Raw genomic sequence first — 57,671 nt, 5'->3', positions numbered from 1 at the left:
GCCAATCCGGGGAAAAAAGTAATTTGGAACCCGGACGGCAGTCTACACTTGGAACTGAATGCCAGCCAGGAATATGAAAAGCCGCGAAAAGCCAACGAAGCATGGCCACATCTCCTGATAGAACAGGATTTCATCCGTCATCCCAATATCGGGAAAGCCCGCCAACTGATGTTCTCTATCGAACTCAAATTAGAGAAATGCGAAAGGAAAATGCCGGACAGTGAATACAATCCGGAAATACATACAGCCCAATCGCCTTTCTATTTCGTTCTAAAGAATGCAAATCCCCAATCGAAAGATTTTAACTCTTTTATTTGGCTGGGTATTCCCTCTTTTGACTATCGATACCCGCAAATGAACAACACGTCCACTATTTCCTGGGATTTGGGAACCTCTACCTATATTTATAACGTACCTCAACTGCCCGTCTGGGGGAATATCTCGTTTGAAGACAAACAATGGCATCAGGCAAAAACGGATGTATTGCCTTTGATAAAAGAAGCGATTGAGAAAATGAGAGCAAAAGGATATTTTAAAGATACAGCTTGGGATGATTTGGAGATTTGCGGCATGAACTTCGGCTGGGAAATACCCGGTACATTCGACGCAGCCATAAGCGTGAAGAACCTGAGCTTAAAAGTTCTTGACAACTAAAAAGCCAACTAATACACAAAGGCTTAGTTGGCTTTTCCTGATAAAGTATATCCTTTCAAATAGATGAAATACGCAACGTATCCAGCAAATCGCGATTGATAGGCTTATCATTCTTGATTGCTTTGGAGAAAGGCACATACACTATTTCATCGTTCTGAATACCCATCATCACATTCCGCTGGTCATCCAGCAAAGCATCGATGGCAGCCACTCCCATACGGGTAGCCAGAATACGGTCTTGTGCCGTAGGAGAACCTCCGCGCTGTAAATGTCCAAGGATAGATACGCGCACGTCAAACTGCGGATATTCACGTTTTACACGTTCGGCAACACCCATCGCACCACCCGTCACTTCACTTTCGGCAACCAGTACGATACTACTGTTCTTCGATTTACGGAAACCCGTCTCAATCATTTCGGCCAGTTGGTCTTTCTCCATCGAGATTTCCGGAATAATAGCTGCTTCGGCTCCCGATGCGATTGCACCGTTCAAAGCGAGGAAACCGGCGTCACGTCCCATCACTTCGATAAAGAACAAACGGTCGTGGGAAGTAGCCGTATCACGAATCTTGTCCACGCATTCCATGATGGTATTCAAAGCCGTATCATACCCGATTGTCACATCTGTTCCGAACAAGTCATTGTCTATTGTACCGGGAAGACCGACTATAGGATAATTAAACTCTTGAGCGAAAATACGGGCACCGGTTAAGGTCCCGTCACCGCCGACTGCCACCAGCGCGTCGATACCATGTTCCATAAGCTTGTCATAAGCTTGTTTTCGTCCTTCGGGGGTTTTAAATTCCGCACAACGGGCCGTTTTCAATATCGTACCGCCACGTTGGATAATATTACTTACATTCTGGGTTCTGAAATCTTCTATTTCATCAGTTATCAGTCCCTTATATCCACGGTAAATACCCTTCACGGACATTCCGTTATAAATTGCAGAACGGGTCACTGCACGAATGGCAGCGTTCATTCCGGGAGCATCACCTCCGGATGTTAAAATGCCAATACACTTAACTGCAGACATAGAGCGTCTTTTTTTTAATATTCGCGGCAAAAGTAATAATTATTTGCCAAGAATATGCCTTTTTTATCAAACTTCACGCAATCTTAACAGCCTATATCAACGTCCGGCATTCAATTCTCGAATACGTACAGCCACCTCTTCCATCAGCCATTTAGGGGTGGAAGTGGCCCCGCATACGCCTACGCTGTTCACTCCGGGCGGCAAAGGTTCCGTTATTTCCTTTGCTTCCGATATAAAAAGAGTATTCGGATTCGCTTTCCGGCATTCTTCGAGCAACATTTTCCCGTTCGAACTTTTCTTTCCGGCCACAAAATATATCCGGTCATGCTTTGAGGCAAAAGCCTGAATATTCGGCAACCGGTTGGCTACCTGGCGGCAGATTGTGTCGAAATATTCAAACGTTACGTTATCCGCAATGCGGCGTTGTATTTCAGCTACGACCTCCCGAAAACCATCCAGCGACTTGGTGGTTTGCGAGAACAGGCAAATATTCCGGGAAAAATCCAGCTTCTCCAAGTCCTGTATCTTTTCGATAACGATTGCCGTTCCTTCCGTTTGTCCGACTAAGCCGTTTACTTCAGCATGCCCTTTTTTCCCATATATCACAACTTGGGTATTATCACCTCGTGTCGCTTCGTAGCACTTGTGTATTTTACGTTGCAACTGGAGTACGACGGGACAGGTCGCATCGACAATCATGATATTGTTCCGCCGGGCTATTTCATAAGTAGAGGGAGGTTCACCGTGGGCACGAAGCAATACTTTTTTCCCTTTCAGCCTCTCAAACTCTTTATGCCCGATAGTACGCAATCCGGAGGCTTCGAGCCGCTCCACCTCCAGGCTGTTGTGCACAATATCACCCAGGCAATAAAGCGTATCCGTATTTTTTAGTTCACGTTCGGCACTCTCGATAGCGGTCACGACTCCGAAACAGAAACCGGAGCTTTTATCTATTTCTACTTCTATCATTGTATTTTTCCAATAACCACTCTTTTTGTTCGGCAATCGTCATCCGGGAGTTATCCAATTCCAACGCATCGTCCGCTTTCCGGAGCGGGCTTTCTTTGCGGGTCATATCAATATGGTCGCGCATCTTTACATTTTCCAGCACGTCATCGAAAGAGGCCGTCTCGCCTTTGGCTTTCAGCTCATCCAAGCGCCTCTTGGCACGTACTTCAGGACTTGCCGTCACATATATCTTCAGTTCGGCATCCGGGAAAACAACCGTTCCGATATCCCGTCCGTCCATGACTATTCCTTTCGCCTTTCCCATCTCCTGCTGTTTGGCTACCATGGCGCGGCGGACAAACCCCAAGGCGGCAACCGGGCTTACCAGGTTGGCCACCTCCATTCCCCGAATTTCTTTTTCCACATTCACACCGTTCAGGTAAGTGTCCGGCCGGCCGGTCTCTGGATTAAAACGGAAAGAAATCTCGATATCGGCAATAGCTGCCTGCAACTTCGCTTCGTCAATTTGCCCGTCTGCAAAAAATCCATGTTGAATACTATATAAGGTAACGGCACGATACATAGCGCCCGTATCTATATATGTATACCCCAATTCCTTTGCCAAATCCTTTGCCATCGTGCTTTTGCCGGTAGAGGATACTCCGTCTATCGCGATTATAATCTTTTTTGTTTTCATCAGGTTTTCCATTCCTATAATATATATATGTTTCCGCAAAGATACGACAGATTACTATCTTCTTCTCTTTTCATTACTATCTTTTAAGGTTTTCGTCGGTATAAAGTAAGGCTTTCGTCGTATCCCATTAGTTGTTCGCCAGCAAGCGAACGACCGTTCGCCAACCAGCGGACAATCGTTCGTCAATTGGCGGACGATCGTTCACCAATTGGCGAACAACTAATAGAACGCACTCTATCGGCTAAAAGATAATAGGGAAAAGGATAAAAGATAGGATGAAAAAAGAGAACGATTAGAAATCGCCGATTGTAGTGGAGACGCTCATCATAAAAGATAATGCAGAAGGATGATATTTAGCGACCGATACACCCACATCAAACATTTTAATCTTTACGCCTGCACCGCCGGAGAAACCGGAAAGGGCGTTTCCACCCTGCAATTTCATATCCAGGGATGTTTTAGGATTGTAGCCCACGCCGACCCAGAAGTTTTCGGAAGGGACAAAATCGATGCCAATAACAAAATGCTTGATAAACGCTTGGAAAAAGCTGTCACCATCATACTCCTTATCGGTATCGTCTATATAATTAAATTTCCAGCGGTTCAGGTACATGGCCGTCAGCGACAAGCGGATTGGCGCATGTGCCATCCGTTTTGTGATGCCCATCTGTATGTCCCAAGGCATTTTCTGCCGCTCATCTTCATAAGCAGTCAGCTGCGCCCCGATATTTTTAAAAGCGAATCCGAAAGAGAACTCTTTTTCCGAATCATAATAGCTTAGTCCGGCATCGACAGCCAAGCCGACGGACGAATAGATATCCATATTCGAATACAGGAATTTCAGGGAAGCTCCGCCCCGCCACTTCGTAGAAAGGTCGTAAGAGAAAAAGCCGCTCATCTGAATATCCTTCGCGGAAATATCCCCGATAGACACCTGCTCCGGCGTCATCCCCTTTATTTTACCGTTACTAAAAAAGACAGCTCCGACACCCCAAGCCCCTTTTTCCTTGAATGCTTTAGTAAAAAGAGCACTTCCCACATTGATGTCGGCTATGTAATTCATATAATTCAGATTGACCATTCCATCCATTTCCGCTCCCAACAAGGCCGGATTATGAAAAATCAGGGAAGGATCTCTTTCCACCAATGAGACAGAGTGCCCGCCCAAGGCATTCGCACGGGCCGACGACGGGTAACGCAAAAACGTGAAAACCTCCTCCCCGCTTTGCCCTACAGCCGTTTGCAAAAAGGAACAAAAGAATAGTACAAGTATAATATTTCTCATATATGTCATCAAAATGCCTACAAAGATAAATAAAAACCGGAACGAGACGTTCCAATTACAGAAACGGAAAAAACACAGAAAAGGTATATGAAGACGATTATTTTTATTCGGCATCAAAAAAAAATTAAAAATGCAATAGTATTTCGCATGATACATCGTAATATTGAAAATAATTCATACTTTTGCGCTATTGAAAGACACATTTTTATAAACAAATAAGTATATGGAAGTTAAGAAATCACCAAAAGCGGACCTGGAAAGAGGTAAGTCGATGAGTATCCTGATGGGTATGATTGTCGGACTTGCAGTCCTGTTCGTAGGCTTCGAATGGAGCAACCGCGATATCGAAATCGCCACAGACCAAGGCGTGGGCGATATTCTCGTGGAAGATGAGATTGAAATCACGAGGCCGGAGGAACAAACCCCTCCACCTCCATTACCAGCTCCTCCACCAGTAGCTGAAGTTTTAACCGTTGTTGAAGATGACGTCGAGTTGGATGATGTCGATATCGCATCGTCCGAAGACGATGCGAGAGCTGCACAGGTAGACACCTATGTACCGCCTGCAGTAGTCGAAGAAGAAGAAGAGTCTGCAGATCATATTTTTCAAATCGTGGAGAAAATGCCTGAATTTCCGGGCGGAGCGGCTGCGTTGACGAAATATCTGAATAAAAACACCAACTATCCGATTATCGCTCAGGAAAATGGTATACACGGTCGTGTAACTGTTGGATTCGTTGTAAACACAGACGGTTCTATCGTGGACATTAAAGTTATACGCGGTGTAGACCCATCACTAGACAAAGAGGCTCTTCGTGTAGTCAGCACGATGCCGAAATGGACACCGGGAGAACAAAGAGGTAAACCCGTACGTGTTAGTTTCTCAGTGCCTGTAGTATTCAGACTACAATAATAATATATAAATATGAATGAAGAGGCTGCTGTTAGACCGCAGCCTCTTCTGTTTTATCCCATTTATAATAAACCGATGTATGTTTACTTTCAATGACGTTCTACGGAAAATAGAGAATGAAATTGCCGAACTTCAGTACCCCTATCCTCCAAAAAGTTTGTACGAACCTATAAAATATATCCTGTCGTTAGGAGGAAAACGTATTCGTCCGGCACTGGTATTAATGGCCTGCAATTTGTATAAAGAAAATATTGAAAACGCATTGAGACCGGCAATAGGGCTGGAAGTTTTTCATAATTTCACCTTATTGCACGACGATTTGATGGACGAAGCCGACAAAAGAAGAAATAAACCGACTGTCCATAAAGTGTGGAATGCCAATGCAGCCATTCTTTCCGGCGATGCCATGATGATTACAGCCTACCAGCTAATCGGCGAAACAGAGCCAGCCCACTTGAAAGAAGTCTTAAATATATTTACCGCCACAGCCCTTGAGATTTGCGGAGGCCAGCAATATGACATGGAATTTGAATCACGCACGGATGTTACGGAAGATGAATACATAGAAATGATTCGGCTGAAAACAGCCGTGTTACTGGCCTGCGCTTTGAAAATGGGAGCTATATTGGGAGGCGCCTCCCATGCGGATGCGGAACATTTGTACCAGTTCGGCATCAACATAGGTTTGGCATTCCAACTACAAGACGACCTGTTGGATGTGTATGGCAACATCGCGACCTTTGGCAAAAACATCGGTGGCGACATTTTGTGTAACAAGAAAACATTCATGCTGATTAATGCTTTACGCTTGGCAAATCCGGAACAGAAAAAAGAGCTAAACGACTGGATGAGTAGAACGTCTTTTAGTCCGATAGAAAAAATCAATGCCATTACAGCTATCTACAATCAATTAGATTTAAAAAGACTATCGGAACAAAAAATACAAACATACAACAAACAAGCAATAGCTTATCTAGATGCACTAAGCGTAGCTCCTGAAAAATTGACAATCTTAAAAGAAGTTTGTGCCCATTTAATGAACCGACAATATTAATATGAAATTAATAGACACACACTGCCATATCTATCTGGATGATTTTGATCCGGAACAGGATGAGTTAATCGTTGCAGCTCAAAAATCCGGCATCGATACGTTACTCCTTCCTAATGTAGATTTGTCGACCGTGGAACGCATGCATGTCCTTTGTGACCGTTATCCTGATTTTGCTTTTCCAATGATGGGTCTTCACCCCACAAGTGTGGATGCCAACTATTCCGAAAATCTTCGTCAAATAGAAGCCCATATAAGTAAGCGCCCCTACTATGGCATAGGAGAAATCGGAATTGACTTATACTGGGACAAGACTTATCTCAAAGAACAAAAAATTGTTTTTGAAGAACAATTACGTTGGAGCATAGAACTGGATCTCCCTGTAGCCATCCATACCCGTGATGCCTACCCGGAAGTATTGGATTCCATCTACAAGATAGATGCAGAGAAACTGAAAGGAGTATTTCATAGTTTCACCGGAACAGGAGAAGAGTTGGAGGAAATAAAGAAATTATCCAATTTTAAAATAGGAATTAACGGAGTAATTACATTTAAGAACTCCAAATTATCCGAAATACTCCAGCAAACCAGTATCAATCAGATAGTTCTGGAGACCGATGCCCCATATTTGGCCCCGGTTCCCTACAGAGGTAAAAGAAATGAACCTGTCTACATCTGGAGGACGGCAGAGAAAATTGCAGACATTTACAAATTGACACTTGAGGAAACTGTATATATTACAAGAAAGAACGCCTTGAAATTGTTCAAAATTGCGAATAAAACGATATAGTCGTAAAATTCACATGTATTGAAAATTTATTCCGCCAGATATTGTGCATATATCAACCAAAAACTATAGATTTGTGCACTGAAACGTTTGTATATGCGATTTTTTTCGTATTTTGCACCCGTTTTAGAAGAGACAAGGGGTGATTCTGGAGAGATGCTCGAGTGGTTGAAGAGGCACGCCTGGAAAGCGTGTAAACCCCTAAAGGGTTTCGCGGGTTCGAATCCCGCTCTCTCCGCTTAGAAATACCATGATTATTAATTATTAAATATAAAAACAAAAACAAATAAGAGAATTATTAATCTTAAAAATTAAACACACAATGAAAAAGTATTTTGCAAAAACGTTCATGGGATTATGTGCCCTTGGAATCTCTACTGTAGCATTCGCACAGGAAGCAGCTGGAGCAGCCGGTCAGGTTGTAGAAAGCGGTATGTACCAAGCTTTGAAAACGAAGTTTATCGAAGGTGGTGCAAACTTCATGAGTTTGGTTGCTATCGCATTGATTTTAGGTTTGGCTTTTTGTCTCGAAAGAATTATCTATCTTAACTTAGCTGAAACAGATTCCAGCAAACTTTTGAAAGGCATTGAAGATGCATTGGATAAAGGTGACGTTGAAGGTGCAAAAGCTATTGCCCGCGACACAAGAGGTCCTATTGCTTCTATTGCTTATCAAGGTCTGATGAGAATTGATCAAGGTATCGATGTTGTTGAAAAATCAATTATTTCTTACGGTGGTGTTCAAGGTGGTCTTTTGGAAAAGAATATGTCTTGGATTACATTGTTTATTGCAATGGCACCGTCATTAGGATTCTTGGGAACTGTAGTAGGTATGGTTATGGCATTCGATAAAATCGAACAAGTTGGTGATATCAGCCCGACGGTTGTAGCAGGTGGTATGAAAGTGGCCTTGATTACAACAGTAGGTGGTTTGGTTGTAGCATTGATTCTTCAGGTATTCTATAACTACTTGCTGAGCAAGCTGGAAGCTATCCTGAACCAAATGGAAGATGCTTTAATATCTTTACTTGACATGGTTATCAAATACAACCTTAAATTCAAAAAATAATTAAGACTTATGGCTGTTACTAAAATAAGAAAAATATCTAGTTGGACATTGCTGATATCTGCTATCATCTCAATTGTCGTACTAGGTATCTTCTACGCAGGAGGTGTCGTAGACCCTGCTGTTGAAAACAAGGAGCCTATCTATACAGGCCTTTTACTGAACTGGATGTACGTCCTGTTCGGTGTAACAATTGCATGTGCTGTGATATTTGCTATTTGGCAGTTCGTTTCTTTATTGAAAACAAATCCTAAATCAGCAATCACTTCTCTTATTGTATTAGTTTTATTTGCTATTATGTTGTTCATCACTTATTCCATAGGAGATACGACACCGTTAGCAAAAATTAATGCAGACTCTGCTCAATTCAACGTGCCTTTCTGGTTGAAAGTTACTGATATGTGGATTTATTCAACATGTATTTTGTTGGTATTAATCGTTCTCGCAGTTGTGGCAGGTTCCGTAAAAAAGCTATTGAATAAATAAGTAATAACGAATCGATAAAACAAAAGCTAATATGGCAAAGAAAAAAAGAAAAGTTCCTGCAATGAATGCGACTTCTTCAGCCGATATTGCTTTCATGTTGCTTATCTTCTTCCTTATTACTACGTCAATGGATACAGATAAAGGTTTGGCAAGACGTTTGCCCCAACCTGTACCCAAAGATCAAAAGCAAGACGAAGAGACAGAGATTAAAAAAAGAAACCTGCTGGTTGTACTGATAAACAGTAGCAATCAAGTTTCTTGTGGTGGTGAACCCATCGAAATCAAGCAATTGAAAGATAAGGTTAAAGAGTTCATTGAAAATTCTTATAATGACGAACATAAACCCGAAAGAGTCGAAGTTGATGTTCCTTTTTTTGGAAAGATGCAGGTTACAAAAAACCATGTAATCTCCCTACAGAATGACCGTGGAACTGAATACCAATCTTACATCAGTGTTCAGAACGAATTGGCTAAGGCCTACAATGAACTGAGAGATGAAGTATCAAAACAGAAATTCGGGAAAACGTTTGCCGAATTGGAAGAAGAACAACAAAGCGCTGTAAAGATGATTTATCCTCAGAAGATATCCGAAGCAGAACCTAAAAATTATGGAGGGAAAAAGTAATGGGAAAATTTAGCAATGCGGGCGGAAGAGAAATGCCCGAATTAAATACATCATCATTACCTGACTTGGTGTTTGCTTTCTTGTTCTTTATCATGATGGTAACATCCATGCGTGAAGTAACGTTGAAAGTTGAATTCCGTGCTCCGGAAGCTACTGAACTCCAGAAGTTGGAAAAGAAATCGTTGGTTACATTCCTCTACGTAGGTAGACCGACTCCGGAATTGAGAGCAAAGATGGGTAGTGAGAGTCGTCTTCAGTTGAACGACCAGTTCGCTGAAATATCACAAATCCAGGATTACATTGCTCAGGAAAAGTCAAGTATGAATGAGGAAGATCAGCCATTTATGACTGTATCCATCAAGGCGGATAAAGAAACCAAGATGGGTATTATCACAGACGTAAAACAGGCACTTCGTGAAGCATACGCTTTGAAGATTAGTTACTCGGCACGTCAAGCTGTCGAATAATCGGAAATAGAATTATTATAAAAGGCGGGATTTTTTTAAATTCCGCCTTTTATTTTATCTATTACAAATTCACTCCATAAACATTCTCATACAGATTGTCCCTGACTTGCTCGAAAAACTCTTCCAGACTAATATCACCAAAAGACATTAACCGCATTTCAAGCCAATCTTCACCAGCACGATAAGGAGGTTGGCGGTAAACATGGTCATCCAACACAAACCCTAAGCGTTCATAGAAGCCTATTCTACGTTTACTCATCTCATCGACAGGCATTTCCACCTCCAACACAACCGGAGTTCCACAAAAGGCCAAAAACTGTTTCATGGCCTTGGCCCCTATTCCCCCGTTCCGGGCAGATTCGTCAATAGCAAAATGTTCGACATAAGTAAAACCATCAAAAAGCCATCCAGAGATAAACCCGACATAGTCATCATCTTTCAACAAAGCATATATGATAAATCGAGGTTCCCTCTCGACCAATTCTCGTACTAAAGCAAAATCCCGTCGTTCAGCTTCTGGAAAAGAAGCATTGTATGTTTTCTCCACAGAAGATAATAAAGGCTCTGAACAGTCTCTGACCGGCTTGCATATAACAATTGAATTCATATCCATAAGATTATAAAATTAAAGATTATAAAAAAAGAATGTTACAAACTAAAATAAATCATAGAAAAATATACAACAATCATTATAGATTAATTATATTTGTATCAAGAATGTAATATTCGAAATATACAGATATACAAATATACAGAAATTATGGCACACCATCAACTGGACGAATTAGATGAAAAAATATTAAAACTAATTATAGGCAATGCGCGTATGCCTTTCTTGGAAGTAGCAAGAGAATGCAATGTGTCCGGAGCCGCAATCCATCAGCGGATACAAAAACTCACAAATTTAGGAGTGATTAAAGGTTCTGAGTTTATCGTAGATAATACAAAAGTCGGGTATGAAACATGTGCTTATATGGGACTTTTCCTCAAATCTCCCGGACAATTCCCTTCAGTTACGGAAGCATTGAAAGAAATACCGGAGGTTGTAGAATGCCATTACACAACCGGGCAATATGATTTGTTTATTAAAATATATGCCAAGAATAATCAACACTTGCTAAGTATTATCCATAATAAACTTCAGCCATTAGGATTGGCGCGCACAGAATCACTGATATCCTTTAAAGAAGCATTTAAGAGGCAAATCCCTATCGATTTGGAAGAAGAAGATTAAAAAAAGTCCTGAACTTTCGGAGCTCAGGACTTTCCTTATCGGTTAAATCAAATTTAAAATTCTGCATTTTTAGGTGTACGTGGGAAAGGTATCACATCGCGGATATTTGTCATTCCTGTCACAAACAATAACAAACGCTCAAAGCCCAAACCAAATCCTGAATGAGGCACTGTTCCGAAACGGCGAGTATCCAAATACCACCACATATCTTTCATCGGAATACCCATTTCATTGATACGCGCCATCAACTTATCATAGTCAGCCTCACGCTCAGAACCACCGATTATTTCACCAATTTTCGGGAATAACACATCCATCGCACGAACGGTCTTGCCATCCTCGTTCTGCTTCATATAGAATGCCTTGATTTCTTTCGGATAATCAGTAAGAATGACAGGACGTTTAAAATGGTCTTCAACCAGATAACGTTCATGCTCGGAAGCCAAATCAACTCCCCAGTAAACCGGGAATTCGAATTTATGACCTTTTGCAACTGCCTCTTCCAGGATTTTAATACCATCCGTGTAAGACAAGCGAACGAAACTATCTTTTAAAACACCCTCCAAACGTTCTATTAAGCCCTTATCAAACATATCGTTCAGGAACTTAATATCATCCATACAATTATCCAAAGCCCACTGCACACAATATTTAATAAAGTCTTCAGCCAGCTCCATATTATCCAGAATATCATTGAAAGCCACTTCCGGTTCTATCATCCAGAATTCAGCCAAATGGCGTGGAGTATTTGAGTTCTCCGCACGGAAAGTCGGACCGAACGTATAAATTTGTCCGAGAGCTGTCGCAGCCAATTCTCCTTCCAACTGTCCGGAAACAGTCAAACTTGCCTGTTTTCCAAAGAAGTCGTTATCGTAGATAATAGAGCCATTTTCATCCTTTTTCAAATCATATAAGTTCAGAGTTGTAACCTGAAACATCTGCCCGGCTCCTTCGCAATCCGAAGCCGTAATAAGTGGGGTATGAAAATAGAAAAAGCCTCTGTCATGGAAAAACTTGTGAATAGCATACGCCATGTTATGCCGTATACGAAATACAGCACCAAACGTATTTGTACGCGGACGAAGATGAGCAATTTCACGTAAAAATTCCATGGAATGCCCTTTCTTTTGCAAAGGATAAGTTGCGGGATCGGCTGTTCCATAAATTTCAATTTCATTTGCCTGAATTTCTACATTCTGACCTTTCCCCTGAGACTGAACCAACGTTCCGTTTACACTGATACTGGCACCTGTCGTAATCGGCTTCAGAAATTCTTCGCCCAGCTTTTCCACGTCTACAACGATTTGAACATTATTTATTGTAGAACCGTCATTCAAAGCAATAAAGCTAACCTGTTTGCTACCACGGCGAGTACGGACCCACCCCTTTACATTAACGGTCGTACCATAAGCATCGCTTTTTAGTACATCTACAATCTTTGTTCTTTTAATTGTTTCCATGTCTATATTTTTTCTTAGATAATCAAAATAAGTTAGCCGGCATTTCAAACCGGCTAAACTTTATATTATTCAAAAGCACCCATGCGGAGCGCGTTAACTTCTCTCTCGTTCAGATAACGCCACTTACCACGTCCTAAGTTCTTTTTGGTCAGTCCGGCAAAATATACACGGTCCAGTTTTACCACATGGTATCCCAGTGACTCGAATATACGGCGGACGATACGGTTACGGCCCGAGTGAATTTCAATTCCCACCTGGCTCTTATCATCTTCGCTTGCATAACTAATCGCATCGGCATGGATTTCTCCGTCTTCCAACTCTAATCCGTTAGCTATTTTTTCCATATCTTCGATTGAAACATTCTTATCCAACCAAACATGATAAATCTTCTTTTTCTTGAACGACGGATGAGTCAATTTGGAAGCCAAGTCGCCATCGTTTGTCAATAACAACACGCCCGTTGTATTACGGTCCAAGCGACCTACCGGATAAATACGTTCCTGGCAAGCATTCTTAACTAAATCCATAACGGTCAAACGTTCCTGCGGATCATCTGATGTCGTTACACAATTCTTCGGTTTATTCAGCACAATATAGACTTTACTTTCAATCTGTACCGGCTGTTCTTTAAACAGAACTTTGTCCTGACGTGTAATTTTAGTACCCAATTCAGTAACAACCACATCGTTCACCTTAACAACCCCTGCCTGAATAAATTCATCCGCCTCACGACGTGAACATACACCTGCATTAGACAAAAATTTATTCAAACGGATGGGTTCGTTCGGATCCGCTAAAACTTCTTTATACTTCAGCTGTTTCTGGAAATTATACTTGGCATTCGGATTATAATCTCCGGTACGACGGTTATTATTCGGACGTCTGTTATTGAAACCACCACGGCCTCCGCCATTATTTCCATAACGATTATTATTACCGTATGAAGGCCTTCCTTGCCCACGATTATCACGGCTGTCATACGAATTCACGCGAGTATCACCAACACGCGGTCTTCTCTTCTTTACTTCTCCTGATGTACCTTCGCCATCCGGTGTCGCAGAATAAGCCTTTCCCCTGTCTTCATAATTAGGGCGGACAGGACGGTTATATTGGCCACCTCCATAAGGACGGTCGTTACCGTAAGAAGGACGGTCGTTACCGTAAGAAGGACGGTCATTATTACCGTAAGAAGGACGATCGTTATTACCATACGGACGATTGTTACCATAAGAAGGTCTGCTATTATAACCTCCGTCTCTGTTCGAATTGCCATAGCTACGGTTTCCACCATTGTCGCGGTTATACGGTTTATTATAACCACCTTCGCGGTTATCATACGTACGCGGCCGGCTAGGTCTGTCACCATACGAAGAGCGGTTGTCCCCATAAGAATTATAACCGCCACGGTCATCCCGATTAGGCCGGTTATATGGTCTCCGTTCATAGTTGTTTCCTTCAGGTCTGTTATAACCTTGATTGTAAGGTCTTCTTTCAGAATCCTGGTCTGTGTTTTCTCGTCTGATACTTGGTATCACCTTTCTTGGACGCGGTTGAGATTCATCTCTTTCTTCTGTGCTCATTTGTTGATAATTAAATGATAGTTAAATAATCGGTAACCTCACGGCTACACATTGTTTCTCACTAAATACCTGTATAATTATGTGGCGTAATCGCCTTCAATTCAGCTTTAACAGCATCACTTACCTGCAATGTTTCGATAAAATTACCGATAGACTCAGCTGTAATACCTTCATTCGTACGGGTCAATGCCTTCAACGCTTCATAAGGTTTCGGATATCCTTCGCGACGAAGAATTGTCTGAATACCTTCAGCAACAACAGCCCAGCATTGATCCAAATCCCGGTATAATGCATTTTCGTTTAATAACAATTTACCCAGCCCTTTTGTTAAGCTTTTGAACGCTATTTCAATATGAGCCATCGGTACGCCCACATTACGCAAAACCGTAGAATCGGTCAAATCCCTCTGTAAGCGCGAAATAGGCAATTTCATCGCCAGATGGGTCAAGATAGCATTAGCCATGCCGAGATTACCTTCAGCATTCTCAAAATCTATCGGATTCACTTTATGAGGCATAGCAGAAGACCCGACCTCTCCGGCCTTAATTTTCTGCTTAAAATATTCCATCGACACATACTGCCAAAAGTCCCGGCATAAATCAATAAGAATAGTATCCACCCGCTTCATTCCATCAAAAATAGCAGCCAGATTATCGTAATTCGAAATTTGGGTCGTCCATTCCTCACGGCTTAAACCCAACACTTCATTTACGAACTTATTTCCGAATGCTTTCCAGTCATAGCCGGGATAAGCAACATGATGAGCATTAAAATTCCCAGTAGCTCCACCAAACTTGGCAGAAACAGGAACAGCCTTTAACAAAGCCACTTGTTGTTCCAAACGGTAAACAAACACCATGATTTCTTTTCCCAAACGCGTTGGAGAAGCCGGTTGTCCATGCGTCTTGGCCAACATTGGAATATCCGACCATGCTTCAGCATATTGCTTTAATAAATCAATCACTTCCTGAAGATTGGGAAAATATACATCATTCAATGCGTCCTTTATTGACAACGGGACAGATGTATTATTGATATCCTGCGAAGTTAACCCAAAATGAATAAATTCTTTGTATGCTTCCAGCGACAGCAAATCGAATTGTTCTTTAATAAAATATTCGACAGCCTTCACATCATGGTTGGTGACATTCTCTATCTCTTTGATACGAGCAGCGTCCTCTATCGAAAATTCACGATAAATTTTCCGCAAAGCTTCTTTATTTTCAGCCGTAGCCAATACTTGAAGCTGCGGAAGAAATTCAGACAGAGTAATAAAATACTCAATCTCTACCTGCACTCTGTATTTAATGAGTGCATATTCTGAAAAGTAAGCCGCCAAGTTCTCGGCTTTATTTCTATATCGCCCATCTACAGGCGAAATTGCTGTCAGTGTCGAAAATATCATATACATTATTAATATAGAGCTGCAAAGTTACTATAATTCTTAATATCTATAGTCAGCAAAGAACTTTTTTTCGACTTTTTCTTACAAAAATTTGGAGGTAATAAAAAAAGCCGTATCTTTGCAGCGCTTTAGAGAGATAAGGCACTATAACATAATGAATAACGAAAGGGCGTTTAGCTCAGCTGGTTCAGAGCATCTGCCTTACAAGCAGAGGGTCGGCGGTTCGAATCCGTCAACGCCCACCTTTCATAACGAATTGATTTCTTTTTGGGCGTTTAGCTCAGCTGGTTCAGAGCATCTGCCTTACAAGCAGAGGGTCGGCGGTTCGAATCCGTCAACGCCCACTCTCCAAGCAAATTGATTTCATATTCGGGCGTTTAGCTCAGCTGGTTCAGAGCATCTGCCTTACAAGCAGAGGGTCGGCGGTTCGAATCCGTCAACGCCCACGACTACTATTAATGGGCAATCATGACAACATGGTTGCTTTTTTATTTTCCCAACCAACACAATTAAGCCTTATTTTTATTATTGTTTTATTATGCAAAATGATAACACACAAAGAGGTACACTCCAATAAAAGAATGTACCTCTTTTTTTAGATTACCTATAAAACACGATTCACTTGAAGAATATCATATAAAATAGCACGATCCTAATCTTTAGAAAATACTTCCTCTGTTGACCTCTTGTATTTTCTCTATGTCATATATTTTAAGATTTACCCTGTTTTTACCCCTGAAACAAGCGCGCATAAGTTAAACAATGTTTATTTTGGAGCATTCAGTAAAAAAAGTCACTTTTTCCGCTAGGGATAGGGCAAAAAAATGTGTTTGCCTATATAGAGGATGTTCTCTAAATACTTAAATCTAATAAGTAAAAAATGAAACTTCTAAAAAACCAACGATTAAATTGTTTACTATTACTCATTTCTGTGGTAGTCGTATACTTTCCGGTATTTCAGAATGATTTTTTGTACTTCTGGGATGACCAGTGGGTAGCAATGAATATTTATACCTCCGGAGGCTTAACATTTGACAATTTGTATCATATTCTGACCGATTTTTACCACGGACAGTATGCTCCTGTAAATGAATTGAACTACTTATTATTGTATTCCGTTTTTGGCTATAACCCATTAGCTTTTCACACAACAAGTTTAATTTGGCATTTGGCGAATGTCTTATTGATTTATGTATTTATAAAACGACTTTTATCCCTGAGAGGTGAGCTTTCAGAAGACAAAATCCTATACATATCCTTTCTAACGTCGTTTGTTTTTGGCATACATGCTGTTAATGTCGAATCTGTAGCTTGGATAAGTGCATCTAAAGTTCTGATATATTCTTTCTTTTATCTTCTATCTTTATTGAGCTATTTAAAATATATAGAAAAAGGCAAGGCACGTTATTATTGTTTGACTTTTCTATTCTTCATATTATCTTTTGGCGGAAAAGAACAGGCTGTAACTTTGCCTATATGTTTACTTCTTATAGACTATTTTGTAAAAAGGGATTTAAAGAATAAGCAAATATGGATGGAGAAGATACCATTTTTCCTTTTTGCTTTGTTTTTCGGTTTGTTAACAATACAATCACAGGGAGAACAAGGCAATAGGCCTAGTTACCCAATGGGATATCGCTTAGTGTTTGCTTGTTATACTCTTTTTGAATATTTTGTCAAATGCATGTTACCATTTAAACTATCATACTTGTATCCTTTCCCAATGCAACCGGGAGAACCTTTACCTGCAAGATTTTGGATGTATCCCTTTATAATATTGTTTGTGTTGTTCTATTTATATGGCAACAGGAAAAACTCAATACTGATATTTTCAATATTATTTTTCACTGCCCATGTAGGAGTGGCACTTCACATAATCTCTTTATCACGTTTCGCAATAGTTGCAGACCGATATGTATATGTTTCATGTATAGGATTTACATTTTTATTATCCTATTACTTCGTAACATCCTTGTCAAAAATAAAAAACAATAAAAAAGTTTATGGATTATCTTTTTTATTGCTGACTTATATATGCTATTTAGGTCTCTATACAAATATCTATAGTCGTCAATGGAAAGACACAGATACTTTAAAAGCAAATCTTCGAGAGTTATTAAAGACTCGTGAAGACATGAAGAACTATCCATCATTGAATTTTGAGGAGATGAGAATCCGATGATACATTGAGAAACCGAATATTTAATTACCGGTATATTAAATATAATCTATTATTAATTTAAAAAAGTAAATCATGAAAAAGAAAAGAATTTTAGGCCTAATGGGAGCTACAGCTTTCATGATAGGCGTCTTTGCAAATTTGCAGTATGCATGGGGAGATTATGGTGTAACGACCAATTCTCTACATGCTGAAGTATTAGCACAGAGTTGTTCTGTCTCTGGAGGAGATGGTGCAACTACAAGTGGAGAAATGTATTATCGGAAAGAACCTAGTAAGTGTGTTTATTCAGGAAAAACAGAGCCTTTTGGATTGGTAATTTTGGGAAACATACAATTTTATGCAGATGGAAATGGAAGATGGGAGTATGCATCAAGTGATTCAAATGTCCGTTGTTTTATAAATGGACAAGAATTATGTGTCCCTCAAAATTGTCCTAGCGTGCCATCTGGTAGTGGAAGTGGTTCTTAATTTTGTAAATAATTGAAAGTTTAGTTCGAGGATTTAGTAATAAATCCCCGGACTAACAATTAGTATTTAATTGATAAACATTTATTATGAATAAGAAATCGTTAGCAATATTCTGTATTTTGTCTTTTTTGTCTTGCAATTTTCCACAAAAAAATACAATAAAACCTGATTCTTTGTTTAACATGGAGGTACAAGATTTGAACGAAGACAAATTCTTAGAGATAAAGGCTAGTAGGATAAATCCAAATGCTGAAAAATATTTTAAACCTATACGCTATGTCCAATTGGAGAGTGACACCAATATGTTAATAGGAGAAGTTAGTAAAATTGTATTAAAGGATGATCGTATTTATATAATGGATCAGTGGAGTACTTCTTCAGTATTTGTTTTTGATGAAAATGGACGTTTTGTGAATAGGATAAGTCATAAAGGACAAGGACCTGAAGAATATATTGACATGAGGGATATGTTCTATGATAATTTCGAAAACACAATTAATATTCTAACTTATGGTGGAAGTGGGAACCGATATAAAATAATGAGTTATGATCGAAATGGTAGTAAGTTAGTAAAACAACGCTTTATCGATTTGAAAATAGAACGAGCAGATAGAATGAGGGATGGTCATTATGTGTTTCATTCTAAAAATGCTTCTAATGAACCTGATATCACAATGAATGTATCGGTCTATTCGGAAACGATGTTACGACTATATGACGGGTTGCCCATTAGGGCAGGCTGGGTGAATAGACTTGCATCGGGAGATAGATCTTTATGTAGAGATAAAGATGATAATATATATTGTACATCAGACTATACTACCGATGTCTATATGGTAACTACAGATTCTTTATGGCATTGTTATCATTATGATTTTGGCAAATATAATTTCCCCAAAGATTTAAATAGGCCCGAGATTATAGAAAAAATGGGACGAGCCCATCAGCTTAACGATTATGTTTTAGATTTGGAAGATTTTTATAAAGGAGAAAATTATGTAGTTTCTTCCGTCTTATTTAAAGGCCGATATAGAATAATAATATATGATGAAGAAACACAAACTATTAATTCTTTTATAGCATCCGGATTCAAATGCTTTAGTGACAATAACATGGTTCTATCCACTCCCGCAGACACATATACTCATCTTTTTACAAACCCATCAATTATAGGTGATGAGCAGACAAAAGAGTTGAAAAAACATTTTAAATACCCATTACGGGAAGAAGATAATCCAATATTAATAATCTACGAGTTTAAATAGTATAAATATATAAAATAATTTCAACTAAAAAAACAACAAGTTATGAACAAAAGAAAATTTATTAACTTGATGGGAATTATGTTTTTCTCATTAGGTGTTGTGGCGAATTTACAATATGCATGGGGGAATTATGGTGTAACGAGCAATTCTTTGCATGCTGAGGTATTTGCACAGAGTTGCTCTGACTCTGGAGGAGGAGGTGGTGGTACCACAGGAGGATTGTATTATGATAAAAGAGAAAGTTCCTGTGTATATTCAGGAAAAGCATATCCTTTTGAAAGGATTATTTTGGGGGATATAGAATTTAATGCTGATGAATATGGGAATTGGTCTTATACTTCAGAAAAATCGGGTATTCGTTGTTTTGTAAATGGTGAAGAATTATGTAATCCCCAAAAATGTCCAACTGTACCTTCTGGTTCAGGAACAAGTTTTTAATATCAAGTTTTTTAACAAATCGGAGAATTCGTTAGGAATCCTCCGATTTATTAAACAAAAACAGTTGAATTATGAGAAAAATACTATACTTATTTTGTTTTTTCACTCTATTCTCCTGCATGTCACAAGATAAAATAAACAATCAAGATTCTGTGACAAATATAAATGTGAGTGATTTAGATGATGTAAATTGGATGGATAAGAATATTGACAAATATTTTGTTTCTAAGCATTATATTCAGTTAGAAAGTGATACAAATATGCTGTTTGGCGAAATAGATAAAATAGTATTAAGAGACAATCGTATTTACATACTGGATCAATGGAATACTTATTCGATATTTATCTTTGATGAAAATGGACGTTTTATAAATAAAGTAGACCATAAAGGAGAAGGACCTGAAGAATATATTGACATGAGAGATATGTTCTATGATGATTATGAAAACACAATCAATATTCTAACTTATGGAGGAAGTGGAAATCGATATAAAATAATGAGCTATGATCGAGATGGTAATAAGTTAGTAAAACAACAACCTATTGATTTAAAGATAGCACAGGTTGAAAGGGCTAAAGATGGGCGTTATGTATTTCATTCTAAGCATTCATCTAATAGACCCAATATTACATCTAGTTTATTTGTTTATTCGAGAACGATGCAACGGTTGTACAGTGGATTGCCTATCAATTTTGATTGGATTAATAAGATGTCTTCAAGTAGTAAGAGTATATATAAAGATACAGATGATAATATATATTGTTCGTCTGATAATATTACAGACATTTATCAAATAACCGAAGATTCTCTTAGAAAATGTTATCATTATGATTTTGGAAAGTATAATTTTCCAAAAGAACTTAACACTCCGGATATTGTAGAAAAAATGGGACGAAGTCATCAACTAAATAATTACGTTTTAGAAATAAAGGATTTTTATAAAAGAAAAAATTTTATTATTTCTACAATCTTATTTAAAGGACAGTATCGATTAGTATTTTATGATAAAACAAGCAATAGCGTCAATTCTTATTTAATGCCTAATTTTAAATGTTTTAGCAACAACTACATGATAACCACATCTTCTACTGACACCTATATCCATCTTTTTAAAAACCCTTCAATTATAGGTGAGGAACGAACAAATAAACTAAAACAATATTTTAAATATCCTTTGCGAGAAGATGATAATCCAATATTAGAGATTTATGAATTCAAATAATGACAAACATGATTATGACAAATTTAAACAAAATAATTTTATGCCTTACTCTATTTGGTATTATCTTTATAAGTATTTGGCTGATACGCAGTTTGCAAAGTAAAACTGATACAACAACACAAAATACTATAAATGATAATGAATTCTTCTTTTATCAAACGAACCTGTGCTTAAATAATAAGATGCGTGGTCTTACCGCTCTTGATATTTCCTGTGGACGCGAGGGTAAAACACTACTTTTATCTGACTTAGCCAAGGATGGGCCTATTTTAGTTTATCGTTATTCAGATATTAATTGTAGTGTTTGTGTAGAAAGTGAGTTCGCAAATTTGCGTCAGTTTTTTAAACAACATACAGAGAAAGTTATAATACTGTGTTCTTATGAATATGAATCGAATATGAAAGCATTCAGGCGGAATAATTTATTGAAGTATCCTATTTACAATACAGATATGAAAGCTTTTTCCTGGGATGCAGACTTATATGATCGTCCTTATTATTTTGTTTTGCATCCAGATATGAAAGTGTCGGATTTTTATATACCGGAAACAGCGTATCCGGAGGAAAGTAAAGCTTATCTGACAGGAGTGGAGCGTTTGATTACAAAATAAGTAACGGATATGGATTACTTATTCTTGAAATTTATCCGCTTTTCCATAGTCGGTTTTACCGGTATGTTAATCGATTTTAGCCTTACGTATGTCTGCAAGGAATATTTGAAGTGGCAAAAATACATAGCTAATACGATTGGATTTTCGGTTGCTGTCTGTTCTAATTATGCCTTGAACAGGTATTGGACATTTGGAAGTCATAATCCGGAGATAGGTGAAGAGTTTGCTTCGTTTGCTATAGTTTCGATTATAGGGTTACTAATCAATAATGGACTGTTGTGGTTCATACACCAGCGGCTCGGTATATCTTTTTATTTTGCAAAACTTATTGCAATAGGGATAACAGTCTTATGGAATTTTTTTAGTAATCTTTGTTTTACATTCAATTAGGGCTTTGGGGTAAATAACATCAACCCTGGTTAATGAGATAAGTGGTATAAAACAAAAGCCGGGATAATGTTTAATAAAATATCTAGTATATGAAAAAGTTAATATGTACATTACTTTTGCCAATCTTCTTCTTTTCATGTAATAACAAAGAAGAAGCTGGAGGTGGTCAAACTTTGAAAGTCGACTTGGACACTCCTTACGATGAGTTGTCTTTTTTCGATATTTTTGAAAGTGTGGATGTAGTGCCATTGGAAACAACGGATAGTTCATTAATAGGAGAAATAAGTAAAATAGATTTTTACAAAAATCAGTTTTATATATTGGATGAACGGACCATGTCCGTATTCCGTTTTAATCGGGATGGTCGCTACTGTGATAAAATAGCCCGGCATGGAAAAGGACCGGGAGAGTATTCGGACTTGACCGATTTCTCGATAAACAGAGAGACTAACCAGATAGAGCTATTGTCTGCCTATGGAGGTCTTCATATTTACGATATGGATTTCAATCATGTTCGTGATTTAAAATTGACCGATCCTAAATTGTATCCGGTTCATAAGTTCGCCAATGTAAGTAGTGATTTGAGAGTGTTCCTCTCTTATTTCAAAGAATATAGATTGAAACTACATTCGGAGAAACAGAATAAAGTAATAAAAGAGTTTTATAAAAGACCTGTGTTTTTAGCAGAGGAGTCTGTTATGTTTACTACTAATTTTATGTTTGAGAAAGAAGGAGATGTTGTTTACTTTAATCAAGCAAGTGACTATAACCTATACGAAATAACTCCGGATACATGTAAAATACGACAAACATGGGATTTTGGTGAACATAATTATTCCATATCAACATTACCATCGGATTGGAAATATCAACAATATAGCGACTATTTCTGGAAGGACATGGTTGATAAAAAGAAAGTATTCTTTTTTATCAGCAATATGGACAACTTATCATATCAAATAGCTAAATTCAGCTATGAGAAAAAAAATGTAACAGTTATATATGATAAGAAAAGCAGCAAGTATATAAAAATGTTATCTTTTAAAGAGAATGTATTATTTCCTCATTATTCTAAATTCAAAAACGACTCATTATTAATTAGCACTTTAGAATTTTCATTCCATGGAGTAGAAGAAATGTTAAACTATTGTGTTAATTCAGAAATTATAGGTAAAAACAGATTCAATGAGTTACTTTCAGCAAAAGAAGACACAAACCCCTATGTATTGGTTCATAAAATAAGAAACGATATTTTCAACAAATAGTTCCATACCTAATACGATTGGATTTTCAGTTGCACTCTGTTCTATTTATGTATTGAACCGATACCGGACGTTTCTTTGTTTTACATTCAATTAGGACTTTGGGTAAAATATTAATAGCTGAAAAGCCTGTGTCCACCGCAGCAATCTCTACGGTGAACACAGGCCTGAAATTCAAATCACTTAGAAGACTTAAAAACCAAATTATGTTTGCCGGCTTTCAGCTCAATCACTTTTTCTCCTTTAACGTTATCGGGAAGATAAAGAGTTGCTGTACTATTAGCTGGTACAACCACCTCATAATTAATATTTTTCTTTTTCCATTCCCATCTTGAAACAATCTGTCCATAAGGAGAATCATGATGTGCTTCAAATGATTTCAATTCTTTTACAAAATTAGGGCGCAGCAAAATATGCTTAAAACCGGGCTGTTCCTGATCCGGGAAAATACCGCCTAACCCCTTATAAAACCATCCGCCGATTTCTCCAAACATCATATGATTATCCGAAATGTCACGTTCGGCTTGCAAATCCCAATTTTCCAACAAAGTAGTCGACCCGTTGACTATCCACCAACCCCAAGAAGGATAGGTATCCTGCGCGGCCACTTTATAAGCAGTTTCCGGATATCCATTTTCGCTTAAAGCATTCAGAATGGCCTTAGCTCCCAACACACCAACATCCAGATGAAATCCTGTTTCTTCGACTTTCTTAGCCAGGTTTCCGGCTACTTTGGATATCATATCCTCAGGAACTATTTTCCATTGCAAAGGAACACTTAATTCCGTTTGACTTCCATTTGCATATATCCCTGTTTCCTTATTCAGGAATTTATCATTTACCGCTTCTTTTATCTTCTCTGCCAATGCCGTATAATGAGCATAATCTTCTTGCTTATTAAATAACTTCGCAGCATTTGCCAATATCTTGGTATCTACATAAAAATAGATTGAAGAGGTCAATTCCTTATTGGAATGGGACTTTACCGGAACCCAATCGCCACGTCCCCAAGAAGTCAAATGATTAGGGCTTATACGGTCTACATAATTAACATAGCTTTTAATATTCTCATAACAATCAGCCAAAGGTTTGCTGTCACCGTAAAACATGTACAAGTTCCAGGGAATAATAGCAATCGTACTTGTCCAGTCCAATCCGTTCTCCGTACCATACCCCCATCCTCCGGTCGGGATAATATCAGGAAGGACTCCGTTTGGTTGCTGTTCATCACGATGGTCGGCAAGCCATTTTTCATAGACAGTAATCCCATCAAAGTTATACAATGCCGTTTCTATTGCGAAATGCCCGTCTCCTGTCCATCCGTTTTTCTCACGCTGGGGACAGTCTGTTGGATAGCCCATCAAATTGGATAAATAAGCATTATTGGTAGCCCACCATAGCTTATTTACAAGTTCACTCGATGTATTGATTTTCCCGACGGGAAGCACATCACTATGCATAAAATAAGCAGTCAAGCTGTTTTGAGCAAGCTCTATCGGTTTATCGCTGGTTACTTCTACATAACGGAAACCTTTATAATTAAATTTAGCCATAAATTCATCCTCGTTACCACTTAGGATTAAAATATCCGTTTGGAAAGGATCTTTCTCTTTATCACCTCTATAATATACATCAATGTTAGACATGTCGACATGCCCGTTTTCGTAAAGTCGTTCCCCATGCTTAATTCTCAATTCCGTACCTGGTTCTCCCGAAACTTTTATTTTGGTTACACCCGACATATTCTGCCCAAAATCAAAAACATACGTTTTTTCATCTATCTTATTAAGAGATTTGGCCGGAAGAGTCAGTACATTACGGATTGGACGCACTTGCTGCGCCACGACATTTTGAGAAGGAACGCCCCTATAGCCGACCCCATGCCATTTAGAATCATCAAAATCAGGCGTATTCCATCCTTTTTGTTCCAATCGGGCATCGTAATGTTCTCCTGTATAGATACTATTAAAAACCAAAGCACCCGACGAGGTTTTCCAACTAAGATCCGTCGGTATGGTTTCGACACTTCCATCCGTATATGTGATGCGAAGATCCATACAGAAAGTCGGTCTATTACGCCAAGGAGCCCGGTCGAAATCCCATACTGCTTTCGATTGATGATTGTACCATCCGTTACCTAAAAGTACGCCTATGGCATTATCACCAGTCCGGAGTTGAGAGGTAACATCGTAAGTCACATACAGATTGCGTCTGTCAAAACGGGTATACAACGGGTCAAGACGGTGATTACCAACTTTTTCCCCATTCATATACAATTCATACAGCCCTGCAGCAGCAATATAAGCACGCGCAGACTTTATCGTCTTGCCGGTTGTGAACTTTTTGCGGAAATATGGCGCCGGTTCATAGTTGGCATCTCTTCCATCTCCAATCCAGGCTCCTTGCCAATTCTTAATATTCATCATGCCTGTTTCAAAGGAATTGACCAAAGAAGCTACCTCCTTATTTTCCAAATCTCCACCTATTACTTTCCAATAATATTTCGTAAAAGGCTCAAGTTCTTTCCCAGCATAAGTTATCAGGATATCCCCTGAATTCACTTTTCCTGTATCCCACACATTTCCACGTCCGCCAACAACCTCCATCGAGTCTTTCCCGACCAATATCCGGTACGAAGTTTGTTTTGCACCTTGTCTGCTATCTTCCATTTTCCACGAAAGGCGAGGATTCGGATTATCTATTCCTATAGGATTTTCGAAATAATCACTTTGCAAATCCGTCAATTTAGCAACAGATTGCCCGTTAACGCCGGAAAAACCAAAGAAAGTTGAAATCGAAAAAATGAATATTAGTTTTTTCATTTGCTTGTTATTTTATATATTACATATTTTTATACAACCATAAAGACCGATAATCTTTTACTTCCGTAGCTGCACCGCCATATTTTGTAGTTTTCCAACCCAAGTTTCCGACACCAGCTTTGCACCAAGCATCAATCTTATCACTTAACAAAACACAAAAATAGCATAAATCCCTTCACTTTCTTTAGATTTAACGCTTAATACATTTTTTGAAGATTCGCTGACAACCGGAATCGTTCAAGTTGTTCTGCCACCCGCAGTCAGAGGCCACATTGATATTGCCAGTGCCACCGTATTGGCACTACAGTGCCATCGGGATGGCATTGCAGTGCCAATACGGTGGCACTCTTAAAGGATAAGGGGCAAATAACCGGGAGCTTACCTGTTAGCGTTTCCAGCCGGATACTATTAAAGTTATTTTCATATTAAACAGGACAGTAACAAAGGGATAAATAGAAATTACGGCTCGAAAACACTTTTTTTTATCAAACTAAATAAATATATTTGCCAATAATGGGTACTTTTTGTGCCCTAAGGTGTATAACAATAAAGGAGGAGACAACTTTAGAACTCGCAATATCATCAACGATATATACTTTATATTTAATAGTCATGAAAAATATCTCAAGAAGAAGCTTCCTTAAATCGGGAGCAGTTGCAGCAGTCGGGCTGAGTATTGTACCGGGTTCGGTACTCGGAAAGTCGTTCGGTTATACGGCTCCCAGTGATAAATTGAATATTGCCGGTGTAGGAATCGGAGGAATGGGACGTCGTAATCTGGCAAACATGAATACCGAAAACATTGTAGCCCTGTGCGATGTAGACTGGCATTATGCAGACAAAACTTTCAAGGATTACCCCTCAGCCAAGCGTTTCAAAGACTGGCGGGTAATGTTTGATGAGATGGGAAAGTCCATAGATGCCGTCATGGTAGCCACACCGGACCATTCACATGCAGGGATAACAGCGCACGCTATCACTCTAGGCAAGCATTGCTACACCCAAAAACCACTCACCCACTCCGTTTACGAATCCCGCTTATTGACTAAACTGGCAAAAAAATATAAAGTTGCCACCCAAATGGGTAATCAGGGAAATTCATTCGACTGGTGTCGCCAGGTAACGGAATGGATACGCGCCGGTGTTATCGGCGAAGTAACAGAAGTACATTGCTGGACCGACCGTCCTATTTGGCCACAAGGATTGATACAGCCGGCAGAAGGTATGAAATGTCCGAAAACTCTCGATTGGGATTTATTTATCGGCCCGGCACAGAAACGCCCTTACCACAGTGCTTATACTCCTTGGAATTGGCGCGGTTGGTGGGATTTCGGCACAGGGGCTTTGGGAGATATGGCTTGCCATATCATGGACCCGCTATACTGGGCACTCGACCTGAAGTATCCGACCAGTGTAATAGGCAGTTCTACCTTAAGTAACCTATATTCGCCTCCTCACGCACAAATAGTAACATACACCTTCCCGGAACGTCCGGCTAGAGAATTTGTCAAAATGCCGGAAGTAAAAGTTTATTGGTATGACGGAGGCTTAATGCCCCCTCGTCCCGAAGAACTGAAGGACGGAGAAATGATGGGTGATGAAAATGGCGGTATTATTTTTATCGGTTCGAAAGGGAAAATAATGACCGGATGCTACGGTATGAATCCGACCCTGATACCATTCCGCGACATGGAACATTTCAACCAGCCCAAACCGACTATTCCACGTATAAAAGGCGGCAATGGCGATATATGGAATACCAATGCCCACGAACAGGACTGGATACGTGCCTGTAAAGAATCGCCTGAAAACCGCACGGAAGCTTCTTCGAACTTCCAGTTCTCCGGCCCGTTCAATGAAATAGTGGTAATGGGAGTTTTAGCTGTCCGTTTGCAAGGCCTAAAACGCGAACTACAATGGGATGGCGAAAATATGCAGTTCACCAACATCTCTCCTAATGATAAGATAAGCATTGTTACCGTCGACGATTTCAAAGTGATAGACGGAGACCCGCGTTTCGACCGGCGTTTTGCCGAATTTAATGCCGCCGATATGGCAAAAGAATGGATTAAACATACTTATAATAATGGTTTCTCACTCCCGGATATGCCTTTATAAACCGGATAAACAATAAAAATTATGACAAAAAGACTATTCAAACTGACAATCGTTTTCATTTGCTGCTTAATGGCATTCTCCATCCAAGCACAAAACAAAGCCGAGAAAAACGGATGGCGATTAGCCATGCAATCCTATTCATTCCATAAATTTCCGTTAACGGAAGCCTTGGATAAAACTCAGGAATTGGGATTGAAGTATATTGAAATATACCCCGGCCATAGACTGGGAGGGAAATGGGGCGACAGAGTGTTCGATCAGAATCTGGATGCACAAACCCAAAAAGAGATTAAAGAATTGGCTGCATCAAAAGGAATAAAGATTGTAGGCTCAGGCGTCTGTGGATTCGACAATGAATCTGATTGGGAAAAAATGTTCCAGTTCGCCTCTTCCATGGGTTTGGAATTCATCTCCTGCGAACCGGCCCTGAAACACTGGGATTTGATAGAAAAGCTGGCCAAACAGTATAACATTAAAATCTCCGTCCACAATCACCCGCAACCTTCCACCTATTGTACACCGGAAAATCTATTGAATGCTATTTCCAAACGTAGTAAGCTACTCGGCTCATGTGCCGATGTAGGTCATTGGCGCCGGGATGGATTGGACCAAATCGATTGCCTAAGACAATTGAAAGGACGTATCGTCTCCTTGCATTTTAAAGATATTGCCCCTAAAACAGAAGGCGAAAAGGAACAACATGATGTGATATGGGGTACCGGCATACTGGATATAAAAGGGATGCTGAAAGAATTGAAAAGACAGAAATTCAAAGGTGTATTCTCCATCGAATATGAATACAACTGGGACAACTCTGTTCCGGATATCAAACAGTGTATCTATAACTTCAATCAGGCAGCAAACGAAATTCTCTAAAAAATCCTTTATAAACAAAAGGAAGCATCGGTAAATCCGAATGCTTCCTTTTTTATTGTGACCCGGGTGGGAGTCAAACCCACGACCTTCAGAACCGGAATCTGACGCTCTATTCACTAAGCTACCAGGCCAAAGACTGCGCAAAAGTATATATAATATTGCAGGAAAGCAAACGAATGAACCAAAAATCATCACTTTTGATATTTTGCAACCGACAAGCGCACATAGACTTCCATTTTGCAAATAAAAACAGGTGCACAATCGTTATTTTGCCATTAATTATTATCTTTGCCACACATTATTTACAAACACAAAGCACAACAAGTATATGAGCTATCTAATTAAACCGGCTGGGTATAAGGCCTTATTAAATCTGTCCCAAACAGAAATGGGTATTAAAAAGATTAAAGACTTTTTCCAGCAAAACCTCTCTTCCGAACTGCGGTTACGCCGTGTCACAGCCCCCTTATTCGTGTTAAAGGGAATGGGCATCAACGACGACCTCAACGGAACGGAGCGGGCCGTAACTTTCCCTATCAAAGACCTGAACGATGCCAAAGCTGAAATCGTTCACTCGCTGGCCAAATGGAAACGTCTCACATTAGCCGATTACCAGATTGAGCAAGGATACGGTATTTATACAGATATGAATGCCATCCGTTCCGATGAAGAATTAGGCAATCTGCACTCTCTTTATGTAGACCAGTGGGACTGGGAGCGTGTAATGGGACCGGAAGAACGTAACATTGAATTCCTGAAAGAAATTGTACGCCGTATTTATGCAGCAATGGTTCGTACGGAATATCTGGTATATGAAATGTTTCCTCAAATACGCCCTACCCTGCCGCAACAAATCCATTTTATTCATTCCGAGGATTTATTGCAAAAATATCCGACCTTCACTCCAAAAGAGCGGGAAGATGCCATTGCCAAAGAATACGGGGCTGTTTTTATCATCGGCATCGGTTGTCAATTAAGCAACGGGGAAAAACATGACGGTCGTGCACCGGACTATGACGACTGGTCTACTGTTGCAGAAAACGGGCAAGTCGGCTTAAATGGGGATTTACTCGTTTGGGACGGAGTCTTAAACCGTTCATTGGAACTATCCTCTATGGGTATCCGTGTGAATGAGGAAGCTCTGCTTCGCCAACTGAAAGCTTGTAATGCTGAAGAAAAAAAACAATTATATTTCCACAAACGCCTTTTGAACGGAGAACTTCCTCTAAGTATCGGAGGTGGTATCGGGCAAAGCCGCCTATGTATGTTTTATCTTCGTAAAGCTCATATCGGAGAAATCCAAGCAAGTATCTGGCCGGAAGAGATGCGCCAGGAAGCCCGTGCTGCAGGTATGTATCTCATTTAACTTTCAATTATCAATTTCAAATTACAGAATTATGGATGTCAAAATAGAACAGAGTTGGAAAGAGCGCTTGAGTCCTGAGTTTGAAAAAGATTATTTCAGCCAACTAATCAACTTTGTTAAGGATGAATACAAACAAAGAGCTGTTTATCCTCCCGGACCTTATATTTTCAGTGCGTTCGAACATTGTCCGTTCGACAAGGTAAAAGTTGTTATTCTGGGACAAGATCCATACCACGAACCGGGGCAAGCACACGGGCTATGTTTCTCCGTACAGGACGGAACTCCTTTTCCTCCTTCGTTAGTCAATATTTTCAAAGAAATAGAAAGCGACTTAGGTAAACCGATGCCACAAACAGGCAATTTGCTTCGCTGGGCCGATCAGGGAGTATTATTACTGAACGCAACTCTAACTGTCCGTGCCCACCAAGCCGGCTCTCATCAAAATAAAGGCTGGGAAGAGTTTACAGACGCAGTCATTCACCGGTTGGCGGAAGAACGTAATCATATCGTTTACATTCTTTGGGGATCTTATGCCCAAAGAAAAGGAGCTTTCATTGACGCATCCCGCAATTTAGTGCTTAAATCAGCCCATCCATCGCCCCTTTCTGCTTATCGCGGTTTCTTTGGGAACAAACATTTCAGCAAAGCAAATGACTATCTGATAGCAACAGGGCAAACTCCTATTGAATGGTGAGAAACAAGTCTATAAAACTCCGGTTTCCCAGCATTTACTACGTTTAATACCACTGTTGTCCATCACGATAGTTACTGCTCTGACGCCATTTCAGGTCTTTCAATAGAGACGAACTAACCGCTATATTGAAAGTATAAGATTTATAAGGGCCTACCGGAACAAAACTTGCCGACATTTGCCAACAATGCAGATTACGGGTAATGTTGCAAGTCATATAAGATATTTTATGCGTATCAAAATCATAAGTGGCATTAAAATCAAAACGCCAGTTTTTTGTCGGCTGAATATTCCCATTAAAGCTCAATGCATGTGTCAATGCATATTTGTACTCCATCTTTTTCGTATCGAATTTGTTATTGTCATACCTCAACTGCATACTATAGCTAAAAGATAAACTCCAAGGTATTTTATTTATCATATAACCATCCGAGTCAAAATCACCGTCATTCTTTTTCGTACCGCGCAGACGACCTCCGCCTTCCTGATTTTGTGATTTATTTTCTTCGCCAGGAAGAACTTCTTCTAATTGAGGATCATTTTCATAGTCCGAATCAGTACCGCTGTTATCCGAGTTACTACTGCTTTTTTCTTTTCCTCCGAACAGTTTGCTAAAAGTATCGTTATTAAATGTATAAGAGAAACTGGTTCCTGTTGACCGTAAACGTCCTATACCTTTACCTGCACGCCATCTCGGTATATTTAAACGACGAACTGTTTTGGTTGTTTCATCATAACCATAGGTGTAAGTATCAAACACTCCTGTCAGGTTCAACGTATAGCTTTTGGAAAATTTGAGACGCAAACCGACATTCAAATCACTCCATTTAAAGGAGTCTGCAGCCATATTGTAATTCATACCCAACGACAACTTGTCAATCAAGCTAATCTTTCGTTCGCCAGTCGAATCTCTATCCGACTTTATCTTCATTTCCAGATTATTATCCAATTGAAAACTAACACTACCCTGAGTTCCGGTAGGTGACGTGCCAAACATCTGAGAAGTAAATGGCGAATAAGAATAAGTTTGCATCTGACCATACGCATCCTCATACTGAATATCCTTCCAGAACCCGAATTTAGGCGCACCAAAATCCGGAGTATAACTTAGCGTAACAGACGGCTCAAAACGGTGTCTAATCATTTTTATCCTATCTCCCAAGAAAGGCAAAGGTTTATAGAAACCATACAAAGTCGTAGATGCAGAAACAGAAGTACTATAATCGAATACTCGGTAAAAACCATATATCGTATCACGATCCACAATTTGCTTCTTCTGCATATCATAGGCTTTTTCAACCTTATTGCTATACCAGCGTTCCGTATAATTAAACGAAGGAGAAATATTCAGATATTTGAAGAGAGAAAAAGTAGCACTAACCGGTATCTGATGTTGCATGGCATTCCGCCAATCCTTAACCAAGCTTGACTTAAACAACTTATCTTCGCGAGTATCGATACTGTTGCGCAAATAACCGTTATAACTCATTGAAATCTTTTCATACCAACGTTCTTTACCTATCGCATGTTTACGCTTAAAGGGGAATATACGGCTCATCGTAATAGTGATATCCGGTAAAGTAACAGAAATGGAAGAGTCACGCGAACGCTGGTTGATATTCATTGTCGCAGACAAGCTGAACGGATTGTTCGGAAATCGCTGTGTAATATTAATACTAGAACCTTTCGTATTTTGGGTATTCTCCGCATAAGAGCCATTATTACTACCCGGGAAAAAGCCATTCATATTATTCCGGTCATAACTACTGGTAGAAAAGTTTACGCTCGCGGAGAATGTTCTATAAGGATTCGCTTTCGCATCCTGCGAATGTGTCCAGTTTATCTTAAAGTCTTTCGACAGGCTGTAATCCGGTAATCCTTTATCCCCTAATCGTGTAACCAGATAAGAAGCATTGAAATTCCCTGAGAATTTATACCTTTTCCGGTAAGACGAACGAGCCGATAATCCCCACGACCCCTTTGTATAGATTTCCCCTGTTAAAGCTAAATCCATATAATCGCTTAAAGCAAAATAATATCCACCATCACGTAAATAAAAACCCCGGCTACTTTCATCACCAAAAGTCGGAAATATAATACCCGAAGAATATGAATTTGAGAAAGGGAAAAAGCAAAACGGTAAACCTATCGGATAAAGCGGAACATCTTCAAATACCATATAAACAGGTCCGGTGATAATCCTCTTCTTCGGTTGCACCTTCGCTTTTGTCATTTGGATATAAAAATGAGGATGGTCATGATCATCACAAGTTGTATATTTACCACCTACCATATTTAGGACATCATTATCCATCTTTTTAGTCTGTCCTGCAGTAACATAACCTTCACCCTGCTGAGTGATAACGTCCGTAATATATCCTTTCTTGGTATTAAAGTTATAGCGCATCGTTTTGGACTCATACTGCTGCTCTCCATCCTTAAATAAAGGATAACCAAATTCCGTTCCTACTGAATCCAGTCCAAATTTAGCATATACCAAGCTACTATCCATATTCATCTCTATGATTTCAGACTGAAGCTCAATCTGCTGATATTTCACATCACCCTCTCCATACAAATAAGCCCAATTGTCGGCTGTTATAATAATAGAATCGTTAGCCTGATAGTCAACCGGAGCGTCCAATCCTGCCGACCGTTTCGGTATAGTATCCAAACGAGCCGTAGTATCCTTCGGGGCAGGTGCCACGCTATCGCCGACCATCGATTGAACGGTTGGGGGTGCGAATTCCTGCGCCTCAGTCCTCAAAATTCCTACGAGGAAAAAGAATAAGATAATCAGGCATTTGTATTTCAAAAACATTCTGTCGTTATTTGCAGTGTGTTACAGCGGGCAAATGTATAACAATTTAGTGAATCAAACTCTTTTTATTCCCCTAAAAAGAGTTTACACCAGTTATCAAACCGTTCAACCGTATCATTTCCATACTTGAAAAGTCCTTGTTTCACCTTATCAATAGACTTTTCTTTTGTTAGTTTCGTTTTACTGTAAAATTTATCGGCGAAACATATCAATTGTTCTTCCATCGTTTCCGGCATAAAATCCCGGTGAGGAAGAGGAAGATTCCGTTCTTCTATCATTGCCAAAGTAATACCGGTTCCTGTATGCCGTTCGCACACACGAGCATGACGGGGATAGCCTTCCTTACGCATCAATTCTGCTCCCAGATAACCATGACAAATATATTTGGCTGAACCATGGCAATCGATTTCCGGAGCATCACAAAGGAAAATGCCAATATCATGCAGCATAGCCGCTTCTTCTATAAATGTAAGGTCTAAGTTCATTTCCGGATGCATCCGGGCAATAGCCAATGCCTTATCCGCCACACTGCGGCTATGCGTTACCAATATCGTATATACTTCCGAATCGGCCGGATAGTATTTGGCAATAATATCCAAAGGGTTCATATCTTTTTTACTTAAATGACAGACAAAGATAAAGATTATATTACAGCTGTAGTAATTTTATTCACTCCTCTTTTACTTTTATGTGAATTTATAAACAGTCCTCTAATTGTCAAAACAAACTATATAAAAACAAATGACATATATTAAACCTTGTATAAAAAAGATTAGCTATTTTTGTATCATCTATAATTAAAAAGATAGCATATGAGAACCGTTGTTTGGTTTACCTTTTGTTTGTGCGGATTACTCCTGATGCCTGAAGCCGGAGCATCCGTACTCCAAAAAGAACCTTTAAAACTTGGAGCTGAACGCATGGAAGTCGTTACTCGTCTACTGAAAGATAAACGGGTAGGTCTGATAGTAAACCAGACCTCCATATTGGAGAAACGACAAAAACACCTGCTCGATGCCCTTTTGGATGAAGGGATTCAAGTGAAAAAAGTGTTTGCACCCGAACATGGTTTCCGTGGAACAGCCGATGCCGGAGAAGAGATAAAGGATAGCCGGGATGTCAAAACCGGCATACCTATCATATCTCTTTATGGGAAAAATAAGAAACCGACAACCGAACAACTTGCCGACCTCGATGTTCTCGTATTCGATATTCAAGATGTAGGCGCACGCTTCTACACCTATATTAGCACGATGCATTACGCAATGGAGGCATGTGCCGAAAACGGGATTGAATTTATCGTATTGGACCGCCCCAATCCGAACGACTTCGTTGACGGACCGGTGCGGCAAACTGGATACGAATCGTTTGTTGGTCTCGACCCACTTCCTGTCCTACATGGACTGACCGTAGGAGAACTAGCTTGGATGATTAACGGAGAAAGATGGCTAAAAAGCACTCCCGACACCTGTAAGCTACATATTGTCAAGATGAAAAACTGGCAACATGGCGATCCGTATTGGTTGCCTGTCAAACCTTCACCCAATCTCCCTAACGACCAGGCAATCCGTCTCTATCCATCCCTCTGTTTTTTCGAAGGGACTAATATCAGCGTAGGCCGAGGTACATATTATCCGTTCCAAATACTGGGTGCTCCGGATGCTCAATACGGTGATTTCACATTTACTCCCACGTCACTACCCGGATTCGATACCAATCCACTCCATAAAGATAAACTTTGTTATGGGGTAGATTTGCGGGAATATCCATTCGAAGGCGGTCTGTCCTTGAGCTTCCTACTTGATTTTTATAATAAAGCCGGAAAAGAACAAGCATTCTTTTTCTCCCGCCCACAATGGTTTGACTTACTGGCCGGGAACAAGGAACTGCGTTTCCAGATAATACGAGGAATGAGTGAAGAAGAAATCCGAGACAGTTGGCAACCGGAATTGAACGAATATAAAAAAATAAGAAAAAAATATTTGTTATACCCTGATTATCCGAATGTCGAGAAAAATAACACACCGGAAAGATAAATATTCGATTATATATATTGATATTTTTCCTATTTTTGTACACTATAATTAACTCGGGTAAAATAAAAAGAATTGGGGTACCTTCTAAAACAATATTTGCATATAATTATACTTATCTTCTTTGCCGTTTTTTCGGTTCAGACAAAAGCAGGACAAAAGGAGGAAGAGAAGTTGCACAAAGTTCTTATCATACATTCCTATACCCCTGTGCTAACAGCCTATGCCAAGTTTAGTAACATGGTGGCATTGGATTTGAGAAAGAAAGGCATTCAGACCTCTGTACGTACTTTTTATCTGGACTGTGAGCGTTATATCGCCAAAGATGAAGAAGCACGCATGTATAACTTTCTGGATTCTTTAGGCAACTGGACACCTGATATCATATTGGTTAATGGTGATCAGGCTACTTATACGCTAATGGCCTGCGGTCATCCGTTAGGGAAAAGTACACCTGTCGTTTTTTCCGGCGTTAATTTCCCAAACTGGCCTTTACTGAAAAAACATCCCAACGTTACTGGCTTCTGGGATAAACCGGATTACAAGGCAACAATCCGGCTGATAGAAAAACTATACGGTAAATCTCGTATCCTTTTTTTCAACGATTTACGGCTTATCGGTAAGCTAGCTTATAATGCGGTAGTGGAAGATGTAAAAAACAGCGGAATGTCCCTTTACGACGGCATGTATAATCCGGATAGCAACAAACAACCGGAAGTTATAATTTCAGGAGCGCCCGAGGAATCAGCACTTTATACAGCAAAACCGTCAAAACTTCCAGCCCGAGAATTAGTCAATATCTTTGAAAATAATCCTTATACAGCTTGTCTGCAAACGATACTCGACTTTAATGTCCTGACAATTGGACGTTTGGCGAACGTACCTACTTTCACCGTTATCAATAATGGTTTTAACGACAATCGAGGGATTACCGGCGGGTATTTCACAACACTTCAAATACAAGCCAATGAAGTTTCCAGTATAGTAGAACGTATTATAAAAGGGACACAAGTCAGTAAAATTCCGATAACACAAAGCCCTAAAGTATACGCATTTGACTGGAACGAGATGCAACGTTTCAACATTAAGCAAAAAGATTTACCACAAGGTAGCGTTATTTATAATTTACCCTTTGAAGTACACTACCACAACTATATTGTAATCGTTATTTCTCTGCTAGTATTACTACTGTTTTACATCATTCTCCATCTTATCTACATGTATCGCCGTGAATATAAACGAAAAAAGACAGCCCAAATCAATCTAATCAAAGAAAGGAAATTTTTAAAACTGGCTTTGGAAGGTGGTAATATTTATGCCTGGAGAATGAAAAATGAGGAATTCACTTTTGAAGACGACTTCTATACAGCCAACAATATTGCTCCGCGCACTATTACTATCGAAGCTCTATTGACTATGACACATCCTGACGACCAGGAAAATCTGAAAAACCACATCCACGATGCCCATTCCGGTTTACACGACAATGCCAATCTCCAATGCCGTTTTAATTTTAACGGGAAAGGCTATATCTGGTGGGAACTCCGTTATAACCATGGAGAAGTTTCACCCGACAAAACACATAGTATCATAGGACTTTGCATGAACATCCAGTCTTTCAAAGATAAAGAACAAAAATTAATCGACTTACAGGAAAAAGCGGAAGAAGCAAACAAAATGAAATCTGCATTTCTTGCCAATATGAGCCACGAAATACGTACACCTCTCAATGCTATCGTTGGTTTCTCCAATTTATTACAGGAGGAAAAGGAGTTGACAGATGAAGAAAAATTACTATTCAAAGATACAATTAATAAAAATAGCAGTTTGCTACTAAAGCTAATAAACGACATTCTGGAACTATCACGTATTGAGTCTGGACGTATGTCGTTTACTTTCGATGATTATTTATTAAACGAATTATTAGAAGAGATTTATCAAACGCATAACCTACTTATGCCTTCCAATATCAGCTTCTTTAAAGAAATTCCGGATTTACCAATAAAAGTCCGCGTAGATCGCCATCGCTTTATCCAAGTAATTACAAACTTAATAAATAATGCTGTAAAATTTACGGAGAAAGGGCATATCACGATAGGATACCAGTATAAAGCGACAGAAAAGAAAGTACATATATACGTTGAGGATACGGGCAAAGGCATGTCGGAAGAAGCATGCAAAAAGGTTTTCGAACGTTTTTATAAAGACGACGAATTCGCACAAGGTACAGGATTGGGACTTTCTATCTGCCAAACTATCGTAAAACAACTGGGAGGCCAGATATTACTAACCTCCCAAAAAGGCAAAGGAAGCCTCTTTACCGTCATCTTACCTTGCCAACTGAAACTATAATTTTTTTTCAATAACCATCAACTTCGTGTTATCCGTACCATAGAAGGCTATCTTTGTGACAGGGGCAGTGACTCCTTCCGGTTCAAAGCGAACTATTTTATCCAAAGTCTGCAATACTTCCCGCTCTTCATCCATATCCGGACAAGCCATGCGAGTAGCGGCTATTTTCGGGAATTTGATAATATTTTTCTGAGTATCATTATATTCAATATTTCCCATTATACGATTACAACCGGCATTACCGGACAAAGTTTTACGAGGTATATCAAATAGGATAAAAGGACGTCCGTCAATTGCTTTGACAGCTTTTCCATTAAGTTCGACAATGTTCCACTCTCCATCAAGATCAGAGAAAGTCACGGTTACAGCTTTTTGTGTTTTACAAGAGACTAATACTCCCACCCCTATCAGGACCAGGCAAACATATAAAAACCTTTTCATTTCCGATAATTAATTTTTTGATAATACCAACAAGACATTCTCGTCACTATCTACCAGCAACATTTCATTCTCCGACTTTCCGGCTTTAACAGCTTTGACATCTCCCATTGCTTTCAGAATAGCATCTTCCGTAGCCATATCCGGGCATGCCATCATCGTAGTTGCCGCCGGGTTAATCGTAATGGAAGAGATATCCTTGTCATCAAGGGTTATTGTCGTATTAAATATATTACAGCCGGCATTGCCATGCAGTTTGTTTTCAGACATATCGAACTCCATCTGAGGTAATCCCTCTTTCAATATCTTTTCGCCTTTTACTTCTATTATATCCCATTTACCTTCCAACTTCTTGGCATCAGTCTTTGCTTCACCACATGAAAACAAAATACCTACAAACACCGGAATCATCAATACATACAAAATTACTTTTTTCATATTCTTCTTTTATTTAGAATTATCACTTGTAAAAATAAGACGTTAAATATGGAAGAATTGTTCCCGGCATCTTCGATATTTAGTTAACATTAACACTTCAGCATAACACCTCTTCCTTTTTTACCTTCGCCGATGGTTAAAGCAGGAAAGCATTCATGCATTTTATTTTTCATCTTTACTTTATTTTCCGTAAGTTTGCAAATAGTTGTTATTGTAGCAACCATACTCATATCAACAGTTATCATCGGAATGAACAACAAATCTGTATTCTATATATTACTGGCCGGATTTATTGCCTGTATCTCCTGTACTCATCATGTCAAACAAGAGGTGGAAGAAGAGGTAGACAGCGAATGGATAGACAGCTTACAGCACGTTTACCAATACGGTATCTGTATCGACTCACTGGATGTTCAGGAATACATGATGAAGAACGGAGACAACCCTGCCTCTATTTTTGCCGGACTGGGCTTTTCAGCTATAAAAGCAGACAGTATAACAAAAGCATCGGTCTCCGTACTGGATCCCACTAAATTACGTGCAGGAATGCATTATTATACATTTACAACACAAGACAGTCTTGCTTGCATCCGTTACATAGCTTTTGCTAAATCGCTTACTGATTATGCTGTAATCAATCTCACCAGCGATACGATTCAGGCATACAACTTCAGTAAACCAATTACTTTGAAAAAACAATATGCCGAAGGTACGCTCAATTCTTCCTTATGGAATGTCATCAAAGCCAGTGGAGCAAATCCTCTGTTAGCCCTCAAATTATCCGACATATATGCTTGGCAGATTGACTTTTTCGATGTAAAAGAGGGAGATTCGTATCAAGTACTGTATAATGTAGCTTACATCGATGATACTACTGCTTTAAATATAAGCTCCATCGAAGGAGCAATATTCACCCACCAGGGTAAAGATTTTGTTGCTATTCCTTTTACACAAGATAGTGTATTCGAATATTTTGATTCGGACGGAAACAGCCTCCGCAAAGCTTTCTTAAAAGCTCCGTTGGATTTCATCCGTATCACTTCCCGTTTCTCCAATGCCCGCTTTCATCCGATATTAAAACGTTATCGTGCGCATCATGGAGTCGACTATGCTGCTCCAGTCGGTACGGAGGTCAAAAGTATCGGAGATGGGACCATCATTGCCAAAGGTTATGCCGGAGGAGGAGGTAATACGCTGAAAGTAAAGCACAACTCGACCTATACGACTTCTTATATGCATTTAAGTCGTTATGCCAAAGGTATCGAGGTGGGTAGTCATATCAAACAGGGACAGGTTATCGGTTATGTGGGTTCGACCGGATTATCGACTGGACCTCATCTGGATTTCCGAGTTTACAAAAATGGACAACCTATTAATCCTCTACAGATGGAAGCTCCCCCTTCCTTACCGGTCAAAACGGAACTGAGAGATAGCTTTGCTATTGTCAAGCAAACAGTTTTGGCAGAATTAGACAGTATGAAGCAATTTAAAAATTAACATAATAATATCGGATATGAGATTTTTAGGAAATATTATCTGGCTGATATTCGGCGGGCTGATTACAGCATTGGAATACATCATTTCCAGTTTACTGCTGATGATAACAATTATCGGGATTCCTTTCGGGCTTCAAACACTTAAACTGGCAATGCTTGCTTTATGGCCATTCGGGAGTCGGGTAACAGACAACGGGAATTCGGGAGGTTGCCTCTGCTTGGTCATGAATGTTATCTGGATATTTCTCGGAGGCTTCTGGATATGTTTGACTCACCTGTTCTTCGGTATTTTGTTGTGCATTACCCTGATTGGTATTCCTTTCGGCAGACAGCATTTCAAAATGGCAGCATTAGCTCTGACTCCATTCGGGAAAAAGATTGAAAACAACTAATCAATCGAAATCTGTTCTACTTCCACCGGACGACTGAGAAAAACAGATGCTGTTTCAGAAAATTTCTCCGCCGACTCTGTTGTAAGAAAACGGCAATGATTGTTACGGGTTAAACGGGCATTCATTTCCGGATGCCTATATAGATAGTCCTTCAAGCTGGCTGCTACATATTCTCCCTGCGCAAGAATCTTTATGCCGGCAGGCAAAAATGATTTAATTTTATCAATCAGCAGCGGATAATGCGTGCAGCCCAGTACTATTGTATCTATTTTCGGATCAACCGCCAGAAGATGTTCAATATTTCTTTTTACAAAATAATCCGCACCCGGAGAGGCAAATTCGTTATTTTCAACCAAAGGGACCCACATCGGACAAGCTTCTCCAGTCACCTTGATATGCGGGAACATTTTTTCTATTTCCATCGAATAAGAACCGGACGAAATAGTTCCGGTCGTTCCCAAAATTCCGACATGTTTACTAATACTGAGCCGGTCCATCAACTCCACAGTAGGACGAATGACCCCCAATACACGTCGTTGCGGATCCCATCCAGGCAGGTCCCGCTGCTGAATAGTGCGTAAAGCTTTTGCAGAAGCGGTATTGCAAGCCAGTATAACCATTTGGCAACCTTCGTTAAAGAGCTTTTCTACCGCCTGACGAGTAAAGCGATAAACTACTTCAAAGGAACGAGGACCATAAGGTGTACGCGCATTATCTCCCAGATAGATATAATCGTAATCAGGCATTGTTTTCCGAATTTTATCAAAGATGGTCAAACCGCCATATCCGGAGTCGAAAATGCCAATAGGGCCTGGAGTCTGAGGAAACATATCTGAAAATATTTTTATTCAATAATCCACATTTATATAGACAACAAAGGATGCCTTTCCACGAAAAGCATCCTTTATCTTATATCTTACAAGGCACTAATTCAAACCTAATTTCGCTTTTACAAAGGGAGTAGCATCAACAGCCGCATTACCTGTATAAAGGACAGCTTGTGGGTCCAGAATGTAAGTATAACCTTTTTCATCGCCTACAGCCTTAATGGCATCTCTCAGTTTCTCCTGAATCGGGGCAAACAACTCTTGCTGTTTTTTTCCAAATTCCTGTTGTGCAACTTGAACAAAATTATTTGAACGTTCTTGCAGGTCTGACAACTCCTGCATTCTTCTCATCTTAATATTCTCTGTTAATGAATCCTGCTGAGCAATAAAATCGGCATATTTTCTTTCGTATTCATCATTTATAACTTTCATCTCCTGTTTGTATTTAGCATCCAAATCCTGCAATGCTTTCTGCATACTGGTGAATTCAGGCATGATAGTGAGGATTTCCTGGCTATTTACAATAGCAATCTTACCTTCCTGAGCAAAAACTCCAAACGGGAGCATCATTAACAATAAAACAATCAGTTTCTTCATTTTTCTATAAAATATTACTTTGTTATTAATCAATTTCCAACTTGCTTATATTAAAGCGCACAAATGTAAGCATTTATTTTGAATATCCTAACTTTATAAGCACTTCATCGCTTATATCTATTTTAGGAGAAGCATAAATTATACTCGCGTCGGAAGCTCGATCCATGACTAGCTGATACCCTTTATCTTCGGATATTTCTTTCACAGCATTATAAATCTCATCATGTATCGGTTTTATCAGACTCGCACGTTTTTTATATAATTCACCGTCAGGACCAAAATATTTACGTTTCAAATCCTGGGCTTCCTGTTCTTTCTGAACAATCTCTTCCTCACGCTTCGTCTTCATTTCGGCAGAAAGAAATACCAAATCGCTCTGGTAGGTTTTATACATATTCTGGGCTTCCTGCTGAATGGCTTCCACTTCATTCTGCCATTTCTTAGAAACCTGACTCAACTGTTCGTTCATCATTTCATAAGCTGGAATATTCTTCAGGATATACTCCATATCTATCAATGCGAATTTTTGAGCTGATGCTGCAAACGAACAAAGAAGCAGCAAACAACTTAAGGCAATAATCTTTTTCATACACATTATTCTATTAGTTTTACCTTCTGACTGCAAATATAAAAGAATTGGGGATTGAAAATCGAAAATTGAATTTTAATAATAGTGGATTAACAATTTAACAGACTTGAGAAAGAGAGTAATAACAAAAATCAAGCCACTCATTATAAAAAACGGACAACCGGAACTTTCATCCGATTGTCCATCTATCATTTATTTTCAAACTCTTAAAATTCCTGGCCGATAATAAAGTGGAAGTTACTGCCGCCTCGTTGACCGCTTCCGTCAGGACGATCGAAACCATAAGCCCAGTCGATACCCATCAGACCAATCATCGGAAGGAAAATACGAACACCAACACCGGCCGAACGTTTCAACTGGAAAGGATTGAAATCTTTCAGGTCTCTCCAAGCATTACCTGCTTCCACAAATACCAAGCCATAAATAGTTGACGACGGTTCCAACAAGAACGGATAACGCAATTCCATTGCCAAACGGGAATAAGCATAACCATAAGAATTGTATCCGCCATTACCTGCAATACTACCGTTTTCGTAACCTCTCAAACCAATCGTTTCAGTTGCATAAGTACTGGAATAACCACTCATACCATCACCACCCATATAGAAGGTTTCGAACGGAGATTTCTTATATTTGTTGTAAGACCCCAAGAAACCGTACTCAACACGTGTCATTAATACCGGTGTGCGTTTTACTGTCAGAGGGGCCAGCGGAGAAAATATCTTCGCTTTAAATTTCCATTTATGATATTCTATCAATTTGAACTTATCCGGATCCTGATCGTTCATATTCTTATAATCTTTACCATCCCACAACGACCAAGGAGGAGTTGCGGCAACAGAGAGTAAGAATTGAGAACCGTAACGTGTATACAACGGATTGTCAATAGAATTACGTTGCAACATCAATTCGAGGTTGATATTATGACAGTTACCATTATTTACCAAGAAATAATCCCAGTCTTTCATCATATACAACTGATAATTCAATGTTGCCATAAACTGGAAGTAGTCATCCGGCCAGTTCAAACGTTTACCGTAACCGGCAGCAAGACCGAACATCATAATGGACTTATCCGGGTCATAAGCTAATTCATAATTGCCGTAATTGCCACCATAACCATAACCGTAACCATAATTACCGTAACCATAACCACTATAATAAGGATAACCTCCATAATAGTTATTGTAGTAACTGTTATTATTTAAATAATTACTACTGATATCCGTTTGCTTGGAGAAATATGCACTTACCGACAAGGTATTCGGTCGTTTACCTCCAAACCAAGGGTCCATAAATGAAATACTGTAAGCCTGATAGTAACGTCCGTTTGTCTGACCGCTCAACGTCAGTGTCTGTCCTTCACCCTGTGGAATTATACCTTTATAGGTCTTCGGGTTCAACAAATTCTTCATGGAAAAGTTCGTAAACTTCAAACTCAACTTACCAATCACACCTGTCTGTCCCCAACCTGCAGAGAATTCAATCTGGTCGTTTGCTTTCGAAACCAAATTATACTGAATATCAACTGTTCCGTTTTCAGCATTAGGTATTGGTTGCGGAACCAAGTTTTCCGGGTCGAAATGCCCCATTTGAGCAATCTCACGAGTTGAACGCATCAAATCATCACGACTGAACAACATGCCTGGCTTCGTTCGGAGTTCACGACGGACAATATCTTCATACAGCCGGTCGTTACCGTTTATTATAACTTTATTAATGGTTGCCTGCGGACCTTCCTGAACACGTATTTCCAATGAAATCGAGTCATTATCGACATCCACTTCAACCGGGTCAGCACCAAAAAAGATGTAACCGTTATTATAGTATAGATTGGAAACAGCACTTTCGTCCGTAATTAACCGTTCATTCAGCTTCTTCTGGTTATAAACATCACCAGGTTTCATATCCAACAATTGCTGCAACTGCTCAGTCGGATATTGTGTATTACCGACAAAAGAAATATCCTTCAGATAATATTTGTCACCTTCCTCCAATTTCAAGAAAATATCCACTTTTTTCTTATCATAGTTCACAATACTGTCTTCAATCAGTACAGCATCGCGATAACCATGTTCGTTGTATTTGGATATAATATTCTTTTTATCATTTTCATATTCTTCAGTTGTAAACTTCTTAGTGCTGAAAGCTTCACGGATACTTGATTTCCAGTCATTATAAAAACTGAACTTTTCATTTGTCTTCTTCATCGCCTTTTTCAAGTCGCGTGCAGACAAAGCCTTATTTCCTTCAAAGTGGATTCTGTGAATTTTGGTCTTTTCATTCTTATCGATATTAATATCGACGATTACTTCACCTTCGTGCGATACATCATCCTTCTGGACGATATCAACATCTACATTCTTAAACCCTTTGCCATCAAAATATTTCTGGATAAGCGTTTTCGCCCTGTCCATCACATTCGGAGTAATCTGATATCCTTTTCGCAATCCTAATTTGGCTTCAAGGTCTTCCCTTTCACCCTTTTTAATACCGCGATAGTTTACCTGCGAAATACGGGGACGTTGCTTCAACTGAATTTCCAACCAAACTTTGTCGTCTTCAATCTTGGTTGCCAATATCTTCACGTCTGAGAACAATCCGTGTTTCCAGAAACGCCTTACTGCTGCTGTAATATCCATTCCGGGAATGGTGACCTCATCACCCACCGATAAGCCGGAAAAAGTTATCAACACGAAATCATCATAATCCTTAACCCCCGTTACTTTAATATCAGCAATCTTATACTTTTTAGGAGATAAAGAATACGAAATGACCGGCACTTCTGCCGGTTCCTCAACCTTTGTAGTGTCAGTTTCCTGGGCGTAAATACCACAGGCGGCACCCAGAAAAATCAAAAACAGCACTATTCTTTTGTACATATAACAGCTATTGTTTATAAGATTATTTGCTCACTTGTCTTACCGAAACGCCGTTCACGCTGTTGGTAATACAATATAGCTCCATACAACTCTTCTTCTCTGAAATCGGGCCAATACACATCGGTAAAAAAGAATTCCGCATACGATAATTGCCATAAAAGGAAATTACTGATACGTTTTTCTCCCCCGGTACGTATTAACAAATCCGGATCGGGAATACCTCTGGTAGACAGGTGTTCCGAGACTACAGCCTCGGTTATATCGTTGGGGTGGATTTTCTTTGACTGCACTTCTTCCGCAAGCTGTTTCACGGCTTCTACAATTTCCCAACGGGCAGAATAACTCAACGCCAATACAAGCGTTGTACCCGTATTGACAGAAGTCTGTGCGATACATTCCATCAAAGTAGCATGCGCATCAACCGGCAAACGGTCAAGATTACCGATAGCCATCAGACGAACATTATTTTTCATCAAATCAGGCGTTTCACGATGAATAGCCGTAACCAGCAAACTCATCAAAGCCTGAACTTCCGCTTCCGGACGATTCCAATTTTCGGTAGAAAACGTGTATAGCGTCAAATATTTCAAACCTAATACGGTAGCCGCTTCCACTATCTTACGGACAGAAACGACCCCTTCCTGATGCCCGAAGCTACGGTCTTTCCCCTTTGCTTTGGCCCAGCGCCCGTTACCATCCATAATAATCGCCACATGTTGCGGCAAACGTTCCTTGTCTATTTTTTCAATCAACGACATAGTGTTTTCATCTGTAACTACTGTTACTATTTATACTATTACAAGGTCTGTTCCGAGGACCAAAATCCCACGTGACAGAAAGCAGCAGAAAAGAATACCAATCTTTATTCTTTAGAAAACTGCTTTTCATATGATACGGATCATTCAATATGGAATTACTATCGTCCGTCACGTCTAAACCATCACCAAACAGCTTACGAAACGAGAACTCGCATCCCAGATTAATCCGGTTCTTCATCTTATATTTAATACCAACTCCCAACGGTATATTCGGACCGGCAAACGTATTCCCACTACCCGGAGCGACTGTCACTCCCAAACCGAAGAATACATAAGGCGAAAAACGCTTTGCATTTGCATAAGCAAATTTATCGCTATACGGAAAAAAGTTAAATTCCATTTGACCACCTAGCTCTATCAGACTACGGCTGAAAGAAACTTGTGCATTGTTCGGAAAAACATTTTTCTGTCCGTCCGTACTGCCGGAAACTTGTCCCCACATCAAATTTGCCTTAAAGGCCCATCTGAAATTCGGGTTGTAGCGGAATATCGCTCCTAATGCCGGGTTTAGCCCTTTAAAGGGAGTATTTTTATTAACGTCGCCCATATAATAAGCTCCGCCGGCCATTCCGCCTATTTCATATTTATATTCCTGCGCACGTACATTGCCGATAAAACCGGCAAACAGTATGAAAATGAATATGCGTTGAAAGAAAGTTGAAGTCATAATCTTTGCTGTTATATTACTACACCTTCCTTTTCTAACGCTAAAAGCCTCATAAAATTATACTGTTTTACATGAACTTTCCTAATCTTTAAAACCCAGACGATTTATACGACCGCGCCAGATTTGATCCAAAACATTCGAACTTGTTGTTTCTTTTCCACCGAAAAGATACATATAATTATCTTTATCTACATAAATAGATGCATATCCACGTGCCTTAAATTCAGGAGGCATAACTGTCAGTGTATCCGACAAATTCCAAGTCACACCGTAATCCTGCGACATATAAATTTCAGAAGAAGCCTTACCGGCCGCATCAATTCCTCCAACCATAAACATTCGGTTGTCATACTGGATTACCGATACACCTTCGCGTACAGAAAAAGTTTCAGTTTCTTCATCTGTAAAGTTAGCCCAGACAAGACCATCACTTGTTCCCCAAACCGTATTGGTCAGTGAATTATTTTCCGTCCTTCCTGCTACAACCATCAGATAAGCGCGAAACATAGAATTGTATGAAACATTTCCAAAACCGCTCATAGGGAAACCGGCACTCACTGTATTTCCTGATTTCCATTCCATCGACTTATCCATGCGGGCAAAAGTAGCAACACCATTCTGGTCGACAATGGCTGCCATAGCCGATTGTTGTTTCCCCGAACCAGTAAAGTCATCACTTACTTTAATACTGCCTAATAATGTTTTTATCGAAGGCGCTCCTTCTACAAGCGTCCAATCCGTCCCGTTTGCGGAGCGGTAAAGAAGTCCGTCGGTTGTAATAACATATAAATTTCCTTCATATTCATCAATTTGCGACAAGCGGAGATTGTCAGCAGGAAGTCCGGTCAGTGACAATGGCTCCCAATTCCTGCCATCCGAAACAGCGGAACGATACAACAAATATCCCTTACTTGCATTAACCGGCTGCATATACATATAATAGAACGCGGAACCCTCTTCGCCAAAAACAATTGTTTTTTCTTCCTTTATTGCTTCACCCGCAATATTTTCAGAATAAACAGTCCAAACCATCGAGTCCGGAACAACCTGATGGATATTTAATTGTGCGGTATACTTTTTGGTAGTTTCGCCATCCCAAAGTGTATTAATAAACTGCACCGGCTTGCTAAAATCCAGTGAATCCTGCAAATTCCAAGAAATTGTATCACCTATCGCTTCCTGTATCACCTGGCACCCCCATACTGTAGTAGCCAAATTCACGGTACAAATGACTTTATCTTTTAGTTCCGTACCATAAGGCATAGAATCCGCATTAAAAATAAGCCCATTAATCTGATCGATTGTAAATACAACATTCTTCAACTCGGGAACAGAGTCGCTCGATAAAGAAAAAGTTAGAATCTGACAATCTTTACTCAACTCATAGTCTATTTCGTTTGATCCTAGACAGGAAGACAACAAAAAGACAAAACATCCGGTTATAAACAGTACTAATTTCTTTTTCATCAAAAATAAGTTTGTTGCATATAAAGGCACAAAAGTAGAAACATTTTTTGCTTTATACCTCATAAGGGGGAATATTTATAATATTTTAGTTGCTTATCCATAAATATGTCGTATGAATCACACCACTTCCTACGATTGTTTTTCCCATTTCATTACGTGAAATTATACTTTCAACATATATTGAATTCAAAAAGCACAATTATCTTTCTTTGTTACAACAATTATGTTTCTTTCATTCAACATCGTTTAATGAAGTTTTTGTCGGTACGTTTGTAGAAGATGCCCGTTATGATTTTTTAAATCGTAAGGACAACCGGAGATAACGGGAGCTTCTATTCCGGAGCAAAGAAGCACGGGGGCAGTCTCCACACATATTTCATCCCACAATCCCGCTTGCAAAAAACTTTCCAACAATTGGGAACCTCCTTCAACCAACAAAGAATTCAGCTTACGTACATATAATTGATGAAGTACTTGAGGCAGTACATCATGGCTAAAATCAATCGTAACATATTCTACATTCGGACGATTTTCGGCATCACAAGCTGTAAAAACAAGTGTCCGTACAGTGCCATCCATCAAATGATAGCCGGACGGGACACGCAATTCCCTGTCCAGCAACACACGGACAGGCGAATTTCCGACCCAATGCCGTACTGTAAGAGAAGGATTATCCAAGAGCGCCGTACGTGTCCCCACCATGATTGCCGCCGCTTTGGTACGCAAATGATGTACATGGCGAAGTGTTGCCGGAGAAGAAAGGACGGTTGCCGGAGTCTGCGCATCCTCCCGCGCCTTATCCAAGAAGCCGTCCAGGCTCTGCGCCCATTTCAAATAGATATAAGGACGTTTCAAACGCTGGAAAGTCATAAAAGCCGCATTCAGTTCGACAGCCTCTTTTTCCATTACACCTGTGACAACCTCCACACCTGCATCGAGCAACATTTGTATCCCGCGACCGGAGACTTCGGGAAAAGGGTCCGGACTTCCTACCACTACACGGGGAATGCCTTTTCGGATGATTAGTTCCGCACAGGGAGGTGTTTTACCGTAATGGCTACAAGGTTCCAGACTGACATAAATCGTAGAATCAGACAATAAAGCTTCATTTTTAACGGAAGTAATTGCATTCACCTCAGCATGAGCTTCCCCGTACTTCCGGTGATAACCTTCTCCTATAATTTTGCCGTCATGTACAATAACCGCACCGACCATCGGGTTGGGAGCCGTATCGCCTTCTCCCCTACGAGCCAGCTCAAAACAGCGGGCCATATATTTCTCTTCCACCTCAATCATAATCGTTCTTTAATGGATTCTGCCAGACAAAGATACAAGAAATAGTTTGTGCTTAACTACGAAACTCCTATCTTTGCCTTAAAATTATATAGCATGACTGAGACCATTGCCTACATAAGCAGCTCCCTGAAAGATATATATCCTAAAAGTGAAATCAGCAGCATGACCCGTTTGATTATGGAACGTATATGCGGCATTCCGCCTCACATCTATTTCTTTTGTAAAGAAAAAATATTGTCGGAGCAGGAAAAAGAAAGAATCAGAATGATTGTGGAACATTTGAAACAATCGGAACCGCTGCAATACATTTTGGGAGTAGCCGACTTTTACAGTCTCGAATTCGAGGTCAATCCTCACGTTCTGATTCCACGTCCGGAAACAGAAGAACTAGTCGAACAGGTTATTATCGATCATGAAAAGCAACAAGGGAAAATTCTGGACATCGGGACAGGTAGCGGCTGTATCGCCATCGCATTAGGCAAACATTTAAAAAATGCGGAATTATTCGCTATGGACATTTCGAAAGAAGCACTAAATACCGCACGTAGAAACGCCAAACGCAACGGCGTGACTGTCACGTTTATCCACACCGACATACTCTCTCCGGCAAAGGCAGAAGCCGATATTCCTTTTCTTTTCGATACAATAGTGAGTAATCCTCCTTATATAAAAGAAAGCGAAAAGAGGGATATGGAAGACAATGTATTAAAATACGAGCCTCATTCAGCCCTGTTCGTCCCGGATAAAGATCCGCTACTTTTCTATCGCCACATAGCCAAATTCGGAAAGAAGAAATTAAAACGGAACGGACGCCTGTATTTCGAAATCAATGCCCAGTGTGGAAATGCTACGGTAGACATGTTACGAAACGAAGGATACAAAAATATAGAACTGCTGCAAGACCTTTCGGGAAAGGACCGCATTGTAAAAGCACAACTATGAAACAAGCAAACGAACAGGAAATGCTCCATCGAGCCGCAGCTTATTGCTCCACAGCCGAACGCTGTATACTGGATGTCGAAAAAAAACTGGAAGCAGCCGGCTTGTCAAAAGAAGAAAATGAACGTATCATTGCCCGGCTTCTCAAAGAAAAGTTTATTGACGAAAACCGGTACAGCCGGTGCTTTGTAAACGACAAGCTTCGTTTCAATAAATGGGGACGCATCAAAATCAATTACGAACTGCAAAAAAAGAATATTCCGGCAGTTGTCCGTTCGAATGCTTTATCCGATATTAACGAAACGGAATATCAGGAAATCCTGCTATCCCTGCTGAAAAGTAAAATAAAAAGCATACACGGAAAAAATGAACGTGACGTTTATGGAAAACTACTTCGTTTCGCAGCCGGACGTGGTTTTGAAAGCCGTGAAGCACTCTATTGTCTGAAACAACTTTTCAAAGGAAACGGGTATGATGACGATTTTGAATGATTTACTCAGTTTGTTTTTTCCCCGTTTGTGTATGCTATGCAAACTTCCCCTCACAAAAGGGGAAGAACACATTTGCCTCCATTGTTTGTGCCATTTACCTTATACCCGGTTTTCCGACAACGAGAATAATCCTGTATCCTTCTTATTCAGGGGGAAAGTTGCAATAAACAAGGCTTCAGCCCTCCTCTATTACGAAAAAGGCGGACATGTACAGCGACTCATTCACTCCCTGAAATACTACGACAACAAAGAATTAGCTTTTTATATGGGACGCATGGCCGCATTATATTTACAAAAAAATGGTTTATTCGAATCTGTCGATGTCCTAATTCCGGTCCCGCTACATCCTGATAAACAGCGAAAGCGTGGCTACAATCAATCGGAATGGATAGCCAAAGGCATCCATTCCGTATTAAATATTCCTGTTGATACCCTATCTGTCCGCCGTTTGAAAAAAACAGAAACACAAACAAACAAGATGATTTACGAACGCTGGAAAAACGTACAAGATATATTCTCCCTTGTACAAGACAAAGAGATACAAGGGAAACATGTCCTGCTGATAGACGACGTTATCACCACTGGCTCCACGCTCGGTTCCTGTGCGGAAAAGCTTCTCACAATCTCTCGAATCAAGGTTAGCATACTAAGTTTAGCCATTACACATAGTTAAATATAATCCCGCATTTTTTTTCAAGAACTGCAAGGTTATCTCATAACCTTTAGCTATTTTTGCAGACTGATATAAACACATTATTAGGTTGTATGAAAACACTGGAAAGATTAGTAGCAGAGAGATTATTAAAGATTAAGGCCGTAAAATTGCAGCCTGCCAATCCTTTCACTTGGGCTTCCGGATGGAAATCTCCCATCTACAATGATAACAGAAAGACGCTTTCCTACCCGGAAATCAGAAGTTTCATCAAATTGGAACTGGCACGTACGATTAGTGAAAAGTATGAAAACGCAGATGCTATTGCCGGTGTTGCAACCGGAGCGATTGCTCAAGGGGCATTGGTTGCCGACCTATTAGGCCTGCCGTTCGTATACATCCGTTCAACGCCAAAAGATCACGGACTGGAAAACTTAATTGAAGGAGAATTGAAGCCGGGTTCAAAAGTTGTAATCGTTGAAGATTTGGTTTCTACCGGCGGTAGCAGTCTGAAAGCTGTACAGGCCGTTCGCAATTTCGGTTGTGATGTCGTAGGCATGGTCGCTATTTTCACATACGGTTTTCCTGTTGCCGTAGAAGCATTCAAAGAAGCAAAAGTTACGCTGACAACATTGAGTAACTACGATGCTGTTTTGGAAGAAGCTCTACGTACCAATTATATTGATCAATCGGAAATAGCCGTTTTGCAAGAATGGCGCAAAAATCCGGCAAACTGGAACCCTGAAGCATAATTCGTACGGAATGACAGATTTTGTGAGTGAAGTAAAGACGATCCCCTTCAATGAGGATCGTATCTTTAATATGTTGTCCGACCTTTCCAATTTGGAGAAGGTCCGGGATAAAATTCCCGAAGACAAAATCAAAGATTTTGAGTTCGATAAAGATTCTTGCAGTTTTTCAGTTGCACCGGTCGGTAAAATAACTTTTGAAATAGTCGAGCGTGAACCAAACAAGACGATTAAGTTCACCACGACTAATTCTCCTATTCCATTGTTTCTGTGGATACAATTGAAGCAAATGGAAGAAAACGATACACGGATGAAGATGACCGTTCGTGCCGATTTGAATCCGTTTATCAAACCGATGGTATCAAAACCTCTGCAGGATGCTATCGACAAAATCTCTACAGTATTGGCATCATTGCCTTATTAACAAGTAGTTGGTAGCTGGTAGTTGGTAGTTAACAACTACGATTAAACAGCTCATCAACCTATCCTACTAACTACCAGCTACTAACGACTAACTACAAATCACTAAAAATGGCTCAGAAACTTTGGGAAAAAAATGTTCAGGTAGATAAGGAGGTGGAAACCTTTACCGTCGGCAAAGACCGCGAAATGGATTTATACTTGGCAAAGTATGATGTATTGGGTTCGATGGCCCACATCACCATGCTCGAAAGTATCGGACTGCTGACAAAAGAGGAATTAACACTCCTGTTAACCGAACTGAGAAACATCTATACGATTGCCGATAACGGGCAATTTGTAATTGAAGAGGGAGTGGAAGATGTTCACTCGGAAGTGGAACTAATGCTCACCCGTCGACTGGGCGATACCGGAAAAAAGATACACAGCGGACGTTCGCGTAATGACCAGGTTCTACTGGACTTGAAGCTTTTCACCCGCGCTGAAATACAGGAAATCGTACACCTTGTATCCGACTTATTCGATGTTTTAATTTCACAAAGCAGCCGCCACAAAGACACATTACTTCCGGGATATACCCATTTGCAAATAGCTATGCCATCCTCTTTCGGACTATGGTTCGGTGCTTATGCCGAAAGTCTTGCAGATGATTTGCAACTTATGCAAGCCGCTTATAAGGTTTGCAACCGCAATCCGCTTGGCTCTGCCGCCGGATATGGCTCGTCTTTCCCGTTGAATCGCCAGATGACAACGGATTTGTTAGGGTTCGATTCGCTCGATTACAACGTTGTCTATGCCCAGATGGGAAGAGGGAAAATGGAACGTACCGTCGCTTTTGCCATGGCCGGTATAGCAGCTACGCTGTCTAAACTCGCATTCGATGCCTGCATGTTCAATAGTCAGAATTTCGGTTTCATCAAACTACCGGACCAATTCACAACCGGCTCCAGCATTATGCCGCATAAAAAGAATCCGGACGTGTTTGAACTTACTCGTGCCAAATGCAATAAAATACAGGGACTTCCCCAGCAAATCATTTTAATAAGTAACAACTTGCCTTCCGGTTATTTCCGTGATTTGCAAATTATCAAGGAAATATTCCTGCCTTCGTTCGATGAATTGAAAGATTGCCTGCGCATGGTCACGCACATGATGAGGGAGGTAAAAGTAAACGAACATATATTGGAAGACGACAAATATGCCCTTCTTTTCAGTGTGGAAGAAGTAAACCGTCTCGTATTGGAAGGAGTTCCGTTCCGCGACGCTTACAAGCAGGTGGGACTGAATATCGAAGCCGGCCAATTTGTCCCGGTTAAGGAAGTTCATCATACGCACGAAGGCAGTATCGGGAATTTATGTAATGATAAGATTTCCGCCCTGATGCAAAATATAGTGGATGGTTTCTCGTTTGATTCAATAAACGAAGCCGAAAAAAGGCTCTTATCCGAATAAATACAATGAAACGATTTCTGACTTGCTTCCTGATATTGTTGGCATGCTCTTGTACAAAGACAATCAAGACGAATATTCCGCCTTCCAGAGTCTATTTAAGAATCGATTTACGATATGAAGATAAAGACCTCGTAGGTACTTTAAATCATAAAGAATTCACAGCACCACGTAAGGCAGGCGAGTATGTCGGTTATTCCGGAGTACTGGTTGTATGCGGTTTCGACAACGTATATTATGCGTATGATTTATGTTGCCCGCACGAAGCCTCCAAAACCAACCGTATCGTTCCCGACAACACCGGAAAAGCCAAATGTCCGAAATGCGGGACAGTCTACGATATAGGATATGGAACCGGTGCTCCGGTAGAAGGTGTATCCGAATATGCGTTACAAAGATACAACGTCACTTCATTAGGACAGGAGTTACTCATTCAGAACTAAAACAGAATGTGTCGCTGAACTTTTTTAATCAATTATTTGCAGAAATAAAAAAAACATCTACCTTTGCACACGCAAACGAAAACAATGCAACAACGCGGAAGTAGCTCAGTTGGTAGAGCATAACCTTGCCAAGGTTAGGGTCGCGGGTTCGAGTCCCGTCTTCCGCTCATCTCTTAGGAGAAAGGGATGCTCGAATGGTGGAATCGGTAGACACGAAGGACTTAAAATCCTTTGGCCATTGCGGCTGTGCGGGTTCAAGTCCCGCTTCGAGTACCATATTACATTTTGCGGAAGTAGCTCAGTTGGTAGAGCATAACCTTGCCAAGGTTAGGGTCGCGGGTTCGAGTCCCGTCTTCCGCTCGCTTCCAAAAGGCCTCGGTATTGCTTGCAATATCGGGGCTTTTTACTATCAATTCAAATAATAAAAATAACAATGAATCATTCCATTATAATCAGAGAAGAAAAAGAGGCCGATTACAATCAGGTATATAAGTTGATAGAAACCGCTTTCCTCACAATGGAACACTCCGACCATGATGAACAAAATCTGGTAAACAGGCTAAGAGGCAGCAAAGCCTTCAGACCGGAGCTTTCACTTGTAGCGGAATACGAGAATAGAATTATCGGTCATATTCTTTTCACTGAGGCTAAAGTAGGCAATCATATCTTGCTCGCTTTGGCTCCGGTCGCCGTTATCCCTGAAATGCAGAACAATGGTATCGGGGGCAGATTAATTACGGAAGGGCATAAAAAAGCCGGAGAATTGGGATATAAAGGATGTATCGTTCTCGGACATGCCCAATACTATCCTAAATTTGGTTACAAAAAAGCAAGTATGTATGGAATACAGGCCCCTTTTGAAGTTCCCGACGAATGTTTCATGGCTATTGAATTAGTGGAAAACGGACTGGAAAATGTCCGGGGAACAATTGAATATGCAAAAGAATTCTTCGAGATAAACTAAGATATAAGGAAAGAAGAATTAGGTTAGGGGCTATATTTTTTACCCTATAGGGTATTGGCTATTTCCCTATAGGGTAAAATTGAATACTTTATTTAAAAGATTATTTTCCCTGCAAAGCAGTATCCATCGCAGCAGCAGCCTTACGACCATCTCCCATAGCCAGAATGACGGTTGCACCGCCACGCACGATATCTCCACCGGCGTAAACATCAGGCAATGTGGAACGCATATCGTCTTCGTTCACTACGATTGTTCCTTTTTTGCTTACTTCCAAACCCTGGAAAGCACGCGGAATAAGCGGATTGGGAGAAACCCCCACACTTACAATGACTTCGTCTACATCAATTGTTTCTATCGCACCTTCAATAGGAACCGGGCGACGGCGGCCGGAAGCATCCGGTTCTCCTAATTCCATCTTTTGCAAAAGCATTTGTTTCACACGTCCCCGCTCGTCCCCGATATATTCAATCGGATTGTGCAGAGTCAAGAACTCAACACCTTCTTCTTTGGCATGTTTTACTTCTTCAAGACGGGCGGGCATTTCTTCCTCGCTACGACGATACACAATCATAGCACGTTCCGCACCCAGCCGACGGGCTGTACGGACAGAGTCCATAGCCGTATTACCTCCGCCGATTACAGCCACCTTCTTTCCCTGTAATACAGGTGTATCACTTTCCGGATTTGCGGCATCCATCAAGTTGACACGGGTTAAATATTCATTGGAGGACATCACTCCTATGAGGTTCTCGCCCGGAATATTCATAAAGTTAGGCAATCCCGCTCCACTGGCGGCAAATATACCTTTAAAACCATCCGTATGTAAATCATCGTACGAAATAGTCTTGCCGACAATACAATTGGTCAGAAACTTCACTCCCATCTTGCGAAGGCCTTCTATTTCGACATCCACAATTTTGTTTGGTAAACGGAATTCCGGAATACCATATTTCAGCACTCCTCCGATTTCGTGCAAAGCCTCAAAAACTGTTACATCATAGCCGCGTTTTGCCATATCCCCGGCAAAAGAAAGACCGGCAGGACC

55 protein-coding genes and 8 tRNA genes (2 of these 63 cut by a window edge) are annotated in these 57,671 nt (G+C 40.0%); 40 read left to right on the top strand and 23 right to left on the bottom strand.

All coding sequences use genetic code 11. The features are described from left to right. Nucleotides 1-654: the 3' portion of a hypothetical protein gene (locus tag DW103_RS02570; protein ID WP_147381166.1), read on the top strand. The gene continues 315 nt to the left of window position 1, outside the view; only the last 654 of its 969 coding nucleotides appear in the window; its start codon lies beyond the left edge, outside the window; its stop codon occupies nt 652-654. A 55-nt stretch (nt 655-709) separates the two neighbouring features. Here the strand turns inward: DW103_RS02570 and pfkA are convergent, their stop codons facing one another. The 4 genes from pfkA to porQ all read right to left on the bottom strand — a co-directional run bounded on the left by pfkA (nt 710) and on the right by porQ (nt 4,620). Further along, nucleotides 710-1,690 (bottom strand): 6-phosphofructokinase, encoded by a 981-nt coding sequence (gene pfkA, locus DW103_RS02565; RefSeq protein ID WP_122274098.1) that lies wholly within the window; start codon nt 1,688-1,690, stop codon nt 710-712. Nucleotides 1,691-1,786: 96 nt separating this feature from the next. Beyond that, on the bottom strand, nt 1,787-2,659 hold the full coding sequence (locus tag DW103_RS02560; protein ID WP_122274097.1) for a 4-hydroxy-3-methylbut-2-enyl diphosphate reductase: 873 nt from the start codon (nt 2,657-2,659) through the stop codon (nt 1,787-1,789). Continuing rightward, the gene (gene cmk, locus DW103_RS02555) at nt 2,637-3,335 is read right to left on the bottom strand and encodes a (d)CMP kinase (protein WP_199652946.1); all 699 of its coding nucleotides are present in this window, start codon (nt 3,333-3,335) and stop codon (nt 2,637-2,639) included. The genes DW103_RS02560 and cmk overlap by 23 nt, the downstream gene beginning before the upstream one ends. A 292-nt stretch (nt 3,336-3,627) precedes the next feature. Next, on the bottom strand, nt 3,628-4,620 hold the full coding sequence (gene porQ, locus DW103_RS02550; RefSeq protein ID WP_122274273.1) for a type IX secretion system protein PorQ: 993 nt from the start codon (nt 4,618-4,620) through the stop codon (nt 3,628-3,630). A 223-nt stretch (nt 4,621-4,843) separates the two neighbouring features. Here porQ and DW103_RS02545 point away from each other — a divergent pair, with 223 nt between their 5' ends. The 8 genes from DW103_RS02545 (at nt 4,844) to DW103_RS02510 (ending at nt 10,015) form a co-directional block, all read left to right on the top strand. Then, nucleotides 4,844-5,533, top strand: a complete 690-nt coding sequence (locus tag DW103_RS02545; RefSeq protein WP_122274095.1) for an energy transducer TonB — start codon at nt 4,844-4,846, stop codon at nt 5,531-5,533. A gap of 79 nt (nt 5,534-5,612) precedes the next feature. Further along, on the top strand, nt 5,613-6,587 hold the full coding sequence (locus DW103_RS02540; protein ID WP_122274094.1) for a polyprenyl synthetase family protein: 975 nt from the start codon (nt 5,613-5,615) through the stop codon (nt 6,585-6,587). 1 nt (nt 6,588) lies between these two features. Further along, nucleotides 6,589-7,374 (top strand): TatD family hydrolase, encoded by a 786-nt coding sequence (locus DW103_RS02535; protein ID WP_122274093.1) that lies wholly within the window; start codon nt 6,589-6,591, stop codon nt 7,372-7,374. A gap of 147 nt (nt 7,375-7,521) precedes the next feature. After that, nucleotides 7,522-7,609: transfer RNA gene (locus DW103_RS02530), tRNA-Ser, on the top strand. An 84-nt stretch (nt 7,610-7,693) separates the two neighbouring features. Beyond that, nucleotides 7,694-8,440 carry a MotA/TolQ/ExbB proton channel family protein gene (locus tag DW103_RS02525; RefSeq protein ID WP_122274092.1) on the top strand — a complete coding sequence of 249 codons (747 nt, stop codon included), beginning with the start codon at nt 7,694-7,696 and terminating at the stop codon, nt 8,438-8,440. Between the two features lie 9 nt (nt 8,441-8,449). Continuing rightward, the gene (locus tag DW103_RS02520) at nt 8,450-8,923 is read left to right on the top strand and encodes a hypothetical protein (protein WP_122274091.1); all 474 of its coding nucleotides are present in this window, start codon (nt 8,450-8,452) and stop codon (nt 8,921-8,923) included. A 31-nt stretch (nt 8,924-8,954) separates the two neighbouring features. Further along, nucleotides 8,955-9,548: a biopolymer transporter ExbD gene (locus tag DW103_RS02515; RefSeq protein WP_122274090.1), complete on the top strand. Its 594-nt coding sequence runs from the start codon at nt 8,955-8,957 to the stop codon at nt 9,546-9,548. Further along, complete coding sequence (locus DW103_RS02510) at nt 9,548-10,015, top strand: biopolymer transporter ExbD (protein WP_122274089.1); 468 nt, start codon at nt 9,548-9,550, stop codon at nt 10,013-10,015. The genes DW103_RS02515 and DW103_RS02510 overlap by 1 nt, the downstream gene beginning before the upstream one ends. Nucleotides 10,016-10,076: 61 nt before the next feature. Here the strand turns inward: DW103_RS02510 and DW103_RS02505 are convergent, their stop codons facing one another. After that, the gene (locus tag DW103_RS02505) at nt 10,077-10,628 is read right to left on the bottom strand and encodes a GNAT family N-acetyltransferase (RefSeq protein WP_122274088.1); all 552 of its coding nucleotides are present in this window, start codon (nt 10,626-10,628) and stop codon (nt 10,077-10,079) included. Nucleotides 10,629-10,775: 147 nt separating this feature from the next. Here DW103_RS02505 and DW103_RS02500 point away from each other — a divergent pair, with 147 nt between their 5' ends. Beyond that, nucleotides 10,776-11,249 (top strand): Lrp/AsnC family transcriptional regulator, encoded by a 474-nt coding sequence (locus DW103_RS02500; protein ID WP_122274087.1) that lies wholly within the window; start codon nt 10,776-10,778, stop codon nt 11,247-11,249. 53 nt (nt 11,250-11,302) lie between these two features. On the opposite strand, the gene asnS is transcribed toward DW103_RS02500, so the two are convergent. From asnS to purB, 3 genes are all read right to left on the bottom strand, one after another. Further along, entirely contained in the window at nt 11,303-12,709 is a 1,407-nt protein-coding gene (gene asnS / locus DW103_RS02495; RefSeq protein WP_122274086.1) for an asparagine--tRNA ligase, read from the bottom strand. A 65-nt stretch (nt 12,710-12,774) separates the two neighbouring features. Next, nucleotides 12,775-14,289: a pseudouridine synthase gene (locus DW103_RS02490; RefSeq protein WP_122274085.1), complete on the bottom strand. Its 1,515-nt coding sequence runs from the start codon at nt 14,287-14,289 to the stop codon at nt 12,775-12,777. Nucleotides 14,290-14,350: 61 nt separating this feature from the next. Further along, nucleotides 14,351-15,694 (bottom strand): adenylosuccinate lyase, encoded by a 1,344-nt coding sequence (purB, locus tag DW103_RS02485; RefSeq protein ID WP_122274272.1) that lies wholly within the window; start codon nt 15,692-15,694, stop codon nt 14,351-14,353. A gap of 167 nt (nt 15,695-15,861) precedes the next feature. On the opposite strand from purB, the gene DW103_RS02480 reads away from it, so the two are divergent. From DW103_RS02480 to DW103_RS02430, 11 genes are all read left to right on the top strand, one after another. Next, nucleotides 15,862-15,936: transfer RNA gene (locus tag DW103_RS02480), tRNA-Val, on the top strand. Between the two features lie 27 nt (nt 15,937-15,963). After that, a tRNA-Val gene (locus tag DW103_RS02475) sits at nt 15,964-16,038 on the top strand. 27 nt (nt 16,039-16,065) lie between these two features. Next, nucleotides 16,066-16,140: transfer RNA gene (locus DW103_RS02470), tRNA-Val, on the top strand. Between the two features lie 434 nt (nt 16,141-16,574). After that, the gene (locus DW103_RS02465) at nt 16,575-17,876 is read left to right on the top strand and encodes a hypothetical protein (RefSeq protein WP_122274084.1); all 1,302 of its coding nucleotides are present in this window, start codon (nt 16,575-16,577) and stop codon (nt 17,874-17,876) included. A gap of 72 nt (nt 17,877-17,948) precedes the next feature. Next, on the top strand, nt 17,949-18,344 hold the full coding sequence (locus DW103_RS02460) for a hypothetical protein (protein ID WP_122274083.1): 396 nt from the start codon (nt 17,949-17,951) through the stop codon (nt 18,342-18,344). 86 nt (nt 18,345-18,430) lie between these two features. Further along, nucleotides 18,431-19,609: a 6-bladed beta-propeller gene (locus DW103_RS02455; RefSeq protein WP_122274082.1), complete on the top strand. Its 1,179-nt coding sequence runs from the start codon at nt 18,431-18,433 to the stop codon at nt 19,607-19,609. Nucleotides 19,610-19,651: 42 nt separating this feature from the next. After that, nucleotides 19,652-20,047: a hypothetical protein gene (locus tag DW103_RS02450; RefSeq protein ID WP_147381165.1), complete on the top strand. Its 396-nt coding sequence runs from the start codon at nt 19,652-19,654 to the stop codon at nt 20,045-20,047. Nucleotides 20,048-20,118: 71 nt separating this feature from the next. Further along, a complete protein-coding gene (locus tag DW103_RS02445; RefSeq protein ID WP_122274080.1) occupies nt 20,119-21,270 on the top strand; it encodes a 6-bladed beta-propeller in 1,152 nt (383 codons plus the stop codon). 8 nt (nt 21,271-21,278) lie between these two features. Continuing rightward, nucleotides 21,279-21,881 (top strand): peroxiredoxin, encoded by a 603-nt coding sequence (locus DW103_RS02440; RefSeq protein ID WP_158576657.1) that lies wholly within the window; start codon nt 21,279-21,281, stop codon nt 21,879-21,881. Nucleotides 21,882-21,890: 9 nt separating this feature from the next. After that, the gene (locus tag DW103_RS02435; RefSeq protein ID WP_122274078.1) at nt 21,891-22,271 is read left to right on the top strand and encodes a GtrA family protein; all 381 of its coding nucleotides are present in this window, start codon (nt 21,891-21,893) and stop codon (nt 22,269-22,271) included. A gap of 89 nt (nt 22,272-22,360) precedes the next feature. Further along, nucleotides 22,361-23,536, top strand: a complete 1,176-nt coding sequence (locus tag DW103_RS02430; RefSeq protein ID WP_122274077.1) for a 6-bladed beta-propeller — start codon at nt 22,361-22,363, stop codon at nt 23,534-23,536. Between the two features lie 176 nt (nt 23,537-23,712). Here the strand turns inward: DW103_RS02430 and DW103_RS02425 are convergent, their stop codons facing one another. Further along, the gene (locus DW103_RS02425; RefSeq protein WP_122274076.1) at nt 23,713-26,355 is read right to left on the bottom strand and encodes a glycoside hydrolase family 78 protein; all 2,643 of its coding nucleotides are present in this window, start codon (nt 26,353-26,355) and stop codon (nt 23,713-23,715) included. A 612-nt stretch (nt 26,356-26,967) separates the two neighbouring features. Between DW103_RS02425 and DW103_RS02420 the strand changes: the two genes are divergently transcribed. Next, the gene (locus tag DW103_RS02420) at nt 26,968-28,473 is read left to right on the top strand and encodes a Gfo/Idh/MocA family oxidoreductase (RefSeq protein WP_122274075.1); all 1,506 of its coding nucleotides are present in this window, start codon (nt 26,968-26,970) and stop codon (nt 28,471-28,473) included. Between the two features lie 21 nt (nt 28,474-28,494). Beyond that, nucleotides 28,495-29,349: a sugar phosphate isomerase/epimerase gene (locus DW103_RS02415; protein WP_122274074.1), complete on the top strand. Its 855-nt coding sequence runs from the start codon at nt 28,495-28,497 to the stop codon at nt 29,347-29,349. A gap of 58 nt (nt 29,350-29,407) precedes the next feature. Here the strand turns inward: DW103_RS02415 and DW103_RS02410 are convergent. After that, a tRNA-Arg gene (locus DW103_RS02410) sits at nt 29,408-29,480 on the bottom strand. 197 nt (nt 29,481-29,677) lie between these two features. Between DW103_RS02410 and asnA the strand changes: the two genes are divergently transcribed. Then, the gene (gene asnA / locus DW103_RS02405) at nt 29,678-30,715 is read left to right on the top strand and encodes an aspartate--ammonia ligase (protein WP_122274073.1); all 1,038 of its coding nucleotides are present in this window, start codon (nt 29,678-29,680) and stop codon (nt 30,713-30,715) included. A gap of 31 nt (nt 30,716-30,746) precedes the next feature. Continuing rightward, nucleotides 30,747-31,409, top strand: a complete 663-nt coding sequence (locus tag DW103_RS02400; RefSeq protein WP_122274072.1) for a uracil-DNA glycosylase — start codon at nt 30,747-30,749, stop codon at nt 31,407-31,409. A 43-nt stretch (nt 31,410-31,452) separates the two neighbouring features. On the opposite strand, the gene DW103_RS02395 is transcribed toward DW103_RS02400, so the two are convergent. Beyond that, on the bottom strand, nt 31,453-34,227 hold the full coding sequence (locus tag DW103_RS02395) for a putative LPS assembly protein LptD (protein ID WP_122274071.1): 2,775 nt from the start codon (nt 34,225-34,227) through the stop codon (nt 31,453-31,455). A gap of 65 nt (nt 34,228-34,292) precedes the next feature. Continuing rightward, the gene (locus DW103_RS02390) at nt 34,293-34,835 is read right to left on the bottom strand and encodes an HDIG domain-containing metalloprotein (RefSeq protein ID WP_122274070.1); all 543 of its coding nucleotides are present in this window, start codon (nt 34,833-34,835) and stop codon (nt 34,293-34,295) included. A gap of 252 nt (nt 34,836-35,087) precedes the next feature. Here DW103_RS02390 and DW103_RS02385 point away from each other — a divergent pair, with 252 nt between their 5' ends. Further along, complete coding sequence (locus DW103_RS02385) at nt 35,088-36,263, top strand: exo-beta-N-acetylmuramidase NamZ domain-containing protein (RefSeq protein ID WP_233545592.1); 1,176 nt, start codon at nt 35,088-35,090, stop codon at nt 36,261-36,263. Nucleotides 36,264-36,359: 96 nt separating this feature from the next. After that, complete coding sequence (locus tag DW103_RS02380; RefSeq protein WP_147381164.1) at nt 36,360-38,612, top strand: ATP-binding protein; 2,253 nt, start codon at nt 36,360-36,362, stop codon at nt 38,610-38,612. On the opposite strand, the gene DW103_RS02375 is transcribed toward DW103_RS02380, so the two are convergent. Both DW103_RS02375 and DW103_RS02370 read right to left on the bottom strand, forming a co-directional pair. Continuing rightward, nucleotides 38,607-39,053: an META domain-containing protein gene (locus DW103_RS02375; RefSeq protein WP_122274067.1), complete on the bottom strand. Its 447-nt coding sequence runs from the start codon at nt 39,051-39,053 to the stop codon at nt 38,607-38,609. The genes DW103_RS02380 and DW103_RS02375 overlap by 6 nt on opposite strands. 9 nt (nt 39,054-39,062) lie before the next feature. Further along, nucleotides 39,063-39,488, bottom strand: a complete 426-nt coding sequence (locus tag DW103_RS02370; RefSeq protein WP_122274066.1) for an META domain-containing protein — start codon at nt 39,486-39,488, stop codon at nt 39,063-39,065. Nucleotides 39,489-39,737: 249 nt separating this feature from the next. On the opposite strand from DW103_RS02370, the gene DW103_RS02365 reads away from it, so the two are divergent. Together DW103_RS02365 and DW103_RS02360 are read left to right on the top strand one after the other, a co-directional pair. After that, on the top strand, nt 39,738-40,985 hold the full coding sequence (locus tag DW103_RS02365) for a M23 family metallopeptidase (RefSeq protein ID WP_122274065.1): 1,248 nt from the start codon (nt 39,738-39,740) through the stop codon (nt 40,983-40,985). Nucleotides 40,986-41,001: 16 nt separating this feature from the next. Then, nucleotides 41,002-41,376 carry a YccF domain-containing protein gene (locus DW103_RS02360; protein ID WP_122274064.1) on the top strand — a complete coding sequence of 125 codons (375 nt, stop codon included), beginning with the start codon at nt 41,002-41,004 and terminating at the stop codon, nt 41,374-41,376. Here the strand turns inward: DW103_RS02360 and murI are convergent. From murI to ribD, 8 genes are all read right to left on the bottom strand, one after another. After that, nucleotides 41,373-42,206: a glutamate racemase gene (gene murI / locus DW103_RS02355; RefSeq protein ID WP_122274063.1), complete on the bottom strand. Its 834-nt coding sequence runs from the start codon at nt 42,204-42,206 to the stop codon at nt 41,373-41,375. The two genes, DW103_RS02360 and murI, sit on opposite strands and share 4 nt — an antisense overlap. A gap of 96 nt (nt 42,207-42,302) precedes the next feature. Next, nucleotides 42,303-42,800: an OmpH family outer membrane protein gene (locus DW103_RS02350; protein WP_122274062.1), complete on the bottom strand. Its 498-nt coding sequence runs from the start codon at nt 42,798-42,800 to the stop codon at nt 42,303-42,305. Nucleotides 42,801-42,873: 73 nt separating this feature from the next. Then, on the bottom strand, nt 42,874-43,389 hold the full coding sequence (locus tag DW103_RS02345; protein ID WP_122274061.1) for an OmpH family outer membrane protein: 516 nt from the start codon (nt 43,387-43,389) through the stop codon (nt 42,874-42,876). Between the two features lie 206 nt (nt 43,390-43,595). Continuing rightward, nucleotides 43,596-46,271 (bottom strand): outer membrane protein assembly factor BamA, encoded by a 2,676-nt coding sequence (gene bamA / locus DW103_RS02340; RefSeq protein WP_122274060.1) that lies wholly within the window; start codon nt 46,269-46,271, stop codon nt 43,596-43,598. Between the two features lie 14 nt (nt 46,272-46,285). Continuing rightward, nucleotides 46,286-47,029, bottom strand: a complete 744-nt coding sequence (locus tag DW103_RS02335) for an isoprenyl transferase (protein ID WP_122274059.1) — start codon at nt 47,027-47,029, stop codon at nt 46,286-46,288. Between the two features lie 7 nt (nt 47,030-47,036). Continuing rightward, on the bottom strand, nt 47,037-47,756 hold the full coding sequence (locus tag DW103_RS02330) for a DUF6089 family protein (protein ID WP_122274058.1): 720 nt from the start codon (nt 47,754-47,756) through the stop codon (nt 47,037-47,039). A gap of 81 nt (nt 47,757-47,837) precedes the next feature. Further along, nucleotides 47,838-49,223: a DUF6242 domain-containing protein gene (locus tag DW103_RS02325; protein ID WP_122274271.1), complete on the bottom strand. Its 1,386-nt coding sequence runs from the start codon at nt 49,221-49,223 to the stop codon at nt 47,838-47,840. Between the two features lie 246 nt (nt 49,224-49,469). Next, nucleotides 49,470-50,519: a bifunctional diaminohydroxyphosphoribosylaminopyrimidine deaminase/5-amino-6-(5-phosphoribosylamino)uracil reductase RibD gene (gene ribD / locus DW103_RS02320; RefSeq protein ID WP_122274057.1), complete on the bottom strand. Its 1,050-nt coding sequence runs from the start codon at nt 50,517-50,519 to the stop codon at nt 49,470-49,472. 93 nt (nt 50,520-50,612) lie between these two features. Between ribD and prmC the strand changes: the two genes are divergently transcribed. The 11 genes from prmC (at nt 50,613) to DW103_RS02265 (ending at nt 56,626) form a co-directional block, all read left to right on the top strand. Further along, nucleotides 50,613-51,461 (top strand): peptide chain release factor N(5)-glutamine methyltransferase, encoded by an 849-nt coding sequence (gene prmC, locus DW103_RS02315; protein WP_122274056.1) that lies wholly within the window; start codon nt 50,613-50,615, stop codon nt 51,459-51,461. After that, nucleotides 51,458-51,949: a regulatory protein RecX gene (locus DW103_RS02310; RefSeq protein WP_122274055.1), complete on the top strand. Its 492-nt coding sequence runs from the start codon at nt 51,458-51,460 to the stop codon at nt 51,947-51,949. The genes prmC and DW103_RS02310 overlap by 4 nt, the downstream gene beginning before the upstream one ends. Continuing rightward, nucleotides 51,930-52,622, top strand: coding sequence for a ComF family protein (locus DW103_RS02305; RefSeq protein WP_122274054.1), 693 nt, complete (start codon nt 51,930-51,932; stop codon nt 52,620-52,622). The genes DW103_RS02310 and DW103_RS02305 overlap by 20 nt, the downstream gene beginning before the upstream one ends. A 92-nt stretch (nt 52,623-52,714) precedes the next feature. Next, complete coding sequence (gene pyrE, locus DW103_RS02300) at nt 52,715-53,353, top strand: orotate phosphoribosyltransferase (RefSeq protein ID WP_122274053.1); 639 nt, start codon at nt 52,715-52,717, stop codon at nt 53,351-53,353. A gap of 10 nt (nt 53,354-53,363) precedes the next feature. Further along, nucleotides 53,364-53,774: an SRPBCC family protein gene (locus DW103_RS02295; protein WP_122274052.1), complete on the top strand. Its 411-nt coding sequence runs from the start codon at nt 53,364-53,366 to the stop codon at nt 53,772-53,774. Nucleotides 53,775-53,881: 107 nt separating this feature from the next. Continuing rightward, nucleotides 53,882-55,222, top strand: coding sequence for an argininosuccinate lyase (gene argH / locus DW103_RS02290; RefSeq protein ID WP_122274051.1), 1,341 nt, complete (start codon nt 53,882-53,884; stop codon nt 55,220-55,222). Between the two features lie 5 nt (nt 55,223-55,227). Beyond that, the gene (locus DW103_RS02285; RefSeq protein WP_122274050.1) at nt 55,228-55,662 is read left to right on the top strand and encodes a hypothetical protein; all 435 of its coding nucleotides are present in this window, start codon (nt 55,228-55,230) and stop codon (nt 55,660-55,662) included. 94 nt (nt 55,663-55,756) lie between these two features. Continuing rightward, nucleotides 55,757-55,829 (top strand) — tRNA-Gly (locus DW103_RS02280). A 21-nt stretch (nt 55,830-55,850) separates the two neighbouring features. Beyond that, nucleotides 55,851-55,938: transfer RNA gene (locus DW103_RS02275), tRNA-Leu, on the top strand. A gap of 11 nt (nt 55,939-55,949) precedes the next feature. Beyond that, a tRNA-Gly gene (locus DW103_RS02270) sits at nt 55,950-56,022 on the top strand. Nucleotides 56,023-56,095: 73 nt separating this feature from the next. Then, nucleotides 56,096-56,626 (top strand): GNAT family N-acetyltransferase, encoded by a 531-nt coding sequence (locus DW103_RS02265; RefSeq protein WP_199652944.1) that lies wholly within the window; start codon nt 56,096-56,098, stop codon nt 56,624-56,626. A gap of 100 nt (nt 56,627-56,726) precedes the next feature. Here DW103_RS02265 and gltA read toward each other — a convergent pair whose 3' ends face one another. Beyond that, nucleotides 56,727-57,671, bottom strand: partial view of an NADPH-dependent glutamate synthase gene (gltA, locus tag DW103_RS02260; protein ID WP_122274049.1) — the 3' portion only. The gene runs 528 nt beyond the window's last position; 945 of the gene's 1,473 nt are visible here — the last part of the coding sequence; the start codon falls outside the window, past its right edge; it ends in the stop codon at nt 56,727-56,729.

Origin of the sequence: Parabacteroides sp. AM08-6, from assembly GCF_003473295.1 — a bacterium.
Classification (GTDB): domain Bacteria; phylum Bacteroidota; class Bacteroidia; order Bacteroidales; family Tannerellaceae; genus Parabacteroides.
The sequence above is the reverse complement of the archived record's forward strand: the minus strand, read 5'-3'. Positions and strand labels throughout refer to the sequence as shown.

Bases quoted from the DNA above. Each gene is read 5' to 3' on its own strand.
- DW103_RS02465 (WP_122274084.1), top strand. From the start codon at position 16,575: ATGAAACTTCTAAAAAACCAACGATTAAATTGTTTACTATTACTCATT.
- DW103_RS02360 (WP_122274064.1), top strand. From the start codon at position 41,002: ATGAGATTTTTAGGAAATATTATCTGGCTGATATTCGGCGGGCTGATT.
- DW103_RS02430 (WP_122274077.1), top strand. From the start codon at position 22,361: ATGAAAAAGTTAATATGTACATTACTTTTGCCAATCTTCTTCTTTTCA.
- DW103_RS02505 (WP_122274088.1), bottom strand. From the start codon at position 10,628: ATGGATATGAATTCAATTGTTATATGCAAGCCGGTCAGAGACTGTTCA.
- ribD (WP_122274057.1), bottom strand. From the start codon at position 50,519: ATGATTGAGGTGGAAGAGAAATATATGGCCCGCTGTTTTGAGCTGGCT.
- DW103_RS02310 (WP_122274055.1), top strand. From the start codon at position 51,458: ATGAAACAAGCAAACGAACAGGAAATGCTCCATCGAGCCGCAGCTTAT.
- DW103_RS02445 (WP_122274080.1), top strand. From the start codon at position 20,119: ATGAGAAAAATACTATACTTATTTTGTTTTTTCACTCTATTCTCCTGC.
- pyrE (WP_122274053.1), top strand. From the start codon at position 52,715: ATGAAAACACTGGAAAGATTAGTAGCAGAGAGATTATTAAAGATTAAG.
- DW103_RS02395 (WP_122274071.1), bottom strand. From the start codon at position 34,227: ATGTTTTTGAAATACAAATGCCTGATTATCTTATTCTTTTTCCTCGTA.
- DW103_RS02335 (WP_122274059.1), bottom strand. From the start codon at position 47,029: ATGTCGTTGATTGAAAAAATAGACAAGGAACGTTTGCCGCAACATGTG.
- prmC (WP_122274056.1), top strand. From the start codon at position 50,613: ATGACTGAGACCATTGCCTACATAAGCAGCTCCCTGAAAGATATATAT.
- DW103_RS02440 (WP_158576657.1), top strand. From the start codon at position 21,279: ATGATTATGACAAATTTAAACAAAATAATTTTATGCCTTACTCTATTT.
- DW103_RS02500 (WP_122274087.1), top strand. From the start codon at position 10,776: ATGGCACACCATCAACTGGACGAATTAGATGAAAAAATATTAAAACTA.
- DW103_RS02435 (WP_122274078.1), top strand. From the start codon at position 21,891: ATGGATTACTTATTCTTGAAATTTATCCGCTTTTCCATAGTCGGTTTT.
- DW103_RS02285 (WP_122274050.1), top strand. From the start codon at position 55,228: ATGAAACGATTTCTGACTTGCTTCCTGATATTGTTGGCATGCTCTTGT.
- DW103_RS02350 (WP_122274062.1), bottom strand. From the start codon at position 42,800: ATGAAGAAACTGATTGTTTTATTGTTAATGATGCTCCCGTTTGGAGTT.
- bamA (WP_122274060.1), bottom strand. From the start codon at position 46,271: ATGTACAAAAGAATAGTGCTGTTTTTGATTTTTCTGGGTGCCGCCTGT.
- DW103_RS02525 (WP_122274092.1), top strand. From the start codon at position 7,694: ATGAAAAAGTATTTTGCAAAAACGTTCATGGGATTATGTGCCCTTGGA.
- DW103_RS02490 (WP_122274085.1), bottom strand. From the start codon at position 14,289: ATGAGCACAGAAGAAAGAGATGAATCTCAACCGCGTCCAAGAAAGGTG.
- porQ (WP_122274273.1), bottom strand. From the start codon at position 4,620: ATGAGAAATATTATACTTGTACTATTCTTTTGTTCCTTTTTGCAAACG.
- DW103_RS02450 (WP_147381165.1), top strand. From the start codon at position 19,652: ATGAACAAAAGAAAATTTATTAACTTGATGGGAATTATGTTTTTCTCA.
- DW103_RS02375 (WP_122274067.1), bottom strand. From the start codon at position 39,053: ATGAAAAGGTTTTTATATGTTTGCCTGGTCCTGATAGGGGTGGGAGTA.
- DW103_RS02535 (WP_122274093.1), top strand. From the start codon at position 6,589: ATGAAATTAATAGACACACACTGCCATATCTATCTGGATGATTTTGAT.
- pfkA (WP_122274098.1), bottom strand. From the start codon at position 1,690: ATGTCTGCAGTTAAGTGTATTGGCATTTTAACATCCGGAGGTGATGCT.
- DW103_RS02560 (WP_122274097.1), bottom strand. From the start codon at position 2,659: ATGATAGAAGTAGAAATAGATAAAAGCTCCGGTTTCTGTTTCGGAGTC.
- cmk (WP_199652946.1), bottom strand. From the start codon at position 3,335: ATGAAAACAAAAAAGATTATAATCGCGATAGACGGAGTATCCTCTACC.
- asnA (WP_122274073.1), top strand. From the start codon at position 29,678: ATGAGCTATCTAATTAAACCGGCTGGGTATAAGGCCTTATTAAATCTG.
- asnS (WP_122274086.1), bottom strand. From the start codon at position 12,709: ATGGAAACAATTAAAAGAACAAAGATTGTAGATGTACTAAAAAGCGAT.
- DW103_RS02385 (WP_233545592.1), top strand. From the start codon at position 35,088: ATGCCTGAAGCCGGAGCATCCGTACTCCAAAAAGAACCTTTAAAACTT.
- DW103_RS02510 (WP_122274089.1), top strand. From the start codon at position 9,548: ATGGGAAAATTTAGCAATGCGGGCGGAAGAGAAATGCCCGAATTAAAT.
- DW103_RS02330 (WP_122274058.1), bottom strand. From the start codon at position 47,756: ATGACTTCAACTTTCTTTCAACGCATATTCATTTTCATACTGTTTGCC.
- DW103_RS02455 (WP_122274082.1), top strand. From the start codon at position 18,431: ATGAATAAGAAATCGTTAGCAATATTCTGTATTTTGTCTTTTTTGTCT.
- DW103_RS02325 (WP_122274271.1), bottom strand. From the start codon at position 49,223: ATGAAAAAGAAATTAGTACTGTTTATAACCGGATGTTTTGTCTTTTTG.
- DW103_RS02520 (WP_122274091.1), top strand. From the start codon at position 8,450: ATGGCTGTTACTAAAATAAGAAAAATATCTAGTTGGACATTGCTGATA.
- DW103_RS02425 (WP_122274076.1), bottom strand. From the start codon at position 26,355: ATGAAAAAACTAATATTCATTTTTTCGATTTCAACTTTCTTTGGTTTT.
- DW103_RS02305 (WP_122274054.1), top strand. From the start codon at position 51,930: ATGATGACGATTTTGAATGATTTACTCAGTTTGTTTTTTCCCCGTTTG.
- argH (WP_122274051.1), top strand. From the start codon at position 53,882: ATGGCTCAGAAACTTTGGGAAAAAAATGTTCAGGTAGATAAGGAGGTG.
- DW103_RS02365 (WP_122274065.1), top strand. From the start codon at position 39,738: ATGAACAACAAATCTGTATTCTATATATTACTGGCCGGATTTATTGCC.
- DW103_RS02545 (WP_122274095.1), top strand. From the start codon at position 4,844: ATGGAAGTTAAGAAATCACCAAAAGCGGACCTGGAAAGAGGTAAGTCG.
- DW103_RS02400 (WP_122274072.1), top strand. From the start codon at position 30,747: ATGGATGTCAAAATAGAACAGAGTTGGAAAGAGCGCTTGAGTCCTGAG.
- purB (WP_122274272.1), bottom strand. From the start codon at position 15,694: ATGATATTTTCGACACTGACAGCAATTTCGCCTGTAGATGGGCGATAT.
- DW103_RS02345 (WP_122274061.1), bottom strand. From the start codon at position 43,389: ATGAAAAAGATTATTGCCTTAAGTTGTTTGCTGCTTCTTTGTTCGTTT.
- DW103_RS02420 (WP_122274075.1), top strand. From the start codon at position 26,968: ATGAAAAATATCTCAAGAAGAAGCTTCCTTAAATCGGGAGCAGTTGCA.
- DW103_RS02515 (WP_122274090.1), top strand. From the start codon at position 8,955: ATGGCAAAGAAAAAAAGAAAAGTTCCTGCAATGAATGCGACTTCTTCA.
- murI (WP_122274063.1), bottom strand. From the start codon at position 42,206: ATGTTTCCTCAGACTCCAGGCCCTATTGGCATTTTCGACTCCGGATAT.
- DW103_RS02370 (WP_122274066.1), bottom strand. From the start codon at position 39,488: ATGAAAAAAGTAATTTTGTATGTATTGATGATTCCGGTGTTTGTAGGT.
- DW103_RS02415 (WP_122274074.1), top strand. From the start codon at position 28,495: ATGACAAAAAGACTATTCAAACTGACAATCGTTTTCATTTGCTGCTTA.
- DW103_RS02390 (WP_122274070.1), bottom strand. From the start codon at position 34,835: ATGAACCCTTTGGATATTATTGCCAAATACTATCCGGCCGATTCGGAA.
- DW103_RS02540 (WP_122274094.1), top strand. From the start codon at position 5,613: ATGTTTACTTTCAATGACGTTCTACGGAAAATAGAGAATGAAATTGCC.
- DW103_RS02295 (WP_122274052.1), top strand. From the start codon at position 53,364: ATGACAGATTTTGTGAGTGAAGTAAAGACGATCCCCTTCAATGAGGAT.
- DW103_RS02460 (WP_122274083.1), top strand. From the start codon at position 17,949: ATGAAAAAGAAAAGAATTTTAGGCCTAATGGGAGCTACAGCTTTCATG.
- DW103_RS02265 (WP_199652944.1), top strand. From the start codon at position 56,096: ATGAATCATTCCATTATAATCAGAGAAGAAAAAGAGGCCGATTACAAT.